This is a genomic window from Olivibacter sp. XZL3, from assembly GCF_004368405.1.
GTDB lineage: Bacteria > Bacteroidota > Bacteroidia > Sphingobacteriales > Sphingobacteriaceae > Olivibacter.
The window spans coordinates 115,344-173,014 of record NZ_SBJH01000004.1 but is presented as its reverse complement, the minus strand read 5'-3'; the positions used below and the strand labels follow the sequence as shown (position 1 = coordinate 173,014).

Below are 57,671 nucleotides of genomic sequence, written 5' to 3'. Positions count from 1 at the left end.
TGTTCGTTGCGATTACGGAACTTGGGGAGCGCAAAAGCGGATGCTTACTCCTTTTTTATACCATGGTCCGGATGATATGTGGCACGCCGTGTGGTCTGTTAACGAAACAGATGGTGTTGTTGCACATGCTGCGTCAAAAGACTTGGTGTATTGGCAGCGTCAGTCCTATCCCATATTAATGCCAGAAGACAATTGCCTAATGCCGACTATTTCCTTCGACACGATAAATAGTCAATTTATGATCATGTGGCAGCGTATAAAAGGGGAGGAGGCCGACTATTTCCGCAGTTCGACCGCCGATTTTAAACATTTCTCGGTGGCTGAACGTCTCGATAGGCCTTTGGCCGAATATAGAAAAAGTATCCGTATCGACCATGTGGAGGAAACGGGAACGACGCATAAAGTGCCGTGGACTTTGATAAAAGGTTTGATGAAGGCGCAGCAACACGCGGCTTACGAGCAAACTTTATGGTCGGAAAAAACAGCGGAAGATGTAAGTCGTTTTGCGTCACTGAAGCCCTTGGATGTTAAAGTAACGATCGATGTAGCTAATAATAAAAAAATCAGTGATTTGTTGATGGGGGTTTTCTTTGAAGATATTAATTATGCAGCCGACGGTGGTTTGTATGCTGAGCTTGTACAAAATAGAGACTTTGAATATCGTTTAAGCGACAAAAAAGGTGCGGATACGAGCTGGAACAGTTACAAGGCTTGGACTTTGAAAGGGCAAGACGACGGTTTTAAGGTTGATAGTCTCGATCCATTGCATCCTAATAATCCGCACTATGCGGTGTTAAAAATAAAAAAGGTCGGTACGGCTTTGATAAATGAAGGTTTTGACGGAATTCCAATTACAGCTGGCGACCGTTACGATTTCTCTGTGTTTGCAAAGGCGGATCAAAGGCGCTTTGGCGGGTTTTTGATCCGTTTATCGGACCGGGATGGCGTTCCTTTAGGCGAGACGCGAATTGATAATATAGGAAGCGAGTGGACAAAATATGAAGCCTCTATTTTAGCGAAAAAAGGCGCTTCGGATGCGTGTTTGGAAATTATTCCGCAAAAAGTGGGACAAGTCCATCTGGATATGATATCCTTGTTTCCGGAGAAGACATTTAAAGGCCGGAAAAACGGACTGCGTGCGGATTTGGCCCAAGCGATAGCTGATATTCATCCACGATTTGTGCGTTTTCCTGGTGGCTGTGTTGCTCATGGGGATGGTCTAGCCAATATGTACCGTTGGCAAAATACCATCGGCCCGCTAGAAGCAAGGGTGCCGCAACGGAATTTATGGAATTATCATCAGACGGCGGGCCTAGGCTACTTTGAATATTTTCAGTTTTGCGAGGATATCGGTGCCGAGCCTGTACCGGTTGTGCCAGCCGGTGTTCCTTGCCAGAATTCTTCGGTGGGTGGTGCCGGACAACAAGGCGGGATCCCCCTTGAGGAGATGGATAGTTATATACAAGAAGTACTGAATCTTATTGAATATGCAAATGGTGATGTTAGTACCGTGTGGGGTAAAAAACGTGCGGATGCCGGTCATCCGAAGCCTTTTAATCTGAAGTATATCGGTATTGGCAATGAAGACCTAATTACCGATGTTTTTGAAGAACGTTTTACCATGATCTTCAACAAGGTGCGGGAAAAGCACCCAGAAATAACCGTTATTGGCACGGTTGGACCGAGTTTTGAAGGTACCGACTATACCGAAGGCTGGCATATTGCCGATAAACTGCAGGTGCCGATGATAGATGAGCATTATTATCAGTCGCCCGGATGGTTTATACACAATCAGGAATACTATGACAAATATGATCGCACAAAGGCGAAGGTGTATTTAGGAGAATACGCTGCGCATCTGCCGGGCAGGCCGAATAATTTAGAGACGGCACTTGCGGAAGCTTTGTACCTGACGAGTTTAGAACGCAACGGGGATGTGGTTAGTATGGCTTCCTATGCGCCTTTGTTGGCTAAAGAGAACCATACCCAATGGAATCCCGATCTCATTTATTTTAACAATACCGAAATAAAGCCAACGGTAGGCTATTACGTGCAGCAGCTGTATGGGCAACATGCAGGCGATACCTATTTGCCGACAGGAGTGGAGCTATCAGAGAAAGACGCCGCTGTTGGAAAACGTTTCGCAATTTCGGTTGTACGCGACAGCAAAAGCGGTGATGTCATCGTCAAAATGGTTAATCTTTTGCCCGTGACGGCCCGTGTGACGCTGGACTTAGGGCAGCTGGGCGATTTGGACACCGAGGCTATAAAAACCGTGCTAACGGGCAGTCCGGAAGACAGGAAGGCCAGACCGAAAAGTAATAGGGTTATGGCGCATAAAGATTTTAATGATGAGCTGTCGGCCTACTCCTTTACTGTTTTTCGTTTTAAAACGAGACAAATTTGATATTCACCAAGCCCTATATAATACCAGGGATGCTAGCGCAGGTAGCGTTAGACATCCTTCGTTTTTCTAGCCCTTTAGGTCGATGGGCAATTTGTAAATACGTTTACCGGTAGCAGCGTAAATGGCATTGCACAAAGCGGGGGTAAAGGGAGGTACGGGCGGCTCGCCGACACCGGTTGGTTTGTCCTCACTTTCTATAATGTGCACATGGATTTGTTGTGGCGCTTCCGGCATGCGTACAATTTGATAGCTATCGAAATTGTTTTGTACTACAGCGCCTTCTTTGACGGTGATCTCGCTTTTTAAGGCAATACTCGCCGAAAACTGGGCACCACCTTCAAATTGCGATTTTATACGATCTATGTTAACTGCCGTACCGCAATCAACCGCATAATGTACATGCGGAATACTGATTTTGTTATCCGGACCTACTTTCACTTCTACTATACAAGCGACATAGGTAAGAAAACTTTTGTGTGCAGCAAAACCGAGTCCCGAACCCGCAGGTAGCTTTCTTCCCCAGTTAGCTTCTTGCGCCACTTTTTCGATAACCTTCTTCATACGGCCGGTTTCCCATGGATAAACGCTGATGTCTTCTCCATAGTTGCCATATTTACCGTCTACTATTTCATCGTCAAAGGTAATGGCGCGGTCATCGCCCAAGAGTTCCAAGGCCTGCTTAACGGGGTCGAGCCCTCGCGCCTCGGCAAGTTCATCCAACATCGTTGCAATCGCAAAAACTTGCGGGATATTCCGCACGGAGCGAAGCCATCCGATCCTTAAATGTGCTTTTGCATCGTGCGTTTCCACCTTTACGGCTGGCACATCGTAAGGGAAATCGCTCGCTCCCTGGCCCAGCTCACCGTCCGCCGGTTGCAGCACCGATGTGTCAAAAGTAGCACTAATGGACGGGTAAGCTATATGATGGTTCCAGCCACTAATCTGATTGTTTTGATCGATAGTCGCGGTAATACGTTGGACACTCAAGGCATGAAAAAAGTCGTGATGTAAATCGTCTTCGCGTGTCCACTGTACTTTAATAGGAAGGCCAGATTCTTGAGCTAAAAGGGCCGCTTCTACAATAAAGTCTGGTTTCGATTTTCTTCCAAAACCGCCGCCCAAGAGGGTGATGTTCACCTTTACCTCGTCGGCCGGCATCCCCAGCGCATTGGCGACCGCATCTCGAGCGCCTTGTGGGTGTTGCGTCGGCGCCCACACTTCGCATTTGCCATTTTTTACTACCGCTAAGGCGTTAGGCGGTTCAATGGTTCCATGTGCCAGATAGGGAGCGATATAGGTGTGTTCAATAACCTTTTTAGCCTCAACTTTAGCCCGATCGAAATCACCACGGTTTCTTCTGATTGTACCCTTTTTTAATATCTCTTTGCTCAATTCCTCCAGTTGTTGTGCGGAGTCGTATGTAGCATGTTCCCCTAAGTCCCACGTGACATCCAAAAGATCACGACCTTTAATGGCGGCCCAGGTATTCTCTGCAATGACCGCTACACCGCTTAAAGGCTTTTCAATGGTGGGAGGAATGTCTCCTCCTTTAATAGGAATCACTTTTAGCACACCCGGCACAGCAAGTGTTTCTTTATCATTGTAGGATTTTACTTTTCCCCCTAACACAGGACAGCGTTTTATCACTGCAATCTTCATGTTTTCGACAACAGTATCGATGCCAAATACCGCCGTCCCGCTCACGATATCGTGTAGATCGACAATGGGCGTTGCTTTGCCGATCATGGTAAATTGCTGTCGCTCTTTAAGCTTAATATCCTTTACGTTCGGGATAGGAAGAGTTTGGGCCGTTGTCACCAATTTACCAAATTCAATGGATTTTCCCGACCTTCGGTGTACGACTTTGCCTGCAGCTGTATCACACTCCGCAACGGGAACCTGCCATTGCTTCGCCGCTGCCTGCATAAATAGGAGTTTGGCGATGGCTCCAGCCTCTCGCATAGGTTTATAGAACATGCGTACCGAGAAAGAGCCGTCGGTATTCTGGCTGCCGTATTTTTTTTCGTCACCTTCTGCTTGCACAATGCGTACTTTGCTCCATTCGGCTCCTAACTCGTCGGCCACAATGAGCGGAAGGGACGTGCGAATGCCTTGTCCCATTTCAGAACGATGCGTGATGATAATTACTTCACCTGTAGAAGTAATTTGTAAATAGACGTTGGGTGCAATGGAGGTAATCTTTTCGCCCTTTTCGTTGCAGCCGAAGAAGTTTACACCAAGCACAAAGCCTCCGGCAAGTAAACCGCCCATTTTTAAAAAGTCTCGTCTAGAGGCTTTAAAAACTTGGGAAGTGACATTCTTTAACTCTTTTTTATTGGATGTCGGAATATTCATTTTGGTAACGGCGTTAATAGATGATTAAAGAGACTAGGCCTTGGCTACACTCAGTATAGCCGCTTTGATTCTATTATAAGTGCCACATCGGCAGAGGTTTCCTTGCATCGCTTGCTCAATCTCCTGCTCGGAGGGTTGGGGATTGCTCTTCAATAAAGCTACAGCGTTCATTATTTGGCCTGTTTGGCAGTAGCCGCATTGCGGCACGATGTATTGTTCCCATGCTTGTTGGACGGGATGATCGCCATTAGCTGAAATTCCTTCAATCGTGGTTATCTTGCCTTTTCCCACGGCCGAAATAGCGAAGCTGCATGAGCGGATCGCCGTACCGTCTAAATGTACGGTACATGCGCCACAGAGTGCTTTTCCACATCCATATTTGGTTCCTCGTAAGCCAAGCACATCTCGCAAAACCCATAATAGAGGCATGTCGTCCATTACATCCACTTCGTACGTTTTATCGTTTACCTGAATTGAATAATTTGCCATGTTGTTATCAGTTGCATTTTATCAGTAAGGATAGTCATGAAGCGATCCTTTAAGTGAGTTGCCGGAAAAGCGGGGTTGATTTGTTTACCGCTCTATTAAACAAACTTAGAAAATAATCTTTATATTCTATTCGTACTTCATACTCACTAATTGCGAAGCAGTGGTTTGACGAAGGAAGCGAAGGAAATAAGGGAGTGTCTAAAAAATCCTCCAACGTCATATCGAGAGTGTAGTGTAACGGAATCCCTGTCTGCCGGTAGCAGGAAGATATCTCTTAATGAGTTAGTTACAAATAGCGGATTTCTCCACTTCCACCGAAGTCTCGGGGTCCGGTCGAAATGAAACTTTTTTAGACACTCCGCTGTATAAACCAAGGTCTTGGCAAGATTCCGGCTGTCGAACGCGGTTGTTAGTCATTCGCCATCCGACCGTTAGTTTTTATTACAATGTGGTCTCCTGAGCTGCTGCTTCGTCGACAAACCAATAAACTTCTCCATCCTTCGGTTGGATCAGTTGGGATGGATATAGGTCGGGATTTGAAGGGCCGTTCAAAACTTCGTGAAGTGCTTTTGCTTTGCCTTTGCCATAGGTGATAAAGGCAATGGTTTTAGCTTGGTTGATCAGCGGAGCGGTTAGCGTAATCCGGTACATTTGCTGAGCCTCCAGGTAATAAGCATCCACCCATTTCTTTTCTTCCTTTAAGACAGCGGTATGCGGAAATAGGGAGGCTGTGTGCCCATCTTCACCCATGCCCAGTAAGATTAAATCGAATTGAGAGTTGGCACCTAAATGTTTAATCAGTAATGCTTCGTAGATCTTTGCATAGGCCTCCGGTGTTGTATCGACCGCCCACATGGGGAAAATGTGACTTTCGGGTATAGGCACATGTGTCAAAAGCGTTTCGTAAGCCATTTTAGCGTTACTTTTGTCGTCGGTTAAAGGAACCCAACGTTCATCTCCCCAAAACACAAAAACTTTGGTCCAGTCGACATTCTCCACATAGGGATGGCTAGCAAGAAGTTTATAGAGTTGTACAGGGGAGCTGCCTCCAGTTAAAGCTACTGTAAAGCGGCCCTTTGCTTCGATTGAACGTTGTGCTGTTTGTACAAACAGCGCAGCTGCACTTTCGCTCAGTGTATTGATATTATTGAAAACGTTAATCATTTTGAATTTTTTAGTGATGTTCTTTTGGATGAACATTGGTTGCCCAAACGTGTCCATCGCGCGCTATCAAAGCTTCCGCATTTTCGGGGCCCCAGGTGCCGGCGGCATAGTTGGGAAAATCCAAGGACTCGCGTGCCTCCCAAGTGTCTAAGATAGGCATAATGACGTCCCATGCTTCTTCTACCTGGTCGGAACGCATAAACAGCGTTGTGTCACCCCGCATGGCGTCTAGTAGAAGGGTTTCATAAGCCTCAGGCGTTTGAGTCGAGCAAGTGTCGTAATCAAAGATCATTTCAGCCGGATTAAGGTTCATTTCCAGCCCGGTCTTTTTTGCCATAAAGCGTAGACGGATGTCCATCTGTGGTTGTATGTTTATGGTGAGTCGGTTGGGCATTAGGCTATCCGATTGACTTTCGGGGAAGGTAGAATGCGGAACCGGTCGGAACTGTATGGTAATAGAAGAAGTTTTTTCCTGCATCCTTTTACCTGTACGCAAATAAAAAGGTACACCCTGCCAGCGCCAGTTGTCCAGATAAAACTTAATAGCAACATAAGTTTCCGTATTCGACCTAGGTGATACTTCCGGTTCTTCCCGGTAGCCAGGAACTTTCTTTCCTTGTATCCAACCGGCGTCATATTGGCCTCGCACTGCATAATGGTGAACATCTTCGGGCTTTATCCTACGTACCGCTCGCAACACATCTACCTTTCGGTTCCTGATTTCTTCTGCTTGGAAAGATACCGGAGCTTCCATGGCCACCATGCATAAAATTTGAAGCAGGTGGTTCTGAATCATATCGCGTAAGGCGCCGGAGCCTTCATAATACCCGCCACGTTCTTCTACGCCCACTTGTTCGGCGACCGTTATCTGTACCGAGTCGATATAATTTCGATTCCACAGCGGCTCAAATAAGGCATTGGCAAAGCGAAACGCCAGGATGTTTTGTACGGTTTCCTTACCGAGATAGTGGTCGATTCGATAAATCTGTTCTTCGTGAAAAGTACGTGTTAATAAGTTATTCAGTTCGATGGCTGTTTCCTTGTTATGACCAAAAGGCTTTTCGATAACAATACGGTCGGACGCAGGCTCGGAAGCAAGCTTGCTGTTGTTTATGTTGACTGTTACAGCTTCGATGAATTGAGGAGCTACCGACAAATAAAATAGACGATTGGCTCGTATATTCCATTCAGCGTCCAGTTGATCCAGCTTATTTGCCAATACTTTATAGTCTTCAGCATTGTTGATGTTCGACCTGAAATAAGAGATGTTCTTTTTGAACTCGTTCCATTCCACGTCGTTAGGCTTACCTTTGCGCGAAAACTGAATCAGCCCATCAAGTAAATGATCATGGTACTGATCATCGTCTAACTCGGTTCTGCCTAGGCCAATAATGGCAAACTTATCGGGCATCCAGCCGTCCAAAAATAGGTTGTAGAAAGCCGGAATTAACTTCCTTTTTGCCAGATCTCCTGTACCTCCAAAAATTACGATGATGGTTGGGGTAGCCTTTTTACCTGTTTTCATTTGTGTGTTGTGTTTTCAATCGTTTAAAACATGAATGATAATACGGTTGGCGCATTAATCCCACTGCGTATGAAAGGTACCAGGCTTATCCGTCCGCTCATAAAGATGGGCACCAAAATAGTCGCGTTGAGCCTGAATTAGGTTCGTAGGCAATAAGGCACTTCGGTAAGCGTCAAAATATGCTAAAGAAGACATAAAGGCCGGCACCGGTACACCCTTGTCGACAGCTTCTTTTATTACAAAGCGTAAATCAGCTTGCTTGTCTACCAATTTCTGGCCGATCTCTTTGTCTAACAAAATATTGGGAAGTGATGCATTACGTTTATAAGCTTGGCGGAAATCTTCTAAACACACGGCGCGGATAATGCAGCCGCCCCGCCATATTTTGGTAACTTCCTCCAGATTTAAGCCATAATCGTAAGTCGCAGATGCGACATGTAGCTGCGCCAGCCCTTGGGCGTAAATGGTAATCATTGCAAAGTAAAATGCATTTTTGACCTTTTCTTGCAGGGTTGCCTTTTCATCCGGATCTATTGGTTTGATCGCATAATCCCAAATTAGCTGTTCTGCCGCTTGTATGCGTTCTTCCTTATAAATTGAAATATCGCGCATGTTGACCGCTACGTCAATAGATGGGATCGGAACTTGTAAATCCATTGCATTTTGAGAAGTCCATTTGCCCGTACCTTTGGCGCGTGCACGGTCAGAAATCAGGTTGATCAGCCGTTGGCCGGTTTCATCATCGTATTTTTTTAGTACCTCGCTGGTGATCTCGACTAAAAAGGATTGAAGTTCGCTTTGGTTCCATTGTTCAAACGTCTGTTGTAGGCTTTCATCATCGAAAGCGTACGCTCTTTTCAGAAGATCGTAGGTCTCGGCGATAAGTTGCATAATACCATATTCTATGCCGTTATGCACCATTTTTACATAGTTGCCGGCCGAGCCGTTACCTAAAAAGGCGACGCAAGGTTCGCCATCTACCTTCGCGGCGATCGCTTCGAATATAGGGCGCAGGCGTTCGTAGGCATTTTGATCGCCTCCCGGCATCATACTGGGGCCAAAACGGGCGCCTTTCTCGCCGCCGGAGATTCCCATACCGAAGAAATGTATATTCTTTTCAGCAAGTGCTGTTACACGTCTATCTGTATCAGGGAAATAAGTGTTCCCGCCATCAATAACAATGTCTCCTGCATCCAGATAGGGGAGAAGTGTTTCGATTGCTGCATCCACCGGTTTGCCGGCCGGAACGAGTAGCATAATGGCGCGCGGGCGTTTAATCAGCTTTACAAATTCTTCGGGTGATGTGGTGCCTTTCACACGGTGGCCTTTATTCGCCTCACTTTCTAAGGAAGTTGCTTTCGCTACATCTAAATCTAGTCCTGCAACAGCAAATTGATGGTCGGCCATGTTGAGTAGCAAATTTCTGCCCATTACACCGAGGCCAACAATGCCAAAATCGAATGATTCCATATAGTAATATTTATTAGTGCGTCTTCTTAAATCTGTTTTCGGGTGCTAATCTATATTTTTAATTGTTCCGAACTGTTGTTCTAATGCAATTATTTTGTCCAGACGACGCTGGAAGCGTCCTTCTCCGATATATTGCGCTTTTAAAAAGGCGTCTACCAATTCCCAGATGAGTTGCGGACCGATAACGCGGCCTCCTAAACAGAGCAAGTTCATATCATCATGCTCCACACCTTGATGTGCAGAATAGGTTTCGGTTATTAAGGCTGCGCGCACGCCGGGAATTTTATTTGCTGCGACTGATACACCAACCCCGCTTCCACAAATTGCAATGCCTCGCTCCACTTCGCCCTTTGCCAAGGCGAGCCCTAACGGTTTAATAATGTCTGGATAATCGTCTGACGCATCGTAACTCGTTGCGCCGTAATCAATGATATCGAAACCTTGTTCTTTTAGTTGTTTATGCAGTTGCTGCTTCTGCTCGAAGCCCGCATGATCTGCCGCTATGCCTATTTTCATTCTGTCGTTTTTTATGGGTTATCCTCTTTGTGCTGTTACCCTTTATGCAGCTAAAATTCCTGTTTAAATTCTATAGAATGATCCTTAAAAAGCAATTTTATGGACGAAACTTCCGAAGAGGCTACTGATGGACTGCCATCGATGACTGCATAAAAGCTGTAATACATTTCAAGCTTGTTTAACTTAAGTAACAAAGCTTTTCGTAGCTGGTTTGAACGATGTAAAGAATAAGTAGGGAAGTGCCGAAGTGTAGGAAGTACTTATACGGATTCAAGTGTCGGTTAGAGGGCGAGGTTAGCGGGGCGCCGTATTAGGCGTGCGCAAAAGGACAATATTCGACCGGAAACGGCTTTTGAAACGAGCAGTTCGTAATGGTTTCATGAAATGAAAACCTTCGTTTTTGGGAGATCGTTAACGGCAGAAAGGGGCTTGGTAGACCGGCTACAGTCGCGCTGCAAAATTCAGTATCTCGCTTAACGATTTAATCGTCCATTTATAAAGGTGTAGATCGTTTAATTCCAATTCGTTTGTACAAAAATCTTCGGTGACAATATAGCGTTCGCCTAATGGAATGTAAGGCACCTCTCCAATATTGTTGTTTTGAATTTGGATATTCAAAAGAATGCTCAAAGCGTGTAGACCATTATTCATATCGTTCGTTTTAAGAGTAAATGGCCCACAAGTTACAGAATGTACAACAATATTTGCTTCGCATAACTTTACAATATGATCACATAATGCCTTATGCTTGAGTTTGTTAATATTCAAAGTTTTAAAACATATTTCTGAAGCTTGATGTATTAGCCTCTGTGAAATAGTCGCAGGTTATTTCCTTTTTTATACGCTGCTCTGTGGTAAATAATGGGGCGCAGTTGACGGGTCTTTGTAAAAAAAGTTCAAGGATTGCGCACAAAAGGAAGTGTCGGATGCTTTTGACGATATTTTACATGAATCCTTCAAGGTTACTTTTTAACTGAAGATTAGCTCGATATCGATAAGTCTTTCCACTGTTATACCACATCAATAGCTGGTCAGCTTCAAGTCGGTATGTTGTCGTTCGGGAGCGATTGTCAAGAGTTTGATCAGGCTGGTTGACCACACTTTTCTAAACTCGTTTTAATCGGAATGTATGAGTTATAAGCATGTTCTAATAACCATTTTAAGTCAGTCCAATATTGCGGGGATAGTTTTGCTGCCAGCAATCGAAGCGGAACGGCGGAGTGTGAGCTTGGCTGTGATATACGGAAAAATGGTGGGCCGTTGACCTGCCCGATTCTGTGAGGGGGAGGGTAAAGTAGTTTAACAATCGAAAACTTAGACTAATGCGAAAAAAGTTTGTATACAGTGCTATTCTGGCAAATGCTCTTATAGGCCTAACCAGCATCTGGTGGCTTCCTGTATTATGGAGTCTGTTTATTGTGGTGCCCTTGATCGGTTTGGGGATGATGGATATGATCCAGACGAAACGGGCTATCCGGCGTAATTTTCCGCTTTTGGGGCGCTTGCGCTATTTGTTTGAAAGTATTCGTCCGGAAATTCAACAGTACTTTGTAGAAAGTGATACAGACGGGCGTCCATTTAACCGGCTTCACCGCAGTGTGATCTACCAGCGATCGAAGCGTGAACGGGATACTACGGCATTCGGAACCCAATTGAACGTATACGAAAACAACTACGAGTGGTTAAGCCACAGCATCACAGCTCTTGATTATTTCAAGGTAAACGAACATCCACGTGTAACCGTAGGCGGCCCGGCATGTCTTCAGCCTTATTCTAGTAGCGTATTCAATATTTCGGCCATGAGTTATGGCTCGCTAAGTAAGAATGCCGTCATGGCACTAAACGCAGGGGCAAAAATCGGCGGGTTTTATCACAATACTGGGGAAGGCGGATTGACCGACTATCACTTGGAAGGTGGAGGCGATGTAGTATGGCAGATCGGTACGGCCTATTGCGGGTGCCGGCATCCGGACGGAAATTTCGATCCGGAGGCGTTTAGTAAAAAGGCACAACATCCTCAGGTAAAGATGATCGAAATTAAACTGTCGCAAGGCGCAAAGCCTGGTCACGGTGGCATGCTACCGGCGACCAAGGTTACCGAAGAGGTTGCTCGTATCCGAATGGTTGAAGCCGGAAAGGATGTCGATTCGCCACCTTACCACCGCGCGTTTTCGACCCCTATAGGTCTGCTGGAGTTTGTTAAGCTATTGCGGGATCTTTCGGGAGGTAAACCGGTTGGTTTCAAGTTGTGTATCGGACACCGCAGTGAATTTGTAGCCATTTGTAAAGCAATGGTGCAGACAAACATTTATCCAGATTTTATTGGGGTGGATGGTGGAGAAGGTGGGACCGGTACCGCTCCGCTGGAATTTTCTAATTCGGTGGGGATGCCGCTGCGTGAAGCATTGGCCTTTGTATATGATTGCCTGACAGGCTTCGATCTGAAGCGGCATATTAAGATCATCGCGACGGGAAAAGTAGCCACCGGATTTGATCTAGTGAAAAACTTTGCGCTGGGAGCCGATATCTGCAATAGCGCCCGCGGGATGATGATGGCGCTGGGTTGCATCCAGGCGCTTGAATGTAACGCCAACAGCTGTCCGGCCGGCGTCGCTACACAGGATCCCGAATTGGTTAAAGGCCTGGTGGTATCGGATAAAAAGACGAGGGTGGCCAATTTTCACGCTGAAACGGTGAAGAGTGCTGGGGAACTGATGGGAGCTGCGGGGATCAGACATCCTGATCACATTCACCGGGTACATATTCACCGGAGGGTATCGCCGAATCAGGTTGAAACTTATCTAGACAGCTATCCTTATATCCCGACGGGAAGCTTATTGCAAGGGCCTTTTCCACCGTCGTTTGCGTTTCTAATGAAAATCAGCTGTGCGGAATCGTTCGAACCCAATTTCGATGAAGTAGACTTCGCGGAATATGCATGGGCAAAAAAGCCGATGACGGGGTAAGAGTAGTATTTCGTGCACTCACGAAACAATAAAAAGCCAGTTCTCTTTATTTTGAGGAATTTTGTCCGCATACCGAATCTTTAACAATTTTAAGAATGCGTTTTGAAGGGCATGCTCGATTTCGCTGACATAATTTAGTCCGAACTATTTCACGAGTGCAGCGAACAGCTTTCCGCATACAATCCTATAAGTAGATTCAATTGTAGACTTAGTTTTATTGTTCATATTCTTCCATATCCATTATGGGGCGGATTTCCGTAGTGCCTCCCCAGAGGTGACCGGGGCATTCTTCTGGTGTTCAGGTCATCCGCTTGCAGCAGATAATATCCGCCTACCAATTCTTTAGATTCTAAATAAGGTCCGTCTTTTATCACGCAGTCTTTCCCTATAATGAGCACCCCGTTTTCATGTAAACCGCCTCCTGATTTGAAATGCTCCGATTCTGCTAATTTGGTAGCCCAGGCAATATGAGCATTCTGTAAGGCTTCCATCTGTGTTGGGTATAAATCTCTCATTTTTTCAATGCCTTCATGGAGCAGTAATAGGAATTTTTTCGTGATGTTTTGTTTAATGTTTGTTTTAAAGACAACTCACAGTGCGGATTTTGGACATTTTTTTAATATTTTCTTTCGCGTACCTGCATCTAAGTTATAAAATCCATCTGATTTTTACCTCATAGAAGCAAAGGCTTATTACGCCAGATATTTGTTGTGATATTTGCAATTTTTTGCATTAAATATAATATATTTGCTTTCTGTTGCAAAAAAAATATGAATAATAAAGTTCAAAGACACAGCTTTATATTGCGTGAGCTTCGAAAGAAACAGGAAGTTGGATATACAGCGTTAAGCGCACTAATAGGGGTGTCTGAAGATACCATACGTAGAGATATCACGGAATTGGTTGATAAAGGTCTGCTTACAAAGGTGAAGGGCGGGGCGTCTGTAAAAACGGTGTTGCCGATTTCTTACCAAGGAAGAGAACGATATGGAACACCGCAGAAAGAAATCGTGGGCGATAAAACGCGGACGATCTTCCGTTCGGGTATGACGGTAGTATTCGATGGAGGGACGACCCCTTTTATGGTTGCAGCTTCCTTGCCTCACGATGTCCGTTTGACCGTGATTACGCATAGTTTTCCTGTTGCCAATCTTTTTTTACAGGCAGAAAGCGTAAAAACTATCTTTATCGGTGGGACGATATCGACAAATTCTCAGATAACCACCGGAATAAAAGTATACGAAGAATACGCGCGACTTCATGTAGATATCTGTGTTTTGGGCGCACATAGTCTACATGTGGAAGATGGCGTGAGCGATCCTATCGCTGAGGAGGCGATGGTAAAAAACATGATGTGCCAGGTAGCCGATAAAACGGTAGTGGTAGCCACGTCAGACAAACTCGGCCGACGGTCTACCCACAGGGTCTGCGAGACGACCGAGATCGATACTTTGGTTACCGAACTATCTACTGATCATCCATTAATGCAATCATTTGTAAACAAAGGTGTCACAGTTATATAAAAAAGAATCTTATGAAAAAACTAAAGATGGTTATATTCGATCTCGACGGAACGTTGGCCAATACGCTTCCGCTTTGCATAAAAGCTTTCAAAGAATCGATAGAGCCGTTGGCGAACAGAAAGCTTTCAGATGCGGAAATCATTGCAACGTTCGGCCCATCTGAAGAGGGCACCATAAGGGCTTTTGTAGCGGACGATCACCATGCGAATGCTTTAATTGAATATTATAATTCTTATACAAAACTGCACGATATGGTGCCTACTTGTTTTGAAGGTGTTCCGGATGTGCTTTCTTTTCTTGAGCAGAACGGAGTATTAATCACTATGGTAACCGGAAAAGGGCAGAAGAGCGCGCTGCTATCACTCGAAAAATTTGGGATTCTGCATTGCTTTAGGCACATTGAAACAGGGAACTCGGAAGGCCCTAGTAAAGAAAAAGGTATTGTTAATATCTTGAAAAAATTCGGTTTGGATCCGGATGAAGCGGTCTATGTAGGGGATGCACCTTCTGATATCACTGCTGCCAGAAAGAGCAATGTGCCGATGGTGGCGGTAACATGGGCGCCAACGACAGACAAACAGGCACTTGAAGAATTGAAGCCCGATCAATTAATCGAAACAGTGTCGGATTTCTTTACTTATTTAAAAAATAGGGTATAAGGAGGGGCGCACCTCTCCTTTTAGAAGGGCCTTCCTTAGCTATGTTCTTCCTGGAATGATTAACCTCAGATGATTTCGGGCAGCCACCTTATAAAAGTATCACAAGCTGTACATCTCACCCATAGCTGTTCATTGAACCATTGCATTTTTTAGTTCGTTTGGATAACCGCGAACCAAAATACAGCGGGACGTATTTACTTTAACCGAAAAAAACGACAATGAACAAGTATATAACCTTATTTTTAATCTTCTTTTTTACGACCTTATTATGTAATCGGACAAACGCTGAACTGCAACATGATGATTCTCCGACATCAGCAATAGACCAATTACTCAAAAAAATCGACAACGTTATGCAAAAAGAACATATACCCGGATTGATGGTTTCCATCGTAAAGAAAGACAGTATCGTATTTTCGGGAGGATTGGGATATGCTGATTTAGAACAAAAAATACCTGTTGACAGCACAACGCAATTTCACCTGGCATCTGTTACTAAATTCTTTTTAGCAATGGGAATCCAGAAATTAATAGCCGAAGGCAAACTAAAGCTTGACGACCCCATTAGGAAAATCGCGCCAGAAATTCCCTTCAAAAATAAGTGGGAATCTACGCATCCTGTACGAATCGTACATTTATTGGAGCATACGTCAAGTTTCGAAGATATTGCGATAAATAAAATGGTCAATATGACGGGTAAGCCGTTGACTGGAATCGAAGCGATACTTGACCAGGAAAACGCGCTTATCTGCCGCTGGAGACCAGGCGAAAGGATGTCATACTCCAGTCCAGGACACAATGTTTTAGGATACATTTTAGAGAAAGTTTCGGGCATGCCCTGGAACGAATATATCCAAGAAACCTTGTTTAGGCCCCTAGCGATGAGCAGTACTTTCTTTGATCTGACCGGCGAAAGCCGGCCAGGCTATGCCAGAGGTTATGATTATAGAGATGGGGGGCTTTATGTTGTTACCCTTTTACATGCCAAGTAGCAATGGAGCTTCAAGCGCTATGGTATCCAATGCAGCTGATATGGCGAAGTTCATGAACTACATGCTTCATGTAGGCGAGAATTCCAGTGATGATTTACTGGGCGAGGAGGACTGGATTGAAATCGAAAAAGTGCACAGTACACTGGCAAGTCAACATGGATTACAGACGGGTTATGCTTTTGGCAACGATTTATTCCCAAACAATAAAAAGGTCACCTTCAGGGGGCATAGTGGTAAGTATGAAGGCTTTGGCTCCTGGATATTGTTTAACCGGGAAGCTGGTTTGGCATATACTATCTCTACTAATTGCAATAAGATCCTGTGGCCGGTATCACAACTGATTGAGGCGTTTTTAACTAAAGACCGGGAGGTGCCTGAGATGAGCTCCGTAAAAATCGACCAGTCGAAGATCGAACCCATGCTGGGATATTATCAATTTTTGAATCCCAAGAATGAGCGATGGGAGTTCCATAGACGAATTTTCGGAGGGATTAAACTGTTGTCCATTGACGAGGACAAACTTATTGTTGACAAGGGGAGCGGGCAGACCGATTCGCTGATACATATGGGGAATGGCATCTTTCGGGTGCAAGGGGATATCATCCCGTCATGCGTCATCGGCTACGACAACGACGGGCATCCTTTCTTCCAGGGTTATGGCAATGGTTTTTATCTAAAAAAGGCCTATGCACCCATCCTTTTACAAAAAATACTTATTTATCTCGGATTATTCGCGGCCCTGCTATCTATCATATATGCAATTGTCGGGATACCCTTAGTCTTGTTTAAGAAAATAACTTTAGCAGATCTTTGCTTAGTGCTTTTACCGGCTCTGGGTGTTATTTGTTTTCTCGTATCATATCGACTGCTCGGGCAGACGGATGCGGTGCATAAGGAATTGTTCACGTCTGCGAATGCTACATCGCTTGCCATCTTTGGAGGCATGCTCTTTTTCGGGATAAGTGTTATAATCGGAGCATATTTATTGTATAGACGTTGGTCTCACCTCACTAAGAAATGGGTCAAGTTTCCCTTGGCTTTCAATATGCTATTCTTGTTTTACCTGGTCGTATTATTTTCAATACACGGCTGGATTGGAGTCCCCATTTGGAGTATGTAGTTTATAGTTTTAATGGAATATCATAAATTTACGGAAACAGTCCGAAGTATCTTATGTCTGAAATAAACACCTTAGCTGCATTCTATGCTTTTTCAGAAGGCGCATTATGGCTATTAGGATCCCTGCTTTTTATTGGGCTTGACAAAGTGAATGTCCAAGCCAACCGATGGCTTGGGGCATTCTATTGTATCCTCGCATGCACTTTTACTCAACTTTTCTTGGAAGGATTTGGTATTGGTGGGAGTTTCCTGATTCACCTGTTTGAACTGCCAAGATGGGCGATGCTACCCTGTCTTTATATGGCAGTAAACGGGTACGCAGCACCTTCTTTGCCGAAAAAGGACTGGCTTCTCCATTTCGTACCTTTCCTGCTTTTTCTTATGTTTTCGCTGGTTTACTTAATGCCCAACCTCTTTAATAAGGAAAGCCATCTCCCCATCTTATCTTCGTGGATCGGGTTTATCGTCCGATATTTTTTCTTTGGTCAGTTGATTTATTATTGGATCGTTTGTTTCTCTCTACTCAGTCATCACCAAAAGAATATAAAACTGGTGGCTTCGTTTACCGATAAAATAGACTTGGAATGGTTAAGATATCTGTTGATTTCAGTGTTATTCTTGATTTTCATCCGCATACTGAGTATATCCAATATGCACGTAACTTATTTTTCACCTATTCTATATTTTTTGGGGATCATTTTTTTGGCCTATTCAACACTTATCCAAAAATCAATTTATGCTGTTGAAACCTATCAACCGGCGAAAAATGATGAAATAGTACCCCAAAAAGTACTAAATGAACGACTTACCGCTGAGCAAGTTGAAGAACTTAAATCCATTGTAATGCGGAAGACAGCCGATGAAAAGATATACCTCGACCCGAGCCTTACACTTTCGGTACTTTCAGATAAAATAAGCATTAGCACACATGAACTTTCCTATGTCCTCAATAACGGACTTGGTAAAAACTTTTATCAGTTTATAAATGAGCTTAGGACTGAGGAAGCAAAATCACTTCTATTATCGGAAGATACTAAGCATTTAGATATGCTCGGAGTGGCTGTCCGCGCTGGCTTTAATTCTAAAACTACATTTTATACCACCTTTAAAAAAGCAACTAATCTTACTCCTAAAGAATACATTAAAGCAAATTCAAAAGCTACTTGACCGCAATGCTGTTCATTTGCATCCAACCGAACTGCTTCCAATCGTTAAAGGGTTATCATTGCATCATAAAAAAATAACATATGAAAGCAATGAAATCAGTCAAATTTGCAATTAGCCCAACAATCGGTGCGATTATGCGCAGCATTTTATTCGTTAGCGCATTTCTTTCAACAAGCTGCTTTGCCCAAAATGTAAGTACCGTTAAGTCTGGAGATGGCCAGCAACCTGAAACGGTACCGCTAGAAAACTTCTCCGGGTATTATCAGCTTCCCAATAAAGCAGCTTTTATCCGGTTTGAACCAAAAGACAATGTACTTTTTGGCAAACAATTTTGGGGGGATAACAAAGAATATCAGCTTGTCCAGATCAATGAAACAAACTTTGAAACAAAAAAAGAAGGTCACAAAGTTGAATTCATAAAAGATGGTTCCGGTGAATTTACGCAGGCAAAGATTTTGGGAAGAATCACAACGGTAAAAGTCGGATTTGATCCAACAATAATAAAACAGCTATCGGCAGCACAACTTAAAAGGCTTGAAGGAACTTATATCTTGACGGATGACAATAGCTTTAAGCTCGATATCCGATCTTCAGCAAAGGGATTGACGTTAAAACAGCTATGGGACAATAAAGAAATTACCTTTATGCCGCGAACGGAAACTTTTTTCCTGAATGAGGACGGCACTTTCCCGCTGACATTTTTGTTGAGTGATGGAGAAGCTACGCAGGTTACCTGTTTTGAAGACGATGTATGGTTAAAAGGAAAATAGACGATGATGATAAAGCGAAGGGTATTTAGTGGCTTTTTTTATTGGATGTACGATTTTTTGTTGGGGCGACCAGCGCAATCGCACAGCAGATATCAGACGAAAATTTTAACTATCAATTCCTGTTCCGGCATACCCGATAGGAAGCGGCCCCCTGATCGTGTTTGATGAAGCGCATAACAACGCGTCGACATTAAGGGGAGCCTATGCCGCTTTTGGTAAACTGCTCGCAAGTGGCGGCTATCAAGTAGTGAGCAGTAAAGAAAAGGTGAGGCGTCAATATTATACATTGGTTGGAGGATAGAAAATTATAAATCTAAAGTAGCTATACGACATATTCTCTACTACAACTTCCATCTAATAAAAAGTACAATCAAAAAACTAACATTCTTAAATTGTTTTACCGTCAAAGCAGAAAGCGAGAACAGCCACGGCCAATAGCTGTCGGGATTCGTGGGTTCGAAGGGGTATGGAAACTATGAGAATCTAAGGTAGGGCCTGTGGCAGGATTGGCTGCGTTGCGTAGCCCCGCACACATGGCTGCAGCCATCCTATGGAGGGTGGTCACAGCCAACAAGAAGCGGCCCTTTGAGCCTTTGCTTTTGTTATTTTACCGCTCGCTCGAGTGAGCTCGGCTCGTTGTAAAATAACAAAAGCCCCTGCTTCGCAGGAGCTTCTTGTTGGCTGGTCGGGGTGGCAGGATTCGAACCTACGACCTCCACATCCCAAATGTGGCGCGATACCGGGCTACGCTACACCCCGATGCTGGTATCAGCTTTAATGCGCTGCAAATATAGCCTTAAGTTTTAAATTGTCAAACGATATTTTAAGTGCTAATACTAACTCGCTGAAACAAAATATAATAATTTATTTATTGCTCTGCTGCACTATGCAAATGTGCGTAGAATTGCTTTAACTGAATTGAAACGGATAGCTTGTTCCCGTTCGTCTTTCAAATTTTTTACTGAAAGACTAATGTCGGATCAATTTAAATGAAATGCCAAGCGATTCGTGTTCGTCTAAAACTATAAGCGGTTAACTTGATGTTTTGAGCAGTTGTTTGATATACGTTCCCGTTAGCTAAGATGCTATAATAAGATGCAAATTTTGTATATGTTAAGCGTCCGTTTAACACCTAACTTGGCCTTCTTAAAGCTAACCGCAAGCAGGTAGTGCATCACCTGCTTCCCATATAAGTTTAACAATTATGATAAATTATCTTAAACGGACAAGAGAGTGGGGCTCCTTTTTTTCTACCCTTCGAAATGGCTTTTTTTGTTTAATGCTTCTTTCGGTCGTTTTTCGAGCGGGTGCATTTGAAATGAATGGAAGCCTTTTGAAGCGACAGTTGAGGCTTACGGGTACGGTAAAAGATGCAAAAGGCACACCAATTGTTGGTGCAAGCGTATCCGTTAAAGGTACAAAAGTTGGAACATCTACCGATACAGATGGCCGATTTGCTATCAGCCTGCCAGCTGGAGGCAATCTCATTCTGGTTATTAATCACCTGGGGCATGTAACAAGAGAAATACCGCTGAGTGCCGGTCAATCTAGCATTCAAGTTACCTTGCAAGATAGCGAAGAAACACTGGATGAAGTAGTTGTAATTGGTTATGGTGAAGTAAAAAAGCGCGATTTAACCGGATCGGTGGTTTCCGTAAAGGGGGAAGATTTGACCAAGGTGCCTGTTACGAGTCCGGCCGAAGCTTTGCAAGGTCGCGTGCCGGGGGCTGATATCACCCGTAACAATGGTTATGCCGGCCAAGGGGCATCGATTCAGTTGCGCGGTAACCGATCGATCGCAAATCCCGAAAGCTCTAATAATGTACTTTATATTGTAGACGGTATACAAGGTGTCGCCGCGCAAGACGTTGATCCCAATGATATTCAATCAATTGAAGTGCTGAAAGATGCTTCGTCGACAGCGATTTACGGATCTAGAGGTGCAAATGGTGTAATCTTGATTACGACAAAAAGGGGCACCAACGAAAAACCTAAATTGAATTACAATGCTTATGCAGGTGTCTCGAAAGTAGCAGGTTACGGCGAGTTTATGACTGGCCAGGAGTATGTCGACTTTCGACGAGAGGCATATCGTGCTGTGGGTACCTGGAATTCGTCCGCGGATGATAATAAGATTTTGAACCCACTCCAATTGCAAGCTTTTCAAAACGGGCAGTTTACCAATTGGAGCGATCTTTTGTTGCACAATGGTTTCCAACAAAATCACCAACTCAGTGTGAGCGGTGGTGGAAAGAATACAAAAGTGTACTTTTCCGGCGCTTATTTTCAGGAAAAGGGTTTGCTAAAGATGGACGAATATAAACGTTATTCGGGGCGATTGAACATCGATCAAACGATTAACAGCTGGATGAACGTGGGCCTGCAATCGCAATTTGCTTACATCGATAATGATATCCGTCGTGATCCGCTCAATCAGGCGTCCAAAATAGCGCCATTGGGACTTCCTTACGATGAAAATGGTGAATTCAACTTATTCCCCTTACAGGGAACGTTGATCAATCCTTTAGCAGATGAGCAGCCTGACGCCTACAAACGGAACACCAAATCCAATCGAGCTACTGTTTCCGGTTACATTGAGTTGAAGCCTCTTAAAGATTTATCAATTAAATCTACCTTTGGCGCTATATTTTCAACCTCCGAAGCGGGCAATTTTTATTCCCAAAATACCATCGACGGAAAAGGTTCCCGTTCCCAAGCTTCCATTACGAATAACCAGGATCGCAATATCAGTTGGGAAAATGTCATCACCTATAACAAGCAATTTGCCGACCACTCCCTGCAATTAACAGGTGTTACAAGTTACCTTTCGTGGACGAATACCAACAGCTATGCAGGCGGTAATAACCAATTGTTTCCCTCGCAATACTATTATAATATTGGGGGGGCAAATCAAAACCCTTTCTATGGAAGTGGTTACGTAGAAAGTAAACTGTTATCATTTAGCGGTCGGATTAATTACAGTTATAAAGGTAAATACCTGTTGACTTTGACGGGTAGAAATGATGGTTCCTCTAAACTGGCAGCCGGACATAAATGGGCCTTTTTCCCCTCAGCCGCGGCTGCTTGGCGGATTGTGGATGAGGATTTTATGAAAAACCAGCAGGCATTCAGCGACTTAAAGCTCCGGGTCAGTTATGGGGTATCGGGTAATGACGTAATCAGTCCTTATGCCACGCAGAATTCCGTTGTTGTGCAAAACTTCTCTTTTAATGACGCCAATGCTGCCAATGCCTATGTCATTAACGGGCTTATCGGCAACAATACTCTGAAATGGGAATTAACAAAAACCATGAATATAGGTGTAGATTTTGGTCTTTTTAATAACGTGTTGACCGGTAGCGTTGATTACTATCATGCAAAAACCGACGATCTGATCTTCCCTTATACTTTACCGCTTTCTACCGGTGTCACCACCGTAAACCGGAATATAGGAAAAACACAAAACAAGGGGATTGAGTTAAGCCTTACCTCACATAATATTCAAAAGAATTCATTTTCCTGGAATACAAACCTAACCTTTGCACGTAATAATGAAAAAATCGTCGCTTTGCCAAACGGCAACGTAATCGCCGATGATTATCGCGAATCGCTGATTGTCGGGCAACCCGCGCAGATTTATTACGATTACAAAAAAATAGGCATTTGGCAATTAGGAGAAGAAGAACAGGCCGCCCAATATGGTGCCGAACCGGGTGATATCAAAATCGCAGACCTGAATAATGACGGGAAGATAGATGCTTTTGATCGTACAATCATTGGACAGCGTGTGCCTAAATGGACAGCCGGTTTGAGTAATGACTTGCGGTTTAAAGGATTTGATTTGAATATTCTGTTAGTAGCACGCGTTGGGCAGTGGATCAGTTCCGATTATTATGCAAAGTATAAAAGAAATGGCTTAGAAAACGGCGCACGCATTGACTATTGGACACCGGAAAATCCGACGAATGATTATCCAAGGCCCAATGCCAATAAAAACTCAAATTACGTAACTACGCTTACCGAGCGACAAGCATCTTACGTAAAAATCAGAAATATTACACTCGGTTATAATTTTCCATCGGCCCTGATAAGCAAATGGAAGTTACAAAGCCTTCGGATATATGCTTCGGGTAAAAATTTGCACACTTTCAGTAGCTTAAAGGATTTTGATCCTGAAGGTGAGGGTGTTATCGATCAACCCTTAAATCGTCTGTTCGTTTTCGGACTTAATGTTGGATTTTAATGAGCGCGTTGCGCAACAAAAAATATGAAGAATTATCTTGAAATTGCAATCGGAAAACCTAAAGGCCTATGTGCGCTTTTTCTTTCCTTCCTATTGGGATCTTGCTCCCTGGATGAATATAATCCGGGCGGAGCTACCGTTGAGAGTCTATTCAATACGCCGGAAGGAATTGAAGCAGCTGCCAATGGTACGTATACCTATAACCAAAAAATATATGGAAAAGAACAAGGTTACGCCTTACTCGAAATGGGAACGGATATCTGGACAGGAGGGGCTAATAGTGGCAACTCCGGCACAAACGGTGTATATCCCCAACCACCTTTGATGAATTATCAGGGATTGATTTCCGACAACGTTTGGGTGAAGTCTAACCTTTGGCAGCCGTGTTATGCCGGTATCAATTTAGCTAATACCGCATTAAAATATCTTCCGGAGGCGGGCGTGGAAGCCGCCAAGGCGCCAATCTTAGAAGCAGAGTTGCGCTTTATGCGCGCTTGGTACTATTGGCATTTAGTGGAGTCGTTTGGCGATATTCTCTTTACGCTCGAACCAACTGAAAGTATTGTTACAGTAGCTAATCGTACGCCTGTCGATCAAGTGTATGAGCAGATTTTTGCCGATCTGGAATTTGCCGTGGAACACGCACCCTTAAGTAATACGGATTACGGAAAAATTACGAAACCGATAGCAGAAGCATTTATTGCGCGTGTTTATTTGACTAGAGGCCGCTATGAAGAAGCCTTAGATCATGCTCGACATGTGATTAACGACTATGGGTTTAGCCTGATGCCGAATTATGCTGACCTTTGGAAAATGGATCATGAGAAAAATCAGGAAATTATCTGGGGATTAAATTATTCAACTAATCTGGAGTTCAATGATGGAAGTAATGTGGGACATTCCATGTACTTAATGGAATATGATACCCAGCCGGGTATGTTGCGCGATGTGGTTAACGGTTATCCCAATGTACGCTATATGCCTACCAAATTTTTGTTGAATCTATTTAATGAACAGGTCGATTCGCGCTATCAGGCTTCCTTCAAAACTACCTGGTTTTGTAATGAAACCGATGCGGCAAAGAGACCCGATGGAATGAATTTGGGAGATACGGCTATTTTCTGTAGTAAATACGTGCTTTCGCCGGAAGACCGCGCCGGGAAGATCTATAAAATTTATGATCTTAACGACGTCTATCGGGAGAATGGCATACCGGCAGATCGCTTCCACTATATTTCCTTGAAGAAATTTGAAGATCCTACCAGGGCTTCTGCAAACGAAACGGAAAGTGCCAGAGACGTTTTTGTTATCCGACTGGCAGAAATGTATATGATTGCCGCCGAAGCTGAATTACAGTTGGGCAACCAGGCGGAGGCAGCCAACTATATCAACGTTGTCAGACAACGTGCGGCATTGAATAAACAAAACCCCGAGGAAATGACTGTAAGCGCTTCAGCGGTGACACTCGACTTTATTTTAGATGAACGGGCCAGGGAGTTTGCAGGTGAACAGCTGCGTTGGTTTGATTTGAAACGAACCAATAAATTGCTCGAGCGAGTGCAGGCGCACAATCCTGATGCGGCTCCTCATATCAAAGAGTTTCATCAAATACGGCCGATTCCGCAAAGTGAACTGGATGCGGTTACCAATAAAGATCAATTCAAGCAAAATCCGGGTTACTAAGGGAATTTAGGCCTTGGCAATAGAAATAGGATCATATGGAAACATATGATCCTGCGTTGTTATAATTTCACGGTTGAGGTACGAGATTCAACTCCAAAGTGCCGCCCTTAACAAGCGCTTCAAAGGGAAGCTGAAGCGTATTCAAGCTTCTTCCATTCAGTTTTGCGGCCTTGGTATAGCGAGGGCCTTGCCCAATTCGTTTAGTGGTTATAATAAATTTTCCAGGCCGAACAGTGGGCGGTAAATGAATGATGACTTCGTCAAATAAAGGTGTGCCGATTTGTAGCGAGGGGGTGGGGGCTGTTAATCCGGCTACATCGAATAGTCCCATACCGGCCAAAACATACCAAGCGCCCAATTGCCCTTGGTCTTCATCTTGCCCATAGCCATAACCATGTATACCGTCTGTACCATAGAATTCATTGCAAATAGCATGTACCCACTTTTGCGTTAGATCAGGTCGCCCCGAAGCGTGAAAAAGCCAAGCTACATGGAGGTTGGGTTGATTACCGTGATTATATAAACCCTGTATACCGGCAAAGGCATCGATTTCCCGGCCACCACCAAAGACATTTTTTTGCGATTCGCGAAAAATACTGTCTAAGCGATGGTTAAAGGTTTTTTTACCGATAAGGTTAACCAAACCTTTCGGATCATGGGGCACGTAAAAAGTATACTGCCAAGCATTCCCTTCTTGAAAGCCCCGCCAAGGAGCAAAAGGGTCAAAATCGGACAAGAAATGACCGGTCTCATCTTTCGGCCTGATAAATTTAGTGCTTGGGTCATAGAGTGTTTTCCATGCGTTGGCCAAGTCGGAGAATGTTTTGAAGTCGGCTTCCTTACCCAAGGATTTAGCAAACTGTGCAGCAGCGAAACTCGAAAAGGCATATTCAAGTGTATGCGAAGCGCCAAAGGGTGAACCCTTTCGGTTTAATTCGGGCTTACCCGTACTGTCAGGGATATAAGGGGAAAAGCCTTTTTTTACAAAAACGCCAACGTCTAACTTTCCTGCGCCTGGTATACGCTTTTCACTTTCCAGCTCATTTTTCCGTACGGCTTCGTAAGCAAGGGCTATATCGTAGTTCCGTAAACCGACATTGTAAGCAGCGGCAATAGCCAAGCCCGTAAAATTAGTTCCTACGCCCGAAACGTACTTGCTCGTGGCAATGCCGTCACCTAACCAACCGGCGTCTTTATACACAAGTAACTGACTTTGAATCCAGTCTTCATAATATTCGGGGTAAGCAATTGACCACAGCTGTGTCAAGTTCCAAAAAGCGCCCCATATTGCATCCGTATTATAATGCGCGTGTATGGGCTTTCCTTTTTCGTCTAGCGGAATCTGGCCCATACTACCATTATTTTTTGGATAGGAGCCATTCACATCACTTGCCAACCCTCTTCCCAAAAGCGCATGAAACAAGCCTGTATAGAATTTTATCTTGTCTGCCTTTTTACCGCCATTTACGCGAATCCTGCTAAGATATTGATTCCAACGCTGATATGCACGTTGCTTGGCTTCATCAAAAGAAAGGTTGGACGCTTCAGCTATTAAATTCTTGCGCGCGTTGTCTACGGATGTATAGGAAAGTCCGACTTTAATGTTCACTTGTTCACCCTCATGCGTATCAAAACGTAAGTAGGTGCCCACACCTTTCCCTTGTGCTATCTGTTGTCCGGGATGGCAGAGGCTATCAACAAAGGTACCGAAGGATTTCGGCTTTTTATCAAGTTCTGCGTAAAAATAGAGGGTTACATTGGCGTTCTCCTGATACTTCTGCACGTAGGCAGGTTTGGTAACTACATATCCCTTAACAACTTGCTTGTCGTAATGAACAGCGGCGTCTACAACCGGGCCACTTTCGCCCATTTGATGACCGATGTCGAAAATTATGTTTGCAGAGTCCGTTGCCGGGAAGGTATAACGATGATAACCAACCCTTTCTGTTGCCGTTAGCTCCGCAGTTACTTTGTAATCTTTTAAATAGACCCGATAGTATCCCGCCGTAGCATGTTCGTCTTTTTTATCGAAACGGGAGCGGTAACCGGCGTCAATCTCCTCCAATTTACCCGGACGTGTTTGCAATGTACCCGTTGTTGGAGCAAAAACAATACCCCCGATCTGAAACTCGTGAAAATTTGGGAAGCCTTCGATCGATTGATGCCGCTCGTCATAACCCACGGCTTCCCAGCCTGATGGATTGCCGTAACTTCCATTGGTGCTGGGAGCTAACTTGGCCATACCAAAGGGCAGGGCCGCCGGTGTATAAAAGAAATATCGACTATGTGCTGTACCAATATTGGGATCCACGTAGCGAGTCAAATTTTCCGTTTCTTGAGCCCTTAAGATTGTAGTCGAACTAAGGGAGATAATGAATAGATAACATAGATTTTTTATATTGTTCATAATTTAGCATAGATATAAGCGATTTTTATAATCGACGTCTTCTCAATATTGATCTATATGTATGTACATATATTGCAAATATATTAATATCCCTTAACTTGTCAAGTTTTATGTAGACAAAGGGAGCAAATCGGTTGGGCTTTGCAGTTTTAAAATTTCATTTGTATAAACAAACGATTTTAGGTTCAATGCGCCATTGGCAACAGTGGGTGAACGATAGGTCTAAAAGCGCACGCCAATAGAAACTCACAGAATAGTTAATGCTGAGCTAAGCAAGTTTGTGTTAATCACGTCTGCTTTCTACCGTAAAGGTGAAACTGTCGGCACGGTAATAACCTAAATTGTATTCAATGGGCCGACCTGCTCGGTCGAATACAAATCGTTTTCGGAATAGGATAGGCTCGCCTTGATTGATCTCCAGCTTATCTGCAATAAATTTATTGGCAGCTTTCGCATTGATTTCCTCTTGCGATAGATCTGCGACAATGTGATAGTCTTGTTCTAGTATTTCGTAGAGGGGTCGTTTAAAGTCTTCATCGCCGGTAAGACCTACTCGCGGATGGAAATAAGAAATAAAGTATACAAAAGGATCATCCTTTTTACCACGCAGACGCTCCAGCTTCAAAATTTTTCGATCCTCCTTTAATTCAAAGAAATCGGCAACATGAGGTTCAGGCAACACCCAGCTGACATGCAATTCGAAGTTTTTGACTTCAATGCCCCGATTCTTCATCTCTTGTGAGAAGCTGAGCCAGTTTTTTGACTTGGAGCTGAACTTGGTGGAGGCCACCTTGGTACCGAAACCTTTCTTGCGGATTAACAGCTCTTCGTACACCAACTTATTAATGGCCAGGCGCAGGGTTGTTCGTGAAATGGCCAGCCGCTTGGCTAATTCCACTTCGTTAGGTAGCAATTTGCCTTGCTGGTATTCCGGTGCCTTGATTAGCTCCCGTAAAAGCATTTCGGCCTGTATGTGCAAAGGAACCGCACTTTTGTGATCTATTTGAAGTTTCATCTTCTCCATTTGGTAGGCTAAATTAAGATTATTTGCAGAATTAAAAAAATAGACATATGTTTGTATGTACATATGTACTATATGTATTTTCAAACCGAAGAAAAATTATGAAGGCATACCTCTTATTTATCATTATTGTTGTTTCACTTGGAGGCTTCCTATTTGGTTTTGATATGGCCGTGGTTTCCGGTATTATTCCGCTGGTCAAAGAAGACTTTGCCCTCACTGCATTTCAAGAGGGTTTATTTGTATCATCCGCGCTAATCGGTTGTATTATAGGTGTGGCTTTTGCTGGTAAGTTGAGCGACCGGTATGGACGGAAGTCACTTTTGATAGCGGCCGCAGCACTTTTTTTTCTGTCGGCAATAGCTTGTAGTTTAAGCCCCGATTTCTTTACCTTGTTAATCGCAAGGTGCTTGAGCGGTGTCGGCGTAGGAGTCGCTTCCATCGTGGTACCGCTTTATATTGCTGAGGTATCACCGGCCTCTTCGCGGGGTCGTATGGTTACCTGTTATCAACTGGCTGTTACCATTGGTATTTTAATTGCTTATCTCAGTAATGCCGCAGTGCTCCAATACGATTGGCAATGGATTGATGGTTCCTATTGGCGTATGATGTTTCTCATCGGCGCAATCCCGGCTCTGTTGTTCTGGTTAGGACTTTATCGCATTCCCGAGAGCCCGAGATGGCTGATGCAAAAAGGGAATGAAGGCCGGGCTGCGGAAGTAATTCGACGTTTACGGTTAACCGAGGTAATCAGCGCTTCTTCAGTAACGCAAGAAACCGGTAAGGTCTCCCTTTGGAAGCCCATGTACCGGCAAGCTCTTCTTCTTGGCTTATTACTGCCATTGTTCTCACAATTGAGCGGTATTAATGCCATTATCTATTTCGGTCCTACGATATTAGTGCACTCCGGACTTTCCTTAAGTGGATCGCTGCAAACGCAAATTTACTTTGGCCTTGCCAATGTCATTTTTACAGGTATTGCTATCTGGAAAGTAGACAGTTGGGGGAGACGCCCGCTTTACCTGGTGGGTTCCGCAGGCGCTACGATCTGCTTACTATTAACGGCTTGGTTTTTAAATCTTAACATGGAAAATTACGGATGGTTATTGGCGCTTCCCATTCTTGGCTTTCTGCTTTTTTTCGCCTTTTCCATCGGACCACTCAAGTTTGTAGTAGCCTCCGAAATATTTCCGGGTGCTATTCGTGCAAAGGCGATGGCCTTAAGCGTGTTGGTGATGTGGGTAGCGGATGCCATCGTCGGGCAGCTAACACCCATCATGCTCGATGCCTGGGGAGCAACCTGGACCTTCCGATTTTTTGCCGCATGCTGTGCGGTGGCCTTTTTAGCCGTGTATGCTCTTTTGCCGGAAACAAAAGGAAAAACCTTGGAAACCATCGAAGCCTATTGGCAGGAAAAATTCAATAAAAACAGACGCGGGGAAAATAGCAATTAAATAACGTCTACCTATAAACTAACCATAATTAAAACTTAATGAGATGAAAGAAACAAAAATGTACAAACGCTGGAAGTTTTACTTCCTGGGATTCGTAATCCTGTTGGCGACTCAAGCAAATGCGACCACGATGCAGGGCATCTTACTTTCCGGACAAGTGTTCGAGGGCATCGGAACTGACATTACCTTAGCGGGTGCCAGTGTTAGCGAAAAGGGAACGGGGAACGGTACGATTACCGATGCCCAAGGGCGATTTCAACTAACAGTAGCAAATGAAGAGGCTGTACTGGTATTCAGTTATATCGGTATGCAGCCGCAAGAAATTACGGTGGGTAAGCAGCGCACCTTCAACATTAATCTTCAATCAGATGATGAAGCTCTGGAGGAGGTCGTTGTTACGGGTTATGGTACCCAGCGTAAGTCGGATCTAACCGGTTCTGTCGCCGTTGTCTCGTCAAAAGAACTGCTGAACGTTCCGGCCAACAATATGTTACAAGGTTTAAAGGGTAAAGTATCCGGTGTGAACGTATTCCTCAACTCCGGTTCGCCGACGGGGAGTCCTCGGGTGCTCATCAGAGGCCTGGGTACGATTAATTCTTCCTCTAACCCGCTTTATGTAGTTGACGGTGTGGTAATGGAGAACATTCAATTCCTGAACCCAAATGACATTGAACGCATGGAAGTCTTAAAAGACGCTTCCTCTACCGCAATTTATGGTGCGCGGGGTGCTAATGGGGTCATTCTTGTGACCACCAAACGTGGTGCACCAACGGAAGGTCTTGTGATTGGTTATGATGGCTTTGTGAGTATGGGCGTATTGCCTAAAAAACTGGATGTACTGAATTCGGCGGAATTTTTGGAGGTAATTGAGCGCGGTTTCCAAAATTATAGCAAATACAATCCCAGCGGTACACCGCCCGTTTTTACCAAATCAGATCCTAGGCTTTTCGATGCACAGGGAAATCCGCTGTACGATACCGATTGGCAAGAAGAAGCCACGCGAACTGCCATTTCTCACAACCATCAATTATCGGTATTGGGAAAATCGGAAAAATCATCCTTCGGTGCCTTTATGAATTACAATAAAACGGAAGGCATTATGCTCAATAACTGGCTAGAGCGCATTAATGGTAAACTTGCTTATGACGCCAATCCGAAGAAATGGTTGTCATTAGGAACCAATATACTCGTTAATTATAACCGGGGAAATGAATTTGAAGAGGAGGGAGGCCACCAGATGCCCAGGAGGTCGATGTTGGAAATGCCCTCGATTTTTCCGGTGAAATTTCCTGACGGCACTTGGGCACACAGTGGAATGATCAGTGATGCATATTCGCTCGAAGCCATCCCTAATCCGGTACACGTGCTGACTACACAGGATCGCTTCCGGAAGCGGACACAAATCTTCGGAAATACCTATGCAACCTTTCATATCTTGCCCGGACTTGACTTACGTACCCAATTTGGTTTCGATAAGCAAGATAACCTCATTCAGAATTACGATCCGACAGATTTGATTAACATCTCGGCACCGCTGGGTTATGCTTACATTGAGAACCAACATTCGTTTTACTGGCAGGAAGAGACTTATTTGAACTATAACAAAGAGTTTGGCGATCATCGTATCAACGGGGTGCTGGGGCTAAGCTGGCAAGAGCGGACTGCCGAAACGGATGCGATATCAGCAAGAGGGTTTTCCGATAATTTCTTCCGCTTTAATAGTATTCAGGCGGCAAGTCAACCCGGAGCTCCTACCTCTTCGTATGACCGCTGGTCAATGAACTCCTATTTCTTGCGTGGAAGCTACAGCTACAAAAGTAAATACCTTTTGACATTTACGGGTCGTGTCGATGGTTCCTCGCGCTTCGGAGCGAACAATAAATATGGGATCTTTCCCTCCGTTGGCTTGGGTTGGGTATTGTCTCAAGAACGTTTCCTGGCAGATATGGAGGCCATCGATGAACTAAAATTGCGTTCGAGCTATGGTATAACAGGGAATACAGAGATTCCAACCTATCAGTCCTTAGGTACGATCTCTTCAGAAACAACGTTGATCAATGGCACACGCGTTTCACAGAGTTATATCAACCGTTTGCCGAATCCCAACTTGGAATGGGAGAAAACCAAACAGTTTGATATCGGGATGGACCTATCGCTATTTAATCGTCGCTTGAGTTTTGGCTTCGATTACTACCATAAGCTAACTACAGACCTCTTGCTGGATCGTCCGGTTCCAACATCCACCGGCTTTGCTGCCGTTCGCGACAATATCGGCTCCGTTTCGAATAGAGGTATTGAGGTGCTAATAAGTGGCAGCCCGGTAAAATCCACCGATTTCAGTTGGGAAACAACACTTAACTTCAACTATAATAAAAACAAAATTGAGGCATTGGGCGCGAATGACGAGGATATCTTTCCCGGACCAAACTGGGTGTCGGGTAGTCAAACCATTTTACGGGTTGGCGAAAGCCTCAGCTCTTTTTGGGGTTACAGACGACTAGGAACCTGGAGCACAGCCGAAGCTGCCGACGCAGCTAAAGTAGGCGCGATTCCGGGTGAGGCGAAACGCAGCAGCGAACGTACCATCATCGGTAAAGGTCTACCCGATTGGACCGGCAGTTTCATCAACAACTTTCGTTATAAAAACTTCGATTTAAGTGTTGATTTACAATTTGTATTCGGGGTAGATATTCTACAACAGTTCTTCCATTCGATGGAAGATCGCACCGGTTATTCCAATGGTTTCAGATGGACATTAACGGACAGCTGGACAGAGGAAAATCAAAATACCATGATTCAACAAATCCGGAACGGTCCATACTCCGGCCAGAATAGTGAAGTTGACGATCACTGGGTAGCCAATGGCTCGTACCTTCGGGTTAATGCCATCAGTTTAGGTTACAATTTTGGGAATACACAATTAAGCAAAATCGGATTAAAGAACTGGCGGATTTATGCAAGCGTTCAGAATGCTTTCCTCGTCACATCTGACAGCTTTAAAGGATACGATCCGGAAGCTACCTCTTGGGGAACGAACCAATGGGGGCAGAATATATACTTTCACCAGTATCCACGGCCTCGAACGTTCACCTTAGGCACTAGTTTTCAATTTTAAGTGAGGCGATATGAATCCATTGAAAATCTTAAAAGTTGATCAAATGAAACCAATTATCATTATATATTTAATAGCAGCAGCTGCAATTTTCAGCTCATGCAAAAAATTTCTCGAAGAGGAACCTAAAGATGAAATAGCCGGCAGTCAATATTTCACGCAGCCGGAGCACGCGATCAATGCCGTTAACGGGCTCTATAGAACGGGAGCACCGCTACTTTACGACGGTGCTGGTACGCATTATTCAGGTGCAAAAATGTTCTTCGGCCCGTATCTAACAGGGTATATAGACAATGAATTTAAGGGGCAGGAGGTACATGTGCAACACGCCCAAAACATGACTTTCAATGCAACCAATCTATCCACCTATTTTCAGGATATTTGGAGTATTTTGTACAGCGGTATTGCGCGGGCTAATAACGCTATTAAATATATTCCTACAACACCTGGTTTGTCAGACACGCAGCGTAATCAGTTGTTGGCAGAAGCGCGCTATTTTCGGGCGATGGGCTATTTTCAACTCGCCCGGCTTTTTGGTGAAGTGCCACTGATTACGGAACCTTATGAAACACTCGAAAATCTAAACGTTGCTAAAAGCCCGTTGGAAGAAGTGTATGCGCTGATTACTACCGATTTGGAGTTCGCAGTCAACGAAGGCGAACTGGTTGAAGCAACCATGCCAAACAATGGGGGGCGAATAACCAAGGGTACAGCTGCCACGCTTTTAGCGGATGTTTACCTTACTATGGGTGGTTATCCTTTACAAAAAGCGGAGTATGTCAAAAGCGCAACGGTTGCCAAATCCATTATTAAAACCGGAATTTATCAGTTAACTACACACGACCGTAACGCGGATGGTGCGGTTAACCTAAATAGTACGGCTTACAATAAATTGCGTTTGGTAGATAATAACAGTGCCGAATACATTTACTACTATGAGTTCGCTATAGGTATTTCCACTTCCACCCACGTACATTGGGCTTTCCCGGCTACAGCGGCATCGTCTACGGCTTTTGCCATTACCAATAACGCTTATGGGCCCTCTACTAAATTTTTGCAAGGTTACAGCCGCGAAAATGATCTTCGTATTCAGGAAAAACAATATTTCCATTCATCATTAACCCGATCAAATGGTACAACGCTGAATTTCGTTACCGCTCCTTATATGTGGATGGATGATGAAGCGACCTTTGAGACGGCTAGTTCAGGAAAGGATTTGCCGATTTATACCTATTCGGATGTGCTATTAATCGCTGCCGAGGCTATCGCCCTCTCGGAAGGTGTAACGGATGAAGCGATCAATTACCTCTTGCAGGTTAGGGCAAGAGCGCTGTGGAAGTCCGATACCAATCAATTAAGACAAAGTCTAGCGGGCCTGTCGGTTGAGCAATTTGTACAAGAAGTTTGGAAAGAGCGCTACCGCGAATTAGTATTTGAAGGTCGTCAATGGTTCGACATTCAACGGACGCGCATGTTTCCGGTACCGATCGGAGATGGCAGTGGCGACATTCGTTTCGAGCCGGTTATCGGCCATGCTAATGACAAAGGTGCGATTATACAAGAAAAGAATTTATTATTACCAATCCCGACAGACGAACTGCAAAGGAACCCTAGTTTAACGCAAAATCCCGGCTACTAGCGATGCAACAGCCAATAAGATGTCGATAACTTGAAAGTCGACTAAGGATAAAAGAAGATACCAAAAAGAATGATTAATATTATGGAACAACAACAAAAGGAAATGGATTTAGCCAATGGAAAAGTAAACCTGAATTATGAAATATGCCCAACTTATCCGGTGCAAGGCGAAATTTTCAAAGGCTTTGATGCGTTGGCTGCCAATATTTTAGGCGATTTGCCTCTTTGTTTACTTGATGGCTATATTGGTGTCGATTGGCATGCCGTGGTGAGCAATTTGGAAGCATCGTTTAAACGCCTTGGTAAAGAAGTGCGCTTCGTGTCGGTTGATCAAGCTTTATTGCCAACATCGAGCATTGAAACCATGGTGCGACCTTTTCTTGGTGGTGATGATCCAATCTTTGGAACGAAGACGTCCTTATCCTTAGTCGACTTTTTTGATAGAGACCGACTTAAAAGTCTAATGCACAAAAGTGATGCACAGCAAATAATCATATATGGCTGTGGTGCCGCATTGTGTAATCCGACAGCGCCGATAATCTATGTCGACCTCCCTAAAAACATTATTCAAAAGCGTATGCGTGCGGGTTCCGTGCGAAATCTAGGCGCTCAGCAATTGCGGGATAACAAGCAAACCTACAAACGTTTTTATTTTGTTGATTGGGTCGTCTTAAACAAGCATAAAAAAGCGATATTGCCTCACATCAGTATCATGGCGGATCAACAGGAACCGGATACCATCACTTGGATGTATGGCGATGCCCTTCGCAAGACGCTTAAACAGATGTCACAGTCTTTTTTCAGGGTAAGACCCTGGTTTGAACCGGGTGTATGGGGAGGACAATGGTTAAAAAATCATTTACCCGGCCTAGATCAGGATGTTCCGAATTATGCTTGGTCTTTCGAGATGATTGTTCCGGAAAATGGACTGGTGCTAACCGACGGCGGAAATCAATTGGAGATTTCTTTCGATCAATTGATGTATCAAGAAGGCGAAAATGTGTTAGGAAAAGCACATCGGCGTTTTGGTGATGAATTTCCCATTCGCTTCGATTTTCTCGATACCTACGATGGAGGAAATCTATCCATTCAGTGCCATCCAAGAACCGCTTATATTCAAGAAAATTTTGGTGAAAGTTTCACACAAGATGAAACTTATTACATTGTTGATTGTGAGGATGATGCACAGGTTTATCTTGGCTTTCAGGACAACATCGAACCCAAACGTTTCAAACAGGAACTGGAGCAAAGTTTCGAGAAAAATGAAGCCTTGAATATTGAAGATTACGTGCAGCAATTTCCAGCCGAAAAGCATGGCCTATACTTAATTCCAAACGGAACAGTCCACGCTTCCGGTAAAAATAACTTGGTGCTGGAAATCAGTGCCACGCCTTATATCTTCACCTTCAAGATGTACGATTGGGTGCGACCGGATTTAGAGGGGAATCCACGTCCATTGAATATTGACCGTGCTTTTGACAACCTTGATTTCTCACGGAAGGGACAAGCTGTAATAGATACATTGATCTCCAAACCGGTGCAGCAAGTACTTGATGAGCAAAGCAGCGTGATGCACTTGCCAACACATCCCGAACATTTCTATGCGGTTTGCCGTTACGAATTTGACGATCGCGTCAATATTTTAACGCAGGGGCAATGCCATGTATTGATGTTGGTAGAAGGGGAGTCTATTGAGCTTACAACGGCTAATGGATTGAAACAGGTGTTTAATTTCGTCGAAACCTTTGCGATTCCGGCAGCTGCTCATGGTTATAGCCTTCGCAATTTGGGACAAAAGAAAGCGAAAGTAGTGGTAGCCTTCGTGAAAGACGAAGCTTGTTTAAATCAATAATAGAATGATGCGAATAAAAAAATATATATGGGCTTTGTTTATTGTAATGATGTCCTTTATGGGGCACGCCCAAGAGGATTTAAAAGTCTTATGGGAAATCGGTAAGCTCGATCAGAGCCCACATGGAATGGCCCTGGCGCCTAATGAATACCAGCAATTTATTGCACATGATTTTGGTTTTGAAGACCGTTTTTTTTTGATCGGTTATTCGGATCCCAATGAGGAGTGGCCCTATGTGCTGCCTGGGCCCGCAACGAAGTGGGGAGGTACCGGGCCAACAGCGGGTATACGTTCGCATGTGCTAAACATTGACTTTGAGTTAGAACAGCTGAATAAAGCAGACAAGTTTTATTTCGAAGCCAATATATTGCAGACTGATCCACTCCATGCGCCGTTGTTGAAAGTTATCATCAACGGACAGCCCCATCATTTTCAGCTAAAAGGTGGTAAAGGAAAAGTTGAACCCACCGGCCCTTTTTTGAGTACAGATACCCAACGGGTTGAGATACCAATACCACCTAATTTGTTAAGAAAAGGCTTCAATGAGATTCAATTGACCAGTCTTCAAGGGGGATGGCTTGTTTTCGATAACCTACTATTGAAAGGCCCCGGTACCGTTTCGATAAAATCGGCAAATAATGCCTTGATTCGTCATATTGAAGCTGCTGATTATGACATGGAAAAAGCAGGTACGCGTTATCAACCCTTGTTGATCGATATTTCTCCACTAAAAGGACAACCAATCCTGGAAGTCAAATTGGAGGGGCAACCGATTTTTAAGCAGGCACTTGATTCAGGACGCCACATTCTCGAGGCGCCGATGCCTGCCGTTAAACAAGCTAAAAAAAGTGCATATGCCGTGTTTATCGATGGACAGTTGATGGAAAGTGGCGAGGTGCTTCGTTCTGCTCAAGGTGAAGTCAGCCCCGCAACTTATGTCAACACCATGATGGGTGCGGCTCATTCACGGTGGATGATCGCCCCGGGACCTTGGATGCCGTTCAGCATGGTGAAATTGAGTCCGGATAACCAGAATAGTGGTTGGCAAGCGGGGTATGATCCTACCATTGAATCAATCGGTACCTTTAGCCATATCCATGAATGGACGATGGCTGGTTTGGGAACCTTTCCAACGACTGGCCCCTTACAAATCGCTATTGGCGACGAACATCAGCCCGATAGCGGCTACCGATCACGAATTGATAAATCGACTGAAAAAGCACCCTTGGGCTATTATCGGGTAGATTTGACCGATTATGATATTACGGCCGAGCTTACCGCCGGTACGCGAAGCAGCTTGCAGCGTTATACGTACCATCGTGGAGACACTGGCCGAGTTATGGTCGATCTACAAATTCCAAGTGAATATCCTTATGAAATTGAGGAAGCAAGTTTGAAGCAAATCACCCCTAACCGCATTGCAGGTCACAGCAAACAATTGTCGAAAAATGTCTGGTCGGGTGGTGTTGATCAAGCGTATACCATATACTTCGTGATGGAGTTCGACCAGCCTATTCAAAAGCTTGGCTATTGGAAAGATGGTCAGGTGCTACGGCAGTCGGAATTATCCACAGGCCATGTAAAGAATGCTGGTATGTTCGTAGAGTTTGACCTGAAAAAGAAGCATACCGTACAAGTCAGAACCGGTATTTCCTTTGTCGGTTTAGCGCAGGCGGAGCAAAATTTGATGGAAGAAATCAGTAAACCCTTTGGCTGGTCGTTCGATAAAGTCGTTGCCAATCAACGAAAGGTTTGGAATGAACTGCTAAGCCGCGTGCATATTGAATCGGATGATCTCTTTCAAAAGCAACGTTTCTACACCAATATGTATCGCTCCCTGGCGAGTAGGAATACCTTTAGTGACGTAGATGGAAGCTGGGTGTCTGCAGATGAAAAGGTACGCCGTTTTAGTGATACAAGCGACCGGGCGTTGGGTTGCGACGCCTTTTGGAATACCTTTTGGAACCTCAACCAATTTTGGAACTTGATTACGCCCGAGTGGTCAAACAAATGGGTACGATCGCAGCTGGCGATGTACGATGCCAATGGCTGGTTAGCAAAAGGACCTGCCGGAATGGAATATATACCGGTTATGGTGGCTGAACATGAAATACCGCTTATTGTAGGCGCTTATCAAATGGGAATCCGCGACTATGACGTAGAAAAAGCGTTTGAAGCGGTGCACAAAATGCAAACGACGCCACCAGGTCCGGTAGAAGGAGGTTATGCCGGTAATCGCGATTTGGCTACCTACCTTCAGCATCACTACGTTCCTTTTGACGAAGGTAGGTTCTCCAATTCTTTGGAATATAGTTATGACGACTGGACTGTCGGCCAGTTTGCTAAGGCCCTCGGTAAAGAAAAAGAGTACCAAATTTTTGCTGATCGTGGATCTTGGTGGAAAAATGCGATTGATACAACAACGGGCTACGCACGGATGCGGGATAAGAAAGGAGACTGGTTGCCTGATTTTGATCCTTTCAAATCAGGAGCCAATAAACACTATGTAGAGGGCAACGCTTGGCAACTTACCTATTTCGTGCCGCAGGACGTTGCCGGCTTGGCACAGTGCATTGGTGAAGATACCTTTACCAAGCGGCTGGAGTGGGGGTTCGGTGAAAGCTATCGCTGGCGCTTCAACGGTCCGAACGACCAGTATTGGGATTATCCGGTAGTACAAGGTAATCAACAGTCCATGCACTTCGCCTTTCTATTTAACTGGGTTAAACGCCCTTGGCTAACGCAGAAATGGAGTCGTGCCATTGTGGAACGCTACTATGGGCACGGTGAAGCAAATGCTTATTTGGGGGATGAAGACCAAGGACAGATGAGTGCTTGGTTTGTTGTGAACGCGCTGGGGCTCTTCCAGACCGATGGGGGAACCCGTGTCAACCCAGTCTATGAAATCGGTAGTCCTATTTTTAAGACAGTTACGATCCATTTAGGCAAGCGCTTTGGAAGAGGCCAAAGCTTCACCATAGAAGCGAAAAACACAAGTAAACGAAATATGTATATACAAAAAGCCTATCTGAACGGAAAAGAGTGGAATGATTGCTGGTTGCCAGCCGCTGAGGTGCTAAAGGGTGGAAAGCTTGTTTTGGAGATGGGACCCGAACCTAATAAAACATGGGGTATCAATGGTATTCCGCGGGCGAACTAACCAAATTAAAAAGATAAAAAATGAAACCATCATGATTTATTCAAACCACACAGGGGAATGAATAAATCTGATAGCTTCATCACCACTAAAAAGCAAATTTAAATAGATGAAAAAAATAACAATCATCTTATTCCTTATTTGTCTAGTTGTTTACGCATGTAATAATCAAACGAGCAGGAATAAGGAACAGACATTGGCAGAGGTAATTGCTGCTGACAGTAATCTAAACATTGTAAAAGAGCGAGCCTTAAAAGTGGTAAGCACAGGCTTTAATGCAGGGGATGGATATCGGGAAGTTTGGATTCGTGATTATAACACTTTTATAAACCTTGCCGCACACGTTCACCCAAAGGATACGCTAAAGGATAACTTGATTATTTTTTTTCAGTTGCAAGGAGCAGACGGCAATATTGTTGACGGTTTTGTGCCAAAATCAACCGTAAAATCGAGTAAGGGAGGCTACGATTATATCTATAACGATCTTGCACCACACTATGCCGGCCATAAGAATACCGTGGAAACCGATCAGGAGACCTCGTTAATACAGGCTGTTTACAAATATGTACATGCAACGCAGGATACCGCATTTTTAAACACCAAAGTCGGTGCAACAGCCGTACGGGATCGCATGGAACAAGCCTTGTCTTTTCTAATGAATAAACGCTATAATGAAAAATATAGCTTGTTATGGGGCGCTACCACTGCCGACTGGGGTGATGTGCAGCCCGAACATGATTGGGGTGTTTACCTGACCGACGATTCGCACTTGGCAATTGATATTTATGATAACGCCATGTTTTTGATCGCCCTGGATAATTTTATGGAGATGGTACCGGAAAAAACTAAAGAGTGGAAGCCTATCCGCGAGCGTATCGCAGCGCATACGATGAAGCATCTTTGGGATAACAAGCATCAAAAATTTATTCCCCATCTTTACCTGAACGGCTCACCCTTTGATAATACTTTTGACGAAAATGCAATATACTATCATGGAGGTACAGCCGTAGCCATTGAGGCTGGCTTATTGAACCAAGATCAGATTAAAGTTTCGCTAGATAAGATGGTGGCCAATGTAAAGGAGTCGGGCGCCGCAACCATTGGTTTAACACTTTACCCAACCTATCCCGAAGGTGCGTTCAAGAACAAGGGCATGTATCCTTACGGTTATCAAAATGGGGGAGATTGGACTTGGTTTGGCGGACGAATGATTCAGCAGTTAATCAAGTATGGCTTTCAAAAAGAAGCCTATGAACAACTAAAGCCGATGGTGGATCGTGTGATCAAGAATAACGGTTTTTTTGAATGGTATACACGTGATAATAAACCCGAAGGATCCGGTACGTTTAGAGGGGAAGCGGGCGTCTTATATGATGCCATTATTTCATTAGAGCAGTATGTGCAAACAGCAAATTAAAATAGAATATAGCCTGTTATTTCAGGCTATATTCGTAACTTCTACCGTGTTTGGTAGCTTGAATAAAATCATTCTTTAATAAATAGGATAAACGCACGGCAACAGCCTTTTCAACTTTATAAGGGTCCGCGTCGGGTTGCGCTTTGGTTAAGACTTCTAAGATGTCGTCTTTATAACCAGATCCGATTTTAGTGAGCGCATAACTGATCTTCTGATCTAGTTTGCTGTTAACGTTAAAAGTCTCCTGCGGAGCTAAGGCTTTACCTGTTCCCTTCCGCTTTTTAATGGAATCATCAGGCTCAGCTGAATCACTTTTAGTTTTGTCGGTAACTAAATTAAGCGACTTAGACTGAGCGATCGCATTGATCGTTACTTCAATGCTTTTTAGTTCGTCCTTGAGCTGTTGTTGCCTCAGCTTTAGAAATTCTACTACTTGTTTTTCGGTTATACTTTCAGTTTTCATTACTATGTCTTATGTCTATAACAAAAATATAACTAAATTTCAATATTCTGAAATATTATAAGACTTTAGTTCTCATTATTATATCATCCGCTTATGCATCAGTGCAAAAGCGCGCGATTCAATCGCTATTTTTAAGTTTGATATAGTAATGAAATCGGTTTTTTGAATTAAAAGGTGAATTTATGATTAATTAGGCAGTGGAGTGCTTTTAACGGGTCGTCCGAATTCGTTGAGATGAAAGACATCATTTAGTTCTATTGACATAATTGCTAGCTCTAATAAATGAAGCTCATGTTTGATGTGTTCTCTTTTTTTGATTAGGGATTCTAATTCTTGGAGGTTCTGACTGTTAGGCATGACTGTGTTGTTTTATACGACAAACGTAACAAATGCTTTTGTATGCGAAAAAAAATTACACAGATAGTGCTTTTCACGTGACAAAAAGCCTCCTGGCTTACACGAAAAAAATAAACGATACCTGATAACTCCGTTTCAAGCTAATTTATGGGTAATGCATAGCCTACGCTCAATGTAAAAATTCGGTTCTTACCCTCGGGGCCTACCGTTGTTGAAGTCACATTACCGTCGTCAATCCGTTGAATCTCTCTTGTTTTGTAAAGCGTTTTGAATCCCCAAGCAAAGCGGGCATCCACAACCAAAAATCCATCGTTAAAAGGAAACTCGACGCCTCCGCCAACCAGCGCACTCCAATCGGTACGATTAAATCGATTGTCAAAATCGACCGATCGGTCATAACTTTCGATTCTAAATTCATCGCTTTCTAATTTTTCCCTTCCTGCGATAGCATAAGAAAAAGAAGGGCCCGCGTTGAAATAATAACGAGTGCCGATTCCAAAATCAAAACGTGCGAGCAGCGGTATTTCTAAATAGTGCAACATGCTTTTTTGTCTGATGGTTAAAGCCTCCGCGCCGCTGCCGGCCGAAATATGGTCCGTGCGATTATTTCGCATGCTATAGTTTATTTCGGGCTGGAGGATAAAGGTGCGTAGTTCGTTCATCGCGATGTTTAAGCCTACGCCTGCTGAAACTCCCGGAGAAAAGCGCTGATCGCTCAAATTGGACGAAGTTTCACCGAAGTCGTATGTGTTTACATTGAAGCCCACTTGGGGGATAATATAGATCTCTTGGGCGAGGCATCGGATATGAATGAGTAAAAGCGAAATTAAAACTGTTTTTTTGATCATTGATTTATAGATTTGCAGTGTTTAGGTAACAATAATAGTGTTTCTTTTGTTTCATTTACCCGATGAATAGACATTTGTTCGTAATTTTATAATATGTATTTTCCGCTCGCTATGTTATTAAGACTTTCTAGGTACTTTGCTGTTTTCTTTTGTTTTTTAGCTCTTTTCCAATGGTATTCCTGTTCGTCTCCTGCACCAAAAGAGCAAGGGGACGAAGAAGAAAAGTTAGCGGGCAATCGACCTTCTTTTACACCGATCGCAGGAACGGACTTTTTTGAAGTTCGGAGAGCATTTGATAATGGTTTGGCTTTTGACACACTGGGATTTGAACAGGAACCGGTATGGCACCTGAACTTTATCAGCAACGACTCGGTTAAGATTTTTAGTCCCGACAGCAATGCGATGTTACATTATTCCATTTACTACGATCAGGATTCTATTTTTCATTTCGGTAGGGAATGGTTTCGCGTCCGCAGCATCGCTAAAGATAGCCTTATGTTACAACGCTTAACGGTGGTCAGTAAGCATGTTAAGGAGGCCAGGTCGAATGTGTATATGAAACTTTATTCGGAGCGTTTTATCCGCGATAGTCTGAAAACTACCGTCCAGGAGTTAAGAAAGCCACGGTCAAATGATACGGCCTTTATCCGGTGGCGGTCTGCTATAGCAAACGCCAATCCGACTATTATTGATAGTGCTTTTGCGGCGCGAAACCCGGTGCAGTTCATTCCGAAAAATCCCAATATAACGGTTAAGAGACGAATATTTAGTGAAACTGAAAGACTGAATCAAAGTGCTGCTTATGAATACTTATATCCGGAGTACGATATCGTCATTAATAAAGCTTATAAAAACTTTTATTACCCATTTTCTGTATTGGTAGATGGCAAGGGCGACGTGCATTTGGCCAAATTTGTGACCAGCGATGAATTTGTGGAATCGCGAAAGCGGGTCTTAAATGGTATCATTGACGTATATCTTAAAAACCTTTTAACGATTAAGCCAGGCACCACCTTGGGAATACCTCATACGAGCTTAATTATGCTAAGGGTTAGAGGTATCGAATAATACGATTGTCTGCACATGCCGTATTTTAGATTTTCTTTTTCCTCGTCTGATCTGCTATATATGGTCAAATGCGTATTAGGCGTTTTGGTGTGTTACGCTTTTTACGCCTCTTTTCCTTCCTATCCATTTTATTGGAGCATCATTTCTGCTGTTTTGGTATTTACTCCGGATAACGATCAAAGTTTAGCATTTGATCGAATTAAAGCAAATTTCCTAGGATCGGGGGTGGGTTTACTGGTTTATTTCGTGCCCGTGGAAGGTGTTTTCTTATTTTGTTTGGGCGTAATCATCACCATTTTTCTGGGGATGGTTTTGTGGTTGGAGAATACCATCAGACCAGCTTTGGCAGCTGTTATTATAGTATTGGTGCAGGAAAACCAGCATAAGGATTGGATGGTGGCGCTGGAACGGGGCGGTTGCGTATTAGTCGGCTGTTTCGTTGCCCTTTGCATTACCTTGATTTTTACCAAAGTGGCATGGGCTAAAATTTATTATAGATTGCGGCGGCTGGTTAAAAGGTAATTAAAAGGCTCCGCGACGAAAGCGTTAGGGGGGAAATAAACGGCCACCGAACACAATCAGGTAAGGTGGCCATAAGCTTATTACAACTGTTTGATTTTGATGTTCCTAAAAGAGACGACGTTGCCGTGATCTTGTAAGGCAATCTTTCCTTTTGGATATTTGGCAAAACCTTCCCAATCATGGAATTTACTTTTTGCGATCAGCTGGTTCCATTCTTCAGAGCCTTTTTTAACATGTGCGGTTTGCACACCATTGAGCCACAAGGTGATTTCCCCGTTATTGTATAGGATACGCGCAAGGTTCCATTCTCCTACGGGTTTCGGTTTAGAAACATCTGGGCCACCAATGAGGTCATACAATGAGCCTGCTAAGTGATTAGGGATAAATCGATCGCCGGCATTAATATTATCCAATACCTGCATTTCAATACCTGTTTGATAAGTTGCTCCATACTTAGGGTCTTCGTGAATGCCAAAAATGACCCCGCTATTTCCTCCGTCGCTTATTTTCCATTCCAAGGTCAAATCGTAGTTCTCATACTCGGCATCGGTCACTAAATCTCCTTTTTCGGCCTTATCAACCGTGGGATCGAAAACTAAGGCTTCGTCTTTAACAGACCAAGCTGCTCCGGCTTGGTCTTTGTGATAGGTATGCCATCCTTTTGTAGATTTGCCATCAAATAATAAGACCCAACCATCTTTCTTTTCCTTTGACGTCAAGCTGTTTGGTTTTTGAGCAAAGGTAGCTGTAGCCAAAAATAAACAGGCACAGATACTTAGTGAAATCTTCTTCATCTGTTTGTCGTTAATGTTGTTTGTGTTCTTTAGTTCTGATTCGTTTACAGTGGTTAACTATTAAAACGTTTTTGCGCAAGATATATAAAATCTGCTGTAAATTGAAGCCGTTTTGTCATATTTAAGAATTCATTAACAACTTTGTTTCAATCACCTTGACTAATACTTTCAATTTGTCTAAGTTTGGCGCTTCTTCATGAGCTCGCAGACAATCAGCTATACACGAGTCCTTTGGTTGGGATGGTGTGTTTTTTTATGTTTAGTCACGTATAGGGGGCGTGCGCAAACAGAATTGTTACATGAATTGGCCATTCATAGTGATAATGATGCCTATTTGTTTATCAATCAAGATCAATACTATACCAACGGAATATCATTTAGCTACCGGTGGCTGGTAAATAAAGACCGCTCCGCGACGGCATCAAAAAAGAGAATTTGGGAAGTGGCAGCCGGTCACAAATTATACAATGCCTATAACGGATTCAGTGAGATCGAATTGATGGATAGACCATTTACGGCCTATCTGTACTTACAGGCAAGTCATAGCTGGTTCTATCAAAACGAATCGCAATTACGTGCTGGCCTTGTGACAGGGCTGTATGGGAAGGGCGCTTTTGGCCAGCAGTTACAAGAGGGGTTTCATAATTTGTTTGGGTTTTATGAAATCAGTGGTTGGGATTATCAGTTGCGCGGTAACTTCACCGTAGATCTAAGAGCGGATTACAATCGGTTGATTTTGAGAAGCACTTCAGGGAAGTTGGATCTGCAATTTAATACGAAGCTCTCGTTGGGTTTGAACCAATCTTTCGTGGGAGCGGGGCCTGTTTTGAGACTTGGGAAGTTGAACGCTTTGTACGAGTCTTCCTATACCGGAAGTAGGTTATACCAAAGTGGAAATACGGTAAAAAAAGAACGGTATTTCTATTATCGGCCTATGTTGTTTTACCGATTATACGATGCCAGCATACAAGGCGGGATGTTGTTGGATGAAAGGGGGCTGGTTACTTTTGGGATAAAGCCGTGGATGCTTAGTCAGGTTGTGGGGTTTAACTACGCACATAAGCGCATTACGGTTGACGCACATCTTCAATTTAATACGAAAGAAGTAAAGAGTTCGGCTACCGCTCACCAATTCGGGTCTATATCGTTGGGCTACGCTTTTTAGAATTGTAATTCGTTTGTAACATTTAGCGCTTTCTTCCGTCTACTAGAAAAATGAACGGGCAATATAAATTCATGTTTAAAATTCCGAGGCTTTGAAACCTTTCGTATTATCAGTTTTTATTTCTTTTTACTTCCTTTCTCTTTCCTTTGCACAACAAATCACCCTTAATGGAACTGTCAGAGATGCCTCCAACGGCGAAACGCTGATTGGCGCCAGCATTAAAGTCAAAGAAAATGCTTCGTTGGGCGTCAGCGCAAATTCCTATGGGTTTTATTCACTCAGCTTATCGAAAGGAACTTACACGATTCAGGTATCATCGGTAGGCTACGCTACACAAGAGAAGCAGGTAGATTTAAGTCAGGATCTTCGGATGGACTTTTCGTTAGAACCGGCCAATCAACTGGACGCGGTAGAAATCAGTGCGGTATCGAACCGAGAGCAAATAGAAAGTCCGCAGATGGGTGTCAATAAAATAAGCGTCAAGGAAATTAACAATGTGCCTGTACTTTTCGGAGAGCGGGACGTGCTAAAGACCATCCAATTATTGCCCGGTGTAATGAGTGCCGGAGAGGGAAATAGTGGCTTTTTTGTACGCGGTGGAACAACCGACCAGAACCTCATTTTGTTAGATGAAGCGATGGTGTATAATGCTTCGCATTTGCTGGGTTTTTTCTCTACCTTTAATTCAGATGCAATAAAGGATGTCAATCTGTATAAAGGAGGCATGCCGGCGCAGTATGGCGGCCGTTTGGCTTCAGTGCTTGATGTTAACATGTTGGACGGCAATAACCAGGACTTCGGAATGGACGGCGGCATTGGCCTCATTGCCTCTCGGCTGAAGGTGGAGGGGCCAATCAAAAAGGACAAGGGATCTTTTATGTTAAGTGGTAGGCGTACCTATGCCGACTTGTTTTTGAAACTTTCTTCCGACAGTTCGGTCAACAGCAGTGTCCTTTACTTTTATGACTTGAATTTGAAAGCTAATTATCAGCTAAATAACAATAATACGCTCTACCTGTCGGGCTATTTCGGAAAAGACGTATTGGGCTATGCGAACGATTTCGACTTTGATTGGGGGAATGCTACCGGAACCTTGCGGTGGAATCACGTTTTTAGTAGCAGGCTTTTTTCTAACACATCCTTAATTTACAGCGATTTCACTTATAATGTAGGCGTGTATACAGATAATAACGATTTACAGGTCAATTCGCGTATACAAAATTTAAATTTGAAACAGGATTTTCACTATTTCTCAAGCAATAAGAGTAATGTACGTTTCGGACTGAACCTGATGCGGCAAGAGATTTCGCCTGCAGGTATTGATGCATCGGAAGAATCGGATATCAATTCGCTGAGAATAGAAAATAGACAAGGGTATGAGCTGGCGGCCTACGTTTCACACGAATGGAAACCAACAGATCGACTTAGTTTTATATACGGTTTGCGACTGAATTCCTTTTTGTTGACAGGGCCGGGCGAATTTCACACCTACGATGCCGACGGTGATATCTTACAGACCGAAATTTATGGGGGCGGTAAACTGGTTAAGAGTTATATAAACCCTGAACCAAGATTCTCTGCTAATTATATGTTAAATAAAAACAGTAGTTTAAAGGCTTCATATAATCGTAATACCCAAAACTTACATCAACTGACCAATACGACCTCTTCCTTACCGACCGATGCCTGGGTGTTGAGTAGCAACAATATAAAACCGCAGATAGCCGACCAAGGAGCGGTGGGTTATTACAGGAATTTTGACAACGATCAATATGAATTTTCGGCCGAAGTTTATTATAAGGATATGCAAAATCAGATCGATTATAAAAACGCTGCCGACTTGCAAGCAAATGAACATGTGGAGGCAGAGTTGGTATATGGCGTTGGAAAATCTTACGGACTGGAGCTTTTGATGAAGAAAAGGTCTGGAAGACTGAATGGCTGGGTCAGCTATACGTTGTCCAGAAGTAAAAGAAGGTTTGACGAAATCAACGATGGCGATTGGTTTGCCGCGAGACAAGACCGGATCCATAATGTAGCAATCGTGGGCATGTACAAGTTTTCTGATCGCTGGAGCTTTTCGGGTACCTTTGTGTATTATACCGGTAACGCAGTTACCTTTCCAAGCGGGAAGTACAGCATTGGCGGTAAATCTACCTGGTATTACACCGAGCGGAACGGCTACCGCATGCCGGATTATCATCGATTGGATTTAGGAGCGACCTTAGAATCGAAGCCTGGAAAGCGGCTTAAGTCGAGCTGGACTTTTGGCATTTATAACGCCTATAATCGAAAAAATGCCTATATAATTGATTTTAGGGAAAATGAGAATGATCCTAATGTTACGGAGGCGTATAAAGTTGCCCTATTTGGTATTATACCTTCTGTGACCTGGAATTTTAAATTTTAAACATAATCGAATGAAACGCGAAAGCTCTATGTTTAAGAAAAGATTTAATGTGTGTAGTGCCTTTATCTTCTGTGTTTTGCTTGGATTAGTGGCATGTGAAGAAGTTATCGATATTGAACTGAAAGAGGCCGATCAAATGTTGGTAATAGAAGCAAATGTTTCCAATTCAGAAACAACCCATTACGTGCTAATTTCTAAAACTGTTCCATTCTCGTCTAGCAGCACGAGCAACCCCCAATCGGGTGCTCGAGTGAGCATCCAGGAAGAGGGGGAAGCCGCCGAGCGGACGTTCGCCGAGGTGAGCCCCGGTCAATATCGGATAAACAACTACCAGGCATATCCCGGGCGGACTTATAAGCTGACCGTCGAATTTGAAAACGAACAGTATCAAGCTTCTTCTACCATGCCTGCTCCGATAGCTATAGATTCGATCGGTACAGTCACTGAAAGCTTTTTTGACGAAGACGAAAAGAATGTCGGCATTGTATATCAAGATCCTCCAGGGGAACCGAACTATTATAGGTACTTGATTACGGTAAACGGAAAGCCGTCTAATTTGGTTTTTGCGTACAACGACAAATTTAATGATGGAAGAAGGGTACAAAGGAATTTATATCACGAGGATTTGGATTTAGCGACGGGCGATTATGTGGAGGTTGAACAACACTGCATTGATCAAGCGGTCTATACCTATTTTAATGGGATACAGTCGAACAATCCCGGTTCCGCGGCACCTGCCAATCCGATTTCGAACTTTAGCAATGGGGCGTTGGGATACTTCAGTGCGCATAGCATAACCCGTGCATCAACGACCGTCGAGTAGAGGGGGGCACTAATCAGCTGCTTAACGGATTAGCGATTACAGGAGCTTAAACTCATAACCTTCGTTAAGCCAATACTCGATTGCTTTAGGGAGAGCATGCATTAAGCGCGGCACAGCTTTTATGTTGTCATGAAAAACAACGATGGAGCCGTTGCTGACGTGCCGGACGGCATTTTGATAACAAGCTTCAGGGCTAAGCTTGTTGTCGAAGTCGTAGGTAATAACGTCCCACATAATGATTTCATATTTTTTTCGTAACTGCTTGAATTGTGATAAGGTACATTTGCCATAGGGGGGTCTAAAAAGGTCCGTTTGCGTGAGTCTTTGGCATTTTTCTACATTTTCGAGGTAATGATTAAGCGGCGTCTGCCAACCCTTCATATGATTGAAGGTGTGGTTGCCCACTTGATGGCCCGATTGTTTTACTTGCTCAAAAATCTCCGGATGCTTTACGATATTTTCGCCGACGCAAAAGAAGGTTGCTTGGACCTTGTACTTTTTTAAGATATTTAAGACCTGTGGTGTAACATCAGGTACCGGTCCGTCGTCAAAGGTTAAATAAATGTGCTTTTCTTTTCGGCTCCGATTCCAAGTGACTTTAGGGAGTAGTAGGCGTAACCATAAAGGCGATTTAACAATATTCATTATTTACGGCGTACTAATTTATAAGAACGAAGGTAAAACAATTAAATACATTAATAGCAATTGAGATAAAATTTACTAGATGATACAACGTAAACCCGCGATGAAATATTTTAAATATGGCAGTTTAGTGCTATTCGCCTGTGCCATTTCCCTTGCCGCAAGCGCGCAGCAAACCATCACGATACGAGAAGCTTTAGATCAGGCGTTACGCAATAATTTACAAGTAAAACAAGCTAACTTTCAAAGCTCTTTAAGTGAAGCGGATGTTCTACAGGCGAAGATGGCGCTGTTTCCTTCTGTGGGCAGCACTATACAAGGCGCAAAAAACTGGGGCTTAACGTTCGACCAAACATCTGGACAGCTGATTAATACATCCATTACTTCTGCCGGAGCTAGTTTGACGGGTAGTTTGGTTCTCTTCGGCGGTTTCCAGAAGGTCAATCAGATAAAAGCGAATAAGTTACAATTGTTTTCCAATGAGAGTAACGTTGACAAGGTAAAAAACGATCTCGTGTTATCGGTTGTAACCAAGTATTTGGAAGCTTTGAGTAATAAGGATATGGCTATTGCTGCTGAGCAGCAGGTTGCACTTTCAACCGAACAGTTGGAAGCACAAAAGTACAATTATGAAGTAGGGAATAATACCTTGGCCGATCTGTCGCAAGCAAAGAGTCAGTTGGCAACCGATGAATTAAATCTAACCACGGCACAGAATGCTTATGATTTATCTGTTTTAGATTTAAAGCAGTTGATGGAGATGGATCCCATCAATGAAATTACGCTGGAAAAACCCCCTTTACCCGACGTAGCAAAATTGGTTTCAAGCTATGCCGCGCAGGATATTTATAAGGAGGCCGTAGCGCGTTATCCTGATATTAAAGTAGCTGAATACAATACATTGGTGGCGAAGAAAAATATTGATATTGCCAAAGGTGGTTTTTATCCGGTGTTATCTATTGGAGCTGGTTACGGGACGAACTATTCTTCTCAAGCTGTTGATTTGCAGACGAGAATGCCGATAAGTTTCGGTAGGCAACTTGATCAGAATAAAAACACCAATGTATTCGCACAGTTGAGTATTCCGATTTTTGATAACTACCAGCGTAATATATCATTCAAAAAAGCCAAGATTTCGTATGAAAGCGCTTTAAATGATGAGCGTTTGGCAAAGAATAACCTGAACAAGGTGGTGAATCAAGCGGTACTCGATTTAAGAACAGCCGAGAAGAGGTATTATTCTACACAAGAGAATTTCAAATCAGCTTCCGACGCTTTTGAAGTATTGCAGCAACGCTATGATGTAGGCTTGGCCAACGCAGTGGAATTATCAACCCAACAGACTGCTAAAAACAAAGCAGAGTTTGACTTCATTCAAGCTAAGTATGATTTCATTTTCAGGAGCAAGGTTATCGACTTTTATTTAGGCAGGCCTATCACTTTTACCGATTAGTAGACGAACATATTTACATAACATTACATCAAAATAAACCATGGCGAAGAAGAAAAAAGGTACACTGAAATATATAGTTATTGGTGCCGTTGTTTTGCTTATCTTAGTTATCATAGCGAGTAAGATGGGTTGGATCGGTGGGCCAAAGAAGGAGCAAATTGTGACAGAAAAGGTTGAAAAGCGCACTGTTCAAGAAACAGTGTCGGCAAGCGGGAAGGTACAGCCCGAGAAGGAAGTGAAATTAAGTTCCGAAGTTTCCGGCGAGATTGTTGAACTGAATATCAAAGAAGGCGATGTGGTGAAGAAAGGGCAGGTGCTTTGCCGTATCAAGCCGGACATTTTACAATCTGGCTTTGATAGAGCAGTCGCATCTTTGAACGCACAACGTGCAGCACTTGCATCGGCCGAACAGCAACTGAAGCAGTCTGAAGCTTCTTTGAGTATTATGGAAGCAACCTTTAAACGTACGCAACAATTGTTTGAACGAAAAGTAATCTCCGCTGCTGAATTTGATAAAGCGCGTACGGATTATGAAAGCGCCCTGGCTAGTGTGGAAGCACAACGGCAGAATGTAATTGGTTCCCGTTACGGAATTGATCAATCGCAAGCGGCGGTAAAAGAAGCGGGCGACAATTTAGCTAGAACGACGATTTATGCTCCTGTTGATGGTGTTATCTCTTGGTTGGGAGCGGAAGAGGGCGAGCGTGTAGTGGGAACGGCGCAAATGGCCGGTACAGAGATCATGCGAATTGCTAATATGAGTTCCATGGAGGTAAACGTAGATGTCAATGAGAGCGACATTAACCGAGTCTCCTTAAACAATGGGGCATCGATTGAAATCGACGCATTTAGAGGAAGAAAATTTAAAGGCATTGTTACTGAAATTGCCAGCTCGTCTTCTGCCAATGCTGCAGGAACGTCCGCCACTACGAGCTCTTCTAATACCGATCAAGTTACAAATTTTACAGTGAAGGTGCGGATTTTACCAGAATCATATGCGGATCTTGTAAAGCCGGATCGACCCAATCCCTCTCCTTTTAGACCAGGCTTGTCTGCGACGGTCGACATTCTTACTGAAAAAGAGACCGGCTTAGCTGTGCCTATTCAAGCGGTGACAACGCGTGAAGACGCGGCGGGCGAAAAAGATAGTACCGCCAACGACATAAAAAAGGAAGAGGGCATTAAGTCGAACGTAAAAGAGTATGTGTTTGTTTATGACGCTGCCGCCACCAAAGTGAAACAAGTGGAAGTAACTACGGGTATACAGGATGACGCATACATCCGTGTTTTAACAGGACTGGAAGAAGGGCAGGAAGTGGTGGTACGTCCTTTTAACGCGATCAGCAAAACGCTGAAAGATGGCGATCTGGTGGAGAAGAGTTCAAAAAATACGGGAAACTAAATGTTGTTGATCGGCCATGCTTAGCTTTCAGGCCCAGATATTAAAATTCGATAGCAACGGCGAGAAAAGCGGCTGGTCTTATATTGAGATTTCACGAGAGCTTGCACAACAGCTGAAGGCCGGTTACCGGAGAAGCTTTCGTGTTCGAGGTAAAATCGATCAGGAAAGCGTGGTAGGACTAGCCCTTACGCCAATGGGTGAGGGGCATTTTATCTTAGCGTTAAAGGCCTCACTGCGAAAAAAAATCGGCAAAGAAGAAGGCGATGTTGTCCAATTGGAGTTGGAAGAGGATATCGACTTCAAAATCGAAATACCCACCGATCTGGAATCATGTCTTTGCGAAGACGAAACTTGGATCAACCAGTTTTTGTCGCTAGCTAAATCACATCAACATTATTTTATTAAGTGGATCAACGAAGCTAAGACCGAGATAACGCGTACTAAAAGAATCGCTTTAACGGTAGAAGCCATGGAAAAGCAATTAGATTTCGGCGCCATGATTCGTATGGATAGAGCAAGGCGGAATAGCTAGCGTGGTCTTACACCTCAAGTTGAACATTACTCCAGCTCTGCCGGTTTGAACAATAGTGCGGTTAAATAATGGCCTATATTTTGAGGACTATTAAGGCGAGCGATAAAATACCCTTATATCCGAAAATTATCTGCTGACAAATAGTATCTTTGCGTATGTCGATAATAAGCATGGAAGCAGAAAATGCTGATACGATTGTTGCGCTGGCAACACCATCCGGAAGCGGTGCAATTGCCGTTATTCGGTTGTCCGGACCGAAGGCACTGGATATAGTGAATTCAGTGTTTAAAGGGAAGGATCTGACCAAACAGGCCAGTCATACTATTCATTTTGGAACAATTCGGAACGAAGAGGGCAAGATCTTAGATGAGGTTTTGGTTTCTCTTTTTATAGCCCCTCATTCTTATACAAGAGAAAATGTAGTAGAGGTCTCTACGCATGGGTCAAAGTACATTATTGAAAGTGTTATTAAGCTTTTTATTAGAAAAGGTGCCAGAGCCGCAAAACCTGGTGAATTTACTCTTAGAGCTTTTTTACATGGGGGACTCGATTTATCGCAGGCAGAAGCAGTGGCCGATTTGATTGCGTCAAACTCTGCTTCGTCGCATCAGGTCGCCATGCAACAAATGCGGGGTGGATTCTCCAACGAATTGAAGCAATTGCGCGAACAGCTTATCCATTTTGCTTCCATGATTGAGTTGGAACTCGATTTCTCTGAAGAGGATGTAGAGTTTGCCAATCGCGATCAGCTGAAAGATCTTATTCTTCAGATTATTCAGGTGGTACATCGTTTAATATTATCTTTTGAGCAAGGAAATGTATTAAAGAATGGCGTGCCTGTTGTAATTGCGGGCAAGCCTAATGTTGGTAAATCAACGCTCTTAAATGCGCTGCTAAACGAAGAACGCGCTATCGTATCGGATATTGCCGGGACGACGCGCGATACCATTGAGGACGAAATGATCATTAAGGGAATCAGTTTTCGTTTTATCGATACCGCCGGAATACGGGATACAGAAGATATTATTGAAGCAAAAGGAGTAGAACGTACCCGTGAGAAGATGAAGAAGGCCCGTCTTGTAATCTACTTGGTAGACCCGATAAGCGATTCTTTTGAAGAAGTCTCTATACAGGTGGCCGACCTTATGCTCTTGAAAACACCCTATGTATTGGTTGTTAATAAAAAGGACCTGTTGTCTGAAGATACAGTAGCCGAATATGAGGCACTAAACCCTGTGTTTATATCGGCAAAAACCGGGGAAGGGGTAGAAGAATTAAAAGAGGAGCTCTTAAATCAAGTGAGCCTACGTAATATCAATGTAGACGATGTATTGGTGACGAACATTCGCCACGTTGAAGCGCTTCTTAAAACGCAAACATCACTTGAAAAGGTTCTATATGGAATTGATCATCCGGTTACTTCTGACTTTCTCGCAATGGACATCAGGCAAGCCTTACATCATCTGGGTGAAATTACCGGACAGGTGAGTACTGAAGATCTGTTAGATAATATATTCAGTAAGTTCTGCATCGGGAAATAAAATCCAAAAACAAACCTAAATATCCGTAAAAAAAGTCTTATAAAAGCCTGTAAACGAGTGTTACGGGTTTTTCTGTTTACGGCAGCCTCTTGTTTTTTAGCAGCTTTTTCGGTTAGATTTGTTGCTCATTTGTTACTCAAAACGGAAGGTTCAATGGCATTTTAAAAGAGGGGAAATTAGTTGTCTTATATAACCTAAATGAACCTTATAAAATCTTATTCACCCTTAATTGAGTATAAGTGATTGATGATCAAAAGCTGTTGTTATGTCGTCCAATATTGTAATAAAAAGGATCTGCGAATACTGCGGAAAAGAGTTCGATGCAAGAACCACCGTCACCAGGTTCTGCAGCCATACCTGCAACCGGCGGGCTTATAAGGCCATAAAAAGGGGAGAGAAAGTACAGGTTATAAAAAAGGAGGTAGAAGCGGTCAAAAAAAAGCCGTATGATGATATAGCAGTAAAACCGGTACTGAATGTTAACGAGGTCGCCGTTTTTTTGGGAACTACCAAGCAGACGGTCAACAAAATGATCCGTAGCGGACGGCTTGATGCGGAGAATTTTGGAGTAAGGCTTACCAGGATCAGGAAGGAAGATCTCGATTCACTTTTCTCCCAACCTGAAGTTATTATTTCACCCTGGGAGCTTCAGCAGGAAAAGGAAGCTGCAAAGCCATTGAAAAGGAACGAATGCTATACCATTATGGAAGTTTTGCTAAGATATAACGTTTCTCCGGCCGTGCTGACAAGGATGATTCGCGAACACAATATACGGAAGGAGCAGGATGGACAGAATATAATCGTTCCGAAGGCCGAAATAGACCGTTTGTTTGACGGATTTCAAACGAAAGAGTCCGAGCAAAAAGAGAATGAGGATCTGCTGCCACTTGATCCCGGGGATTGCTATACGATTGCCGAGGCAGAGAAGATACTGAACATGGCATCAAGCGGCGTCTATTATGGGATATTGAACCGGGGCATACGTAAAGAAAGGATCGGAAGATTTGTTTACGTCCCAAAAGGAGATATTGATCAATGGGCATTGGAACAGTTGCCGAAGTATGAAAGAGAGAAAAAGTATACCGTTGAAGCACTGGCCAAATTATTAGGTCGATCACAAAGTAATGTCAGGCAGATTTTGGACAGGCATGGAGTTCAGAAGATAGTGGGCAAAAAGGGGCATATCTTCTTACTTAAACGGGAGGTCGATCCCTTAATACCATTATATAAGCGGTGTTAAAATTACTTCTCGGGAAAGGAAATGAAATAGAACATAAGCAGATTAGAAATTAACCAAGGTCCTTATACGATAATAATTTTTCTATTATTGTGTTGTGTAGGGCGAGCAAGGAGAAAAGGCAGTTATGAAAGTATCTTTAAGAAAGAAACCGATCAGTAAAGGACGCATGTCCCTATACCTTGACATATACCCCCTGTAACACATCCGGTCTCCGGTAAAGTAAGCCGGTACCAGTTTCTGGAACTTTTTATATATAAAAGGCCATCGTCAGATCTTGAACGGAACCATAACAGGGAAACGTTGGAACTGGCAAACTATATCACAGCCAATACCCAGCTGAACGTGCAGAACAAATGATATGCCTATGTGCCTAATTCCAGACTCGACAATAATTTTATTGATTTCTTTGAAAAGCTCAAAAACAAAAGAAAGGGGTCTACCTATGTAAACTGGGAGAGCGCGATTATGTATTTCAAAGCATTCGCGGGTGACTTTATCTCGTTCCGGCAGATAAATGAGACGTTCTGTGAAGAATATGCAGACTATCTCAGATCAGCGCCAGCATTGGGGAAAAAAGGTAAACCAATTAAGATAAACACTGCAGTCAGTTACTTCATCAAATTTAAGTTCACTTTGGGAGAGGCTTTTAAGCAAAAATATCTCTACGAGGACATTGCCAAATTCATAGAGACGATAAGCCCGCAGGAAACCCATAGGGAGTTTTTGTTTCAGGACGAATTACAGGCTTTGGCGGACACGCCTTGTGAAGATGATATCAGAAGAGCATCTTTGGTATCGGCACTTACCGGATTAAGGTATTCTGATGTGGAAACTCTGATGTGGTCCGAAATCCGTGGTTCGAAGGGGGAATATTATATCCAGTTCCATCAGGAGAAGACAAGAGCGGCCGAAATGCTGCCCGTCTCTGACCTGGTTATTTCACTTTTGGGAGATCCGGGAGACTGGAATTCCCGGGTGTTTTCCAGTTTAACATATAGTAGGGTGTATTATGCACTTGGAAACTGGGTTAAGGCCGCTGGTATTAAGAAGCATATTACGTTTCATTGTTTCCGCCACACGTTTGCCACGCTTCAATTAGCAGCGGGAACGGATGTGTTTGTTGTGTCGAAAATGCTTGGACATAGGCGATTGGAAACTACACTGATCTATGTTAAGATTGTGGATAAATTAAAACGGGATGCTGCATTAAGGGTACGGTTGGATATCACTAAACTAGAAATCAAAAAAGCGGCGTAGGTCTTTCAGGAAATATATTTAGTTATAGTTATGAGTAGGGATAAAATA

General features: G+C 43.6%; 43 protein-coding genes and 1 tRNA gene (2 of these 44 cut by a window edge). 29 read left to right on the top strand and 15 right to left on the bottom strand.

Features of this window, described 5'->3' with window-relative positions:
* Positions 1 to 2,407: the 3' portion of an alpha-L-arabinofuranosidase C-terminal domain-containing protein gene (locus tag EPX21_RS01535; protein WP_134087916.1), read on the top strand. 200 nt of this gene lie to the left of the window's left edge; only the last 2,407 of its 2,607 coding nucleotides appear in the window; the start codon falls outside the window, past its left edge; its stop codon occupies positions 2,405 to 2,407.
* A gap of 66 nt (positions 2,408 to 2,473) precedes the next feature.
* Here the strand turns inward: EPX21_RS01535 and EPX21_RS01530 are convergent, their stop codons facing one another.
* The 7 genes from EPX21_RS01530 to EPX21_RS01500 form a co-directional block, all read right to left on the bottom strand.
* A complete protein-coding gene (locus EPX21_RS01530) occupies positions 2,474 to 4,762 on the bottom strand; it encodes a xanthine dehydrogenase family protein molybdopterin-binding subunit (protein ID WP_134087915.1) in 2,289 nt (762 codons plus the stop codon).
* Positions 4,763 to 4,795: 33 nt separating this feature from the next.
* The gene (locus tag EPX21_RS01525; RefSeq protein WP_134087914.1) at positions 4,796 to 5,251 is read right to left on the bottom strand and encodes a (2Fe-2S)-binding protein; all 456 of its coding nucleotides are present in this window, start codon (positions 5,249 to 5,251) and stop codon (positions 4,796 to 4,798) included.
* 441 nt (positions 5,252 to 5,692) lie between these two features.
* Entirely contained in the window at positions 5,693 to 6,415 is a 723-nt protein-coding gene (gene pgl / locus EPX21_RS01520) for a 6-phosphogluconolactonase (protein ID WP_134087913.1), read from the bottom strand.
* A 10-nt stretch (positions 6,416 to 6,425) separates the two neighbouring features.
* Positions 6,426 to 7,940: a glucose-6-phosphate dehydrogenase gene (gene zwf / locus EPX21_RS01515; protein WP_134087912.1), complete on the bottom strand. Its 1,515-nt coding sequence runs from the start codon at positions 7,938 to 7,940 to the stop codon at positions 6,426 to 6,428.
* A 54-nt stretch (positions 7,941 to 7,994) separates the two neighbouring features.
* The gene (gene gndA / locus EPX21_RS01510; protein WP_134087911.1) at positions 7,995 to 9,410 is read right to left on the bottom strand and encodes an NADP-dependent phosphogluconate dehydrogenase; all 1,416 of its coding nucleotides are present in this window, start codon (positions 9,408 to 9,410) and stop codon (positions 7,995 to 7,997) included.
* A gap of 45 nt (positions 9,411 to 9,455) precedes the next feature.
* Positions 9,456 to 9,926: an RpiB/LacA/LacB family sugar-phosphate isomerase gene (locus EPX21_RS01505; protein WP_134087910.1), complete on the bottom strand. Its 471-nt coding sequence runs from the start codon at positions 9,924 to 9,926 to the stop codon at positions 9,456 to 9,458.
* 441 nt (positions 9,927 to 10,367) lie between these two features.
* Positions 10,368 to 10,577 carry a hypothetical protein gene (locus EPX21_RS01500; RefSeq protein ID WP_134087909.1) on the bottom strand — a complete coding sequence of 70 codons (210 nt, stop codon included), beginning with the start codon at positions 10,575 to 10,577 and terminating at the stop codon, positions 10,368 to 10,370.
* A gap of 671 nt (positions 10,578 to 11,248) precedes the next feature.
* Between EPX21_RS01500 and EPX21_RS01495 the strand changes: the two genes are divergently transcribed.
* Positions 11,249 to 12,892: an FMN-binding glutamate synthase family protein gene (locus EPX21_RS01495; RefSeq protein ID WP_134087908.1), complete on the top strand. Its 1,644-nt coding sequence runs from the start codon at positions 11,249 to 11,251 to the stop codon at positions 12,890 to 12,892.
* A 221-nt stretch (positions 12,893 to 13,113) separates the two neighbouring features.
* Here EPX21_RS01495 and EPX21_RS01490 read toward each other — a convergent pair whose 3' ends face one another.
* Positions 13,114 to 13,407 carry a YciI family protein gene (locus EPX21_RS01490; RefSeq protein ID WP_206105968.1) on the bottom strand — a complete coding sequence of 98 codons (294 nt, stop codon included), beginning with the start codon at positions 13,405 to 13,407 and terminating at the stop codon, positions 13,114 to 13,116.
* Between the two features lie 255 nt (positions 13,408 to 13,662).
* Between EPX21_RS01490 and EPX21_RS01485 the strand changes: the two genes are divergently transcribed.
* The 7 genes from EPX21_RS01485 to EPX21_RS22570 all read left to right on the top strand — a co-directional run bounded on the left by EPX21_RS01485 (position 13,663) and on the right by EPX21_RS22570 (position 19,423).
* Positions 13,663 to 14,415 (top strand): DeoR/GlpR family DNA-binding transcription regulator, encoded by a 753-nt coding sequence (locus EPX21_RS01485; RefSeq protein WP_134087907.1) that lies wholly within the window; start codon positions 13,663 to 13,665, stop codon positions 14,413 to 14,415.
* 11 nt (positions 14,416 to 14,426) lie between these two features.
* A complete protein-coding gene (locus EPX21_RS01480) occupies positions 14,427 to 15,074 on the top strand; it encodes an HAD family hydrolase (RefSeq protein ID WP_134087906.1) in 648 nt (215 codons plus the stop codon).
* 218 nt (positions 15,075 to 15,292) lie between these two features.
* Positions 15,293 to 16,066, top strand: a complete 774-nt coding sequence (locus EPX21_RS01475) for a serine hydrolase (protein WP_134087905.1) — start codon at positions 15,293 to 15,295, stop codon at positions 16,064 to 16,066.
* Positions 16,014 to 17,186: a serine hydrolase gene (locus tag EPX21_RS01470; RefSeq protein ID WP_166670653.1), complete on the top strand. Its 1,173-nt coding sequence runs from the start codon at positions 16,014 to 16,016 to the stop codon at positions 17,184 to 17,186. Before EPX21_RS01475 ends, EPX21_RS01470 begins: the two co-directional genes overlap by 53 nt.
* A 53-nt stretch (positions 17,187 to 17,239) precedes the next feature.
* On the top strand, positions 17,240 to 18,352 hold the full coding sequence (locus tag EPX21_RS01465; protein ID WP_134087903.1) for an AraC family transcriptional regulator: 1,113 nt from the start codon (positions 17,240 to 17,242) through the stop codon (positions 18,350 to 18,352).
* An 80-nt stretch (positions 18,353 to 18,432) separates the two neighbouring features.
* Positions 18,433 to 19,122: a hypothetical protein gene (locus EPX21_RS01460; protein ID WP_134087902.1), complete on the top strand. Its 690-nt coding sequence runs from the start codon at positions 18,433 to 18,435 to the stop codon at positions 19,120 to 19,122.
* A gap of 157 nt (positions 19,123 to 19,279) precedes the next feature.
* Positions 19,280 to 19,423 carry a hypothetical protein gene (locus tag EPX21_RS22570; protein WP_166670652.1) on the top strand — a complete coding sequence of 48 codons (144 nt, stop codon included), beginning with the start codon at positions 19,280 to 19,282 and terminating at the stop codon, positions 19,421 to 19,423.
* A gap of 381 nt (positions 19,424 to 19,804) precedes the next feature.
* On the opposite strand, the gene EPX21_RS01455 is transcribed toward EPX21_RS22570, so the two are convergent.
* A tRNA-Pro gene (locus tag EPX21_RS01455) sits at positions 19,805 to 19,881 on the bottom strand.
* A 445-nt stretch (positions 19,882 to 20,326) separates the two neighbouring features.
* On the opposite strand from EPX21_RS01455, the gene EPX21_RS01450 reads away from it, so the two are divergent.
* Both EPX21_RS01450 and EPX21_RS01445 read left to right on the top strand, forming a co-directional pair.
* Positions 20,327 to 23,365 (top strand): TonB-dependent receptor, encoded by a 3,039-nt coding sequence (locus tag EPX21_RS01450; protein WP_134087901.1) that lies wholly within the window; start codon positions 20,327 to 20,329, stop codon positions 23,363 to 23,365.
* A gap of 24 nt (positions 23,366 to 23,389) precedes the next feature.
* Positions 23,390 to 25,048, top strand: a complete 1,659-nt coding sequence (locus tag EPX21_RS01445) for a RagB/SusD family nutrient uptake outer membrane protein (protein ID WP_134087900.1) — start codon at positions 23,390 to 23,392, stop codon at positions 25,046 to 25,048.
* 67 nt (positions 25,049 to 25,115) lie between these two features.
* On the opposite strand, the gene EPX21_RS01440 is transcribed toward EPX21_RS01445, so the two are convergent.
* Together EPX21_RS01440 and EPX21_RS01435 are read right to left on the bottom strand one after the other, a co-directional pair.
* Positions 25,116 to 27,455 (bottom strand): GH92 family glycosyl hydrolase, encoded by a 2,340-nt coding sequence (locus tag EPX21_RS01440; protein WP_134087899.1) that lies wholly within the window; start codon positions 27,453 to 27,455, stop codon positions 25,116 to 25,118.
* 283 nt (positions 27,456 to 27,738) lie between these two features.
* Positions 27,739 to 28,470, bottom strand: a complete 732-nt coding sequence (locus tag EPX21_RS01435; protein WP_134088008.1) for a GntR family transcriptional regulator — start codon at positions 28,468 to 28,470, stop codon at positions 27,739 to 27,741.
* 107 nt (positions 28,471 to 28,577) lie between these two features.
* Here EPX21_RS01435 and EPX21_RS01430 point away from each other — a divergent pair, with 107 nt between their 5' ends.
* The 6 genes from EPX21_RS01430 to EPX21_RS01405 all read left to right on the top strand — a co-directional run bounded on the left by EPX21_RS01430 (position 28,578) and on the right by EPX21_RS01405 (position 41,106).
* Positions 28,578 to 29,930 (top strand): sugar porter family MFS transporter, encoded by a 1,353-nt coding sequence (locus EPX21_RS01430; protein WP_166670651.1) that lies wholly within the window; start codon positions 28,578 to 28,580, stop codon positions 29,928 to 29,930.
* Positions 29,931 to 29,973: 43 nt separating this feature from the next.
* Positions 29,974 to 33,045: a TonB-dependent receptor gene (locus tag EPX21_RS01425; protein WP_134087897.1), complete on the top strand. Its 3,072-nt coding sequence runs from the start codon at positions 29,974 to 29,976 to the stop codon at positions 33,043 to 33,045.
* A gap of 43 nt (positions 33,046 to 33,088) precedes the next feature.
* Complete coding sequence (locus tag EPX21_RS01420) at positions 33,089 to 34,681, top strand: RagB/SusD family nutrient uptake outer membrane protein (RefSeq protein ID WP_134087896.1); 1,593 nt, start codon at positions 33,089 to 33,091, stop codon at positions 34,679 to 34,681.
* Positions 34,682 to 34,762: 81 nt separating this feature from the next.
* Positions 34,763 to 36,532 (top strand): class I mannose-6-phosphate isomerase, encoded by a 1,770-nt coding sequence (locus tag EPX21_RS01415; RefSeq protein WP_134087895.1) that lies wholly within the window; start codon positions 34,763 to 34,765, stop codon positions 36,530 to 36,532.
* Positions 36,533 to 36,536: 4 nt separating this feature from the next.
* Positions 36,537 to 39,692, top strand: coding sequence for a GH92 family glycosyl hydrolase (locus EPX21_RS01410; protein ID WP_240768462.1), 3,156 nt, complete (start codon positions 36,537 to 36,539; stop codon positions 39,690 to 39,692).
* 106 nt (positions 39,693 to 39,798) lie between these two features.
* On the top strand, positions 39,799 to 41,106 hold the full coding sequence (locus EPX21_RS01405) for a hypothetical protein (RefSeq protein WP_134087894.1): 1,308 nt from the start codon (positions 39,799 to 39,801) through the stop codon (positions 41,104 to 41,106).
* A 16-nt stretch (positions 41,107 to 41,122) separates the two neighbouring features.
* Here the strand turns inward: EPX21_RS01405 and EPX21_RS01400 are convergent, their stop codons facing one another.
* Complete coding sequence (locus EPX21_RS01400) at positions 41,123 to 41,569, bottom strand: soluble adenylyl cyclase-like protein (protein WP_134087893.1); 447 nt, start codon at positions 41,567 to 41,569, stop codon at positions 41,123 to 41,125.
* Positions 41,570 to 42,066: 497 nt separating this feature from the next.
* On the bottom strand, positions 42,067 to 42,774 hold the full coding sequence (locus tag EPX21_RS01395) for a porin family protein (RefSeq protein WP_134087892.1): 708 nt from the start codon (positions 42,772 to 42,774) through the stop codon (positions 42,067 to 42,069).
* 111 nt (positions 42,775 to 42,885) lie between these two features.
* On the opposite strand from EPX21_RS01395, the gene EPX21_RS01390 reads away from it, so the two are divergent.
* Together EPX21_RS01390 and EPX21_RS01385 are read left to right on the top strand one after the other, a co-directional pair.
* Entirely contained in the window at positions 42,886 to 43,842 is a 957-nt protein-coding gene (locus EPX21_RS01390) for a hypothetical protein (RefSeq protein WP_134087891.1), read from the top strand.
* Between the two features lie 60 nt (positions 43,843 to 43,902).
* Positions 43,903 to 44,364, top strand: coding sequence for an aromatic acid exporter family protein (locus EPX21_RS01385; protein WP_166670650.1), 462 nt, complete (start codon positions 43,903 to 43,905; stop codon positions 44,362 to 44,364).
* 80 nt (positions 44,365 to 44,444) lie between these two features.
* Here the strand turns inward: EPX21_RS01385 and EPX21_RS01380 are convergent, their stop codons facing one another.
* Positions 44,445 to 45,158, bottom strand: coding sequence for a DUF1080 domain-containing protein (locus EPX21_RS01380; protein WP_134087889.1), 714 nt, complete (start codon positions 45,156 to 45,158; stop codon positions 44,445 to 44,447).
* 196 nt (positions 45,159 to 45,354) lie between these two features.
* Between EPX21_RS01380 and EPX21_RS01375 the strand changes: the two genes are divergently transcribed.
* From EPX21_RS01375 to EPX21_RS01365, 3 genes are all read left to right on the top strand, one after another.
* Positions 45,355 to 46,323 carry a lipid A deacylase LpxR family protein gene (locus tag EPX21_RS01375; RefSeq protein ID WP_134087888.1) on the top strand — a complete coding sequence of 323 codons (969 nt, stop codon included), beginning with the start codon at positions 45,355 to 45,357 and terminating at the stop codon, positions 46,321 to 46,323.
* A gap of 91 nt (positions 46,324 to 46,414) precedes the next feature.
* A complete protein-coding gene (locus EPX21_RS01370; RefSeq protein ID WP_134087887.1) occupies positions 46,415 to 48,733 on the top strand; it encodes a TonB-dependent receptor in 2,319 nt (772 codons plus the stop codon).
* Between the two features lie 10 nt (positions 48,734 to 48,743).
* Positions 48,744 to 49,556, top strand: a complete 813-nt coding sequence (locus tag EPX21_RS01365) for a DUF4249 domain-containing protein (RefSeq protein WP_134087886.1) — start codon at positions 48,744 to 48,746, stop codon at positions 49,554 to 49,556.
* 36 nt (positions 49,557 to 49,592) lie between these two features.
* Here the strand turns inward: EPX21_RS01365 and EPX21_RS01360 are convergent, their stop codons facing one another.
* Entirely contained in the window at positions 49,593 to 50,201 is a 609-nt protein-coding gene (locus tag EPX21_RS01360; RefSeq protein WP_134087885.1) for a polysaccharide deacetylase family protein, read from the bottom strand.
* 79 nt (positions 50,202 to 50,280) lie between these two features.
* On the opposite strand from EPX21_RS01360, the gene EPX21_RS01355 reads away from it, so the two are divergent.
* The 7 genes from EPX21_RS01355 to EPX21_RS01325 form a co-directional block, all read left to right on the top strand.
* Positions 50,281 to 51,651: a TolC family protein gene (locus tag EPX21_RS01355; RefSeq protein ID WP_240768460.1), complete on the top strand. Its 1,371-nt coding sequence runs from the start codon at positions 50,281 to 50,283 to the stop codon at positions 51,649 to 51,651.
* Positions 51,652 to 51,691: 40 nt separating this feature from the next.
* Positions 51,692 to 53,053, top strand: coding sequence for an efflux RND transporter periplasmic adaptor subunit (locus tag EPX21_RS01350; RefSeq protein ID WP_134087884.1), 1,362 nt, complete (start codon positions 51,692 to 51,694; stop codon positions 53,051 to 53,053).
* 16 nt (positions 53,054 to 53,069) lie between these two features.
* On the top strand, positions 53,070 to 53,585 hold the full coding sequence (locus tag EPX21_RS01345) for a YdeI/OmpD-associated family protein (RefSeq protein ID WP_134087883.1): 516 nt from the start codon (positions 53,070 to 53,072) through the stop codon (positions 53,583 to 53,585).
* Positions 53,586 to 53,755: 170 nt separating this feature from the next.
* A complete protein-coding gene (mnmE, locus tag EPX21_RS01340; RefSeq protein WP_240768459.1) occupies positions 53,756 to 55,126 on the top strand; it encodes a tRNA uridine-5-carboxymethylaminomethyl(34) synthesis GTPase MnmE in 1,371 nt (456 codons plus the stop codon).
* 265 nt (positions 55,127 to 55,391) lie between these two features.
* Positions 55,392 to 56,366 carry a helix-turn-helix domain-containing protein gene (locus tag EPX21_RS01335; RefSeq protein WP_134087881.1) on the top strand — a complete coding sequence of 325 codons (975 nt, stop codon included), beginning with the start codon at positions 55,392 to 55,394 and terminating at the stop codon, positions 56,364 to 56,366.
* Between the two features lie 366 nt (positions 56,367 to 56,732).
* Positions 56,733 to 57,623, top strand: a complete 891-nt coding sequence (locus EPX21_RS01330) for a site-specific integrase (RefSeq protein WP_134087880.1) — start codon at positions 56,733 to 56,735, stop codon at positions 57,621 to 57,623.
* A gap of 30 nt (positions 57,624 to 57,653) precedes the next feature.
* A protein-coding gene (locus EPX21_RS01325) for a helix-turn-helix domain-containing protein (protein WP_134087879.1) crosses the window boundary here: on the top strand, positions 57,654 to 57,671 show its beginning. It continues 342 nt past the right edge of the window; 18 of the gene's 360 nt are visible here — the first part of the coding sequence; the start codon lies at positions 57,654 to 57,656; the stop codon falls past the right edge of the window.

Bases quoted from the DNA above. Each gene is read 5' to 3' on its own strand.
- EPX21_RS01335 (WP_134087881.1), top strand. From the start codon at position 55,392: ATGTCGTCCAATATTGTAATAAAAAGGATCTGCGAATACTGCGGAAAA.
- EPX21_RS01525 (WP_134087914.1), bottom strand. From the start codon at position 5,251: ATGGCAAATTATTCAATTCAGGTAAACGATAAAACGTACGAAGTGGAT.
- EPX21_RS01490 (WP_206105968.1), bottom strand. From the start codon at position 13,407: ATGAGAGATTTATACCCAACACAGATGGAAGCCTTACAGAATGCTCAT.
- EPX21_RS01380 (WP_134087889.1), bottom strand. From the start codon at position 45,158: ATGAAGAAGATTTCACTAAGTATCTGTGCCTGTTTATTTTTGGCTACA.
- EPX21_RS01385 (WP_166670650.1), top strand. From the start codon at position 43,903: ATGGTCAAATGCGTATTAGGCGTTTTGGTGTGTTACGCTTTTTACGCC.
- EPX21_RS01360 (WP_134087885.1), bottom strand. From the start codon at position 50,201: ATGAATATTGTTAAATCGCCTTTATGGTTACGCCTACTACTCCCTAAA.
- EPX21_RS01485 (WP_134087907.1), top strand. From the start codon at position 13,663: ATGAATAATAAAGTTCAAAGACACAGCTTTATATTGCGTGAGCTTCGA.
- EPX21_RS01345 (WP_134087883.1), top strand. From the start codon at position 53,070: ATGCTTAGCTTTCAGGCCCAGATATTAAAATTCGATAGCAACGGCGAG.
- EPX21_RS01435 (WP_134088008.1), bottom strand. From the start codon at position 28,470: ATGAAACTTCAAATAGATCACAAAAGTGCGGTTCCTTTGCACATACAG.
- EPX21_RS01430 (WP_166670651.1), top strand. From the start codon at position 28,578: ATGAAGGCATACCTCTTATTTATCATTATTGTTGTTTCACTTGGAGGC.
- pgl (WP_134087913.1), bottom strand. From the start codon at position 6,415: ATGATTAACGTTTTCAATAATATCAATACACTGAGCGAAAGTGCAGCT.
- EPX21_RS01410 (WP_240768462.1), top strand. From the start codon at position 36,537: ATGATGCGAATAAAAAAATATATATGGGCTTTGTTTATTGTAATGATG.
- EPX21_RS01480 (WP_134087906.1), top strand. From the start codon at position 14,427: ATGAAAAAACTAAAGATGGTTATATTCGATCTCGACGGAACGTTGGCC.
- EPX21_RS01495 (WP_134087908.1), top strand. From the start codon at position 11,249: ATGCGAAAAAAGTTTGTATACAGTGCTATTCTGGCAAATGCTCTTATA.
- EPX21_RS01450 (WP_134087901.1), top strand. From the start codon at position 20,327: ATGATAAATTATCTTAAACGGACAAGAGAGTGGGGCTCCTTTTTTTCT.
- EPX21_RS01440 (WP_134087899.1), bottom strand. From the start codon at position 27,455: ATGAACAATATAAAAAATCTATGTTATCTATTCATTATCTCCCTTAGT.
- EPX21_RS01425 (WP_134087897.1), top strand. From the start codon at position 29,974: ATGAAAGAAACAAAAATGTACAAACGCTGGAAGTTTTACTTCCTGGGA.
- EPX21_RS01395 (WP_134087892.1), bottom strand. From the start codon at position 42,774: ATGATCAAAAAAACAGTTTTAATTTCGCTTTTACTCATTCATATCCGA.
- EPX21_RS01460 (WP_134087902.1), top strand. From the start codon at position 18,433: ATGAAAGCAATGAAATCAGTCAAATTTGCAATTAGCCCAACAATCGGT.
- EPX21_RS01350 (WP_134087884.1), top strand. From the start codon at position 51,692: ATGGCGAAGAAGAAAAAAGGTACACTGAAATATATAGTTATTGGTGCC.
- EPX21_RS01530 (WP_134087915.1), bottom strand. From the start codon at position 4,762: ATGAATATTCCGACATCCAATAAAAAAGAGTTAAAGAATGTCACTTCC.
- EPX21_RS01445 (WP_134087900.1), top strand. From the start codon at position 23,390: ATGAAGAATTATCTTGAAATTGCAATCGGAAAACCTAAAGGCCTATGT.
- EPX21_RS01390 (WP_134087891.1), top strand. From the start codon at position 42,886: ATGTTATTAAGACTTTCTAGGTACTTTGCTGTTTTCTTTTGTTTTTTA.
- EPX21_RS01465 (WP_134087903.1), top strand. From the start codon at position 17,240: ATGTCTGAAATAAACACCTTAGCTGCATTCTATGCTTTTTCAGAAGGC.
- EPX21_RS01470 (WP_166670653.1), top strand. From the start codon at position 16,014: ATGATTATAGAGATGGGGGGCTTTATGTTGTTACCCTTTTACATGCCA.
- EPX21_RS01365 (WP_134087886.1), top strand. From the start codon at position 48,744: ATGAAACGCGAAAGCTCTATGTTTAAGAAAAGATTTAATGTGTGTAGT.
- EPX21_RS01500 (WP_134087909.1), bottom strand. From the start codon at position 10,577: ATGAATAATGGTCTACACGCTTTGAGCATTCTTTTGAATATCCAAATT.
- EPX21_RS01420 (WP_134087896.1), top strand. From the start codon at position 33,089: ATGAAACCAATTATCATTATATATTTAATAGCAGCAGCTGCAATTTTC.
- EPX21_RS01355 (WP_240768460.1), top strand. From the start codon at position 50,281: ATGATACAACGTAAACCCGCGATGAAATATTTTAAATATGGCAGTTTA.
- gndA (WP_134087911.1), bottom strand. From the start codon at position 9,410: ATGGAATCATTCGATTTTGGCATTGTTGGCCTCGGTGTAATGGGCAGA.
- EPX21_RS01405 (WP_134087894.1), top strand. From the start codon at position 39,799: ATGAAAAAAATAACAATCATCTTATTCCTTATTTGTCTAGTTGTTTAC.
- zwf (WP_134087912.1), bottom strand. From the start codon at position 7,940: ATGAAAACAGGTAAAAAGGCTACCCCAACCATCATCGTAATTTTTGGA.
- EPX21_RS01475 (WP_134087905.1), top strand. From the start codon at position 15,293: ATGAACAAGTATATAACCTTATTTTTAATCTTCTTTTTTACGACCTTA.
- EPX21_RS01505 (WP_134087910.1), bottom strand. From the start codon at position 9,926: ATGAAAATAGGCATAGCGGCAGATCATGCGGGCTTCGAGCAGAAGCAG.
- EPX21_RS01375 (WP_134087888.1), top strand. From the start codon at position 45,355: ATGAGCTCGCAGACAATCAGCTATACACGAGTCCTTTGGTTGGGATGG.
- EPX21_RS01415 (WP_134087895.1), top strand. From the start codon at position 34,763: ATGGAACAACAACAAAAGGAAATGGATTTAGCCAATGGAAAAGTAAAC.
- mnmE (WP_240768459.1), top strand. From the start codon at position 53,756: ATGGAAGCAGAAAATGCTGATACGATTGTTGCGCTGGCAACACCATCC.
- EPX21_RS01400 (WP_134087893.1), bottom strand. From the start codon at position 41,569: ATGAAAACTGAAAGTATAACCGAAAAACAAGTAGTAGAATTTCTAAAG.